The organism is Pseudomonas sp. D1HM (assembly GCF_019266105.1).
GTDB lineage: Bacteria > Pseudomonadota > Gammaproteobacteria > Pseudomonadales > Pseudomonadaceae > Aquipseudomonas > Aquipseudomonas taetrolens.
This window is the reverse complement of sequence record NZ_LRMN01000015.1, coordinates 229,752-287,422: the sequence shown is the minus strand read 5'-3', so window position 1 is coordinate 287,422 and position 57,671 is coordinate 229,752. Positions and strand designations below refer to the sequence as shown.

Sequence of the window (57,671 nt, the reverse complement as noted above, 5' to 3'; positions counted from 1 at the left end):
TGCCGATATCAGCCAGAACGCCTTGGTGGTCATGGCCGACCCGGCGCAGGTTCGCTCCGTGGAAGACATCGTGCGTGAACTCGACCAGCCGCGCTCGCAAGTGCTGATCCATGCCGCCATCGTTGAGATCTCCGGCGATATCGCGCAAACCCTCGGCGTGCAATGGGGCGTGAGCACCGGTGGTGCTCAAGGCGGGATTACCTTTCCGGGTACCAACATCCAGATTGGCGCGTTGTCGGGCGGGGACGTGAAGTTGCCCGAAGGTGCCGTGTTGCAAGTGGGCGGTGACCGCTTCAATGCGCTGATCTCGGCCTTGGCCAGCGACACCAAGAACAATGTCCTGTCCACGCCGAGTCTGCTGACCCTGGACAATCAGGAGGCCGAAATCCTGGTGGGGCAAAACGTGCCGTTCAAGACCGGTTCCTATACCGGGTCGGGCGAAAGCTCGGATAACCCGTTCACCACCGTGACGCGTCAGGACATCGGCATCAGCCTCAAGATCAAGCCGCACATCAACGATGGTTCCTCGTTGCGGCTCGAAGTCGAGCAGGAGAACTCCGAGCTCGCACCCTCGCTGCAAGGGGTCGACTCCACTGATTTGATTACCAACAAGCGCTCGCTCAAAAGCACGATCCTGGCGGAAGACGGTGAAATCATCGTGATCGGTGGCTTGATCAAGGACAGCGTACGCCAGCAGGTCAGCGGCGTGCCGTTGTTGCGCAGCATCCCGTACCTGGGCGCGATGTTTCGCTGGAACAAAGACACTCACACCAAAACCAACCTGATGGTATTCCTGCGGCCGACCATAGTGCGCAGCAAGCAGGACATTCGCCAGATCAGCGCCAGCCGCTACAAGGCATTGCGCACACTCAGCCAGCCGGGTGCCAAAGACGACAACTCATTGCTGCTGCCCAGCGATCCGCAGCACATGTTTGATGACCACGAGCCAGCACCTGCAGCGGGTCGGCCATGACCGCGTCGAGTCCACGTTTGCCTTTCGGTTTCGCCCGGCGTTTCGGGGTGCTGCTGGATGCGCGCGCCACGCCGGCCGTGTTGTTGATGCGCGACGGTGCACCCCTGACCGCCTTGGCCGAAGTGCGGCGTCGGGCTGGGGGCGAGCTGGCAGTGAAGCGAGTCAGTGATGAGGACTTCAGCGACGCCCTGGCCAGCACTTACAGCGCCGGTCAAAGCGCTGCCGAGCAAGTGGCCCAGGGGCTCGACAGTGAGCTCGACCTGATGAGCCTGGCCGAGCAAGTACCGCAAACCGCAGACTTGCTGGAACAAGAAGGCGACGCACCGATCATTCGCCTGATCAACGCCCTGTTGCGTGAAGCGATGCGTGAAAAAGCCTCCGACGTGCACCTGGAAACCTTCGAGCATTACCTGTCGGTGCGCATGCGCATCGATGGCCAATTGCGCGAAGTGCTCAGGCCCAAGCGCGAACTGGCCAACTTGCTGGTGTCCCGGATCAAAGTCATGGCCCGCCTGGATATCGCTGAAAAGCGCGTGCCGCAAGATGGCCGGATCAGCTTGCGTCTGGCCGGGCATGAGGTCGATGTGCGGGTTTCGACCTTGCCTTCGGCACACGGTGAGCGGGTGGTGATGCGCTTGCTCGACAAGCAGGCCGGGCGCCTGGACCTCAAATGCCTGGGCATGCCGCCTCAAACCCTGGCGCGCTTTGAACAGGTGCTGGCGCGGCCCCACGGGATTTTCCTGGTCACAGGCCCGACCGGTTCGGGCAAAACCACCAGCCTGTATGCCGCACTGAGCCATCTCAATCATCAGTCGCGCAACATCCTGACGATCGAAGACCCGGTGGAATATCACTTGCCGGGCATCGGCCAGACCCCGGTCAACACCAAGGTCGATATGACGTTTGCCCGCGGCTTGCGAGCGATCCTGCGTCAGGATCCGGACGTGGTCATGGTGGGTGAAATCCGCGATCAGGAAACCGCCGAAATTGCCGTGCAGGCTTCGCTGACCGGGCACCTGGTGTTGTCGACCCTGCACACCAACAGCGCCATTGGCGCGGTCACGCGGCTGGTTGACATGGGCGTCGATGCCTACCTGCTGGCGTCGTCGCTGGTGGGCGTATTGGCCCAGCGCCTGCTGCGCAACCTGTGCGCCGATTGCAAGGTGGCGTACAGCGCCGACCCGGCCTTGTGCGAGCGCCTGGGGCTCGCCCCGCAGGCCGGGGTGACGCTGTATCGCGCTCACGGCTGCAAACAATGCCAGCAAGGTTATCGCGGGCGCACCGGGATCTACGAACTGGTGAACATCAGCCCGGCTCTGGCCGCATTGATCCATCAGGGCGCGAGCGAGCCGCAGTTGGTCTGTGAGGCCCGGGTGCTGTCGCCCAGCCTGTTTCAGCACGGTCAGCGGCTGGTTCTTGAGGGCCAGACCAGCCTTGATGAACTGCTGCGCGTCACCCAGGAAGACTGACCATGCCCACCTTTGACTATCAAGCGCAGGACGCGAACGGGCGTAGTTGCCGCGGGCTGCAAGAAGCCGACAGTGCGCGCCATGCGCGACAGATTCTGCGCGAGCGGGGCCTGCGCCTGACGCGCCTGGGCGAGGCCGGTGCAGGCCGTCCGGGAGGGCGCCAGGTACACGCGGGGACGCGGCTTGGGGTCACCGATCTGGCGCTGTTGACCCGGCAGTTATCGACCTTGATCCATGCCGGCTTGCCCCTCGAAGAAGCCTTGGCGGCGGTCATGGCGCAAAGTGAGAAAAGGGTGGTCAGCAGCCTGCTGGCCGCCGTGCGCAGCCGTGTCATCGAAGGTCATGCGCTGGTCACCGCGTTATCGGCGTTCCCCCGGGCATTTCCCGAACTGTTCCGGGCCACCGTCGCGGCGGGTGAGCGCAGCGGTCATTTGGGCCATGCCCTGGAACAGCTGGCGGACTACACCGAAGCCCGTCAGGCCTCCCGCCAGAAAATCCAGCTGGCGCTGGTCTACCCGATGATCCTGCTTTTTGCGTCGCTGGCGATTGTCGGGTTCTTGCTGGGCTATGTGGTGCCGGACGTGGTGAAGATTTTCGTCAACAGCGGCCAGCCGTTGCCTGTGCTGACCCAGGCCATGATTGCCCTGAGCAGCGGTTTGCGCACCTATGGCTGGCTGCTGCTGGTCGTACTGCTATCAGCTACCGGCATTGCCCGCTGGGCCTTGCGCCAGCCACGGCTGAAAGTGCGCTGGCATGTGTTGCTGCTCAATGCGCCGCTGGTGGGCGGTGTGTTGCGGGCGATGGAAGCTGCACGTTTTGCCAGCACCCTGTCGATTTTGGGCAAAAGTGCGGTGCCGTTGGTGGACGCCCTGGAAATCTCGGCCACGGTCATTGCCAACCGTGCCATTCGCCAGCGCATGGTGGATGTCGCCCGCTCCGTACGCGAGGGCGGCACCCTGGCCAGGGGCCTGGAACGCAGTGGTGACATCCCGCCCATGATGCTGCACCTGATAGCCAGCGGTGAACGCGCCGGTGAACTGGACAACATGCTGGCACGGGCCGCCGAACAGCAGGAAAAAGCACTCGCGGCCCGTATCGCGCTGGTTGTGAGCTTGTTCGAGCCGATCATGCTGGTGCTCATGGGCGGGGTCGTTCTGCTGATCGTCATGGCCATCTTGTTGCCCATTCTTAGCCTTAATCAATTGGTGAGCTGACCTATGAAAACTGCCTCAAAATCCTCTCAACGCGGTTTCACCCTGATTGAAATCATGGTGGTCGTGGTCATTATCGGTGTGCTCGGTGCAATCGTGGTGCCGCAGTTCATGAGCCGCCCCGATCAGGCCAAAGTGACGGCTGCCCGCACGGACATTCAGGCGATTGCCACGGCCCTTGAAATGTACCGTCTCGACACCTTCAGCTACCCCTCCACCCAACAGGGCCTTGAAGCGCTGAGCAAGCGCCCGTCCGGTACCCCGGTGGCAAAAAACTGGAACCCGCAGGGCTATCTCAAAAGCATGCCGCTGGACCCGTGGGGCACGCCTTACCAGTACCTGAGCCCGGGTACTCGCTCGCCGGGCTATGACCTCTATTCCTTTGGCTCGGACGGTGTGGCCGGGGGTGAAGAACATGCCGCCGATATCGGCAACTGGAGCAACTGAAGCATGCGACGCGCGGCAGCAGGTTTTACCTTGATCGAGCTGATGGTGGTCATTGTGCTGATCGGCGTGCTGGCTTCTATGGTGCACATCAGCCTGGGTGACAACAACGCCCGGCAAGCGCGTCAGGAAGCGGACGTGTTGCTCGCGGTGATGCACGGTTTGCGTGAAAAAGCCGTGCTCGAGGGGCAGGAATATGGCCTGCGACTGGAGCCCGGGGCCTACCAGCTCATGCGCTTTGACGATGAGCAATGGCGAGCGATTGAGCCCAAAGTTCACCTGCCGGAAGGGCTGGTGCTGGCCCTGACACTCGAAGGGCAACCTCAGCCCCTGATCGAAGGTTCGGACACCCCGCACTTGTTGTGGATGAGCAGCGATGAGAACACTGCGTTCGACCTGCATTTCGAGAGCCCGCCGCTGCGCTGGCGCAGCATCGTCAGTGATGGCCTCGGCGAGGCGCGGATCGATGACAACGAGGTGCCTTTGTGAAGGCTGAAAAAGGATTCACCTTGCTCGAAGTCATGATCGCGCTGGCGGTGTTCGCCACGCTGTCGGCGGCGGTCCTGTCTGCCAGCAGCTATGTGCTGGGGCAGAGCGCGGGGGTTGAGGCGCGGTTGTTCGCCGCGTGGTTGGCCGACAACCACCTCAGCGAACTGCAGTTGCAAACGCCGCCAGTGGCTCAAGGGCGAAAGACCCTCGCCGTGAGCTTTGCGCAACGCGATTGGCGCGTTGAGCAGCGTATCGAGCCTGAACCCGGCAGCGGCTTGCTGAGGGTCGAACTGACGGTCAGCCCGGCGGGTAGCGAACAGGCCGTACAGTCAGTCACGCAGTGGATTGTGGCCCGAAATGAATAAGCCACAGGCAGGCTTTACCTTGCTCGAACTGGTGATTGCCATCGCGATTTTCTCGTTGCTGGGCATTGGTTGCTGGCGCCTGTTTGATGGCGTGGTGCGGGCCGAACGCAGCAGCAGTGCCCATGAGCAATCACTGCGCAGCTTGCAGCGGGCCGTGGCATTGATCGAGCGCGATGTGTTGCAGGTGCAGACCTCGCGGCGCAACCCGGGTGTGGTGCTTTATCCCCACCAGCTCAACCTGCGTCGAGGTAACTGGCGAAACCCGTTGGGCCAACCGCGCAGCGAGCTGCAAGACATCAGCTATCGGCTCGAAAACGGTGTGCTTTGGCGTTACAGCCGCGGCCTGGATTTACCCGGGCTGCAAAAGCAAAAGCTGCTCAGTGATGTGCGCAAGGTGAGTTGGCGCCTGTTCGACAGCAACACCGGATGGCGCAGCGAGTGGCCGGGCGCAGGGGGTGTGCGCAACCAGGCCCCGCGCGCCCTGGAGCTCCAGCTGTCGGTGGGACGCTTCGAGAACGTGCGGCGCGTCCTGTTGCTGGCGGAGGGCGAATGATGCGCCGTGACCAACAAGGCATTGCCCTGATTACCGTGTTGCTGGTGATGAGCCTGGCGCTGTTGATTACCGCCGGCATGTTGCGCAGCCAGCGCCTGTCACTTCACAGCAATGCCCAGCAGCTTCATCAGTTGCAGTTGCGTCAATTGGGCTTTGCCGGCGAAGCCTGGGCACGGCAGCGGTTGCGCGAGCATCTGCCCGACCCCAAGGGGGTTGTCGCCGCTGGTCAGAGCTGGGCCAAAGAGCAGCCGGACATGCCGATCGACAACGGCCGCATCGAGGTCGAGATTGAAGACCTGGCGGGGCGTTTCAATGTGGCGGCCTTGCTCACCAAAGGGCCGGTCGACAAGGTCGTGGCGCAGCGCTGGTTGCAGTTGCAAACCGGGCTCAAGGTTCCGTTGCTGGATGCCAGCGCGCTCCAGGGCCTGAGCTTGAGTGACATCAGTCAGTTGCGTCAGGTCGAAGGGGTGGATGCGCTGTGGTTTTCGCGGATGCAGCCCTGGATCGCGCTGCTGGACAAAGGCACGGCACTCAACATCAACACCGCCTCCGCAGGCTTGCTCGCGACGCTGGAAGGCGTGACCCCCGACATGGCCCGAAGGCTGGTGGCGCAGCGCCCCCAGCAGGGGTATGCCGACATTGAAGATTTCACCTTTACCCCGATGCTCAGGGGGCTCGGCGTTCACGCCAGCGGCCTGGGCACCCAGAGTAGATGGTTTCGGATCACCACCCATGTGCGCCTGGGACAAAGCCGCTTACGTCTCGAAAGCGATGTGGCGCGTCACCTTAAAACCGGCGAATGGCACCTCTTGCAGCGGCGCTTTTTAGCGCCCACACACACAGTGAATCCCTCTGATGAACAGCTGGCTTTATCTCACCGCTGAAGGCTTTGCCGGCAGCGGCGAAACCGACTTCGATCACGCCCCGGTCTACTTCTGGCAGGACGACACGGCGGTATGTCGTGGCCTTCCAGGCGCTGCCGCCGAAGCGTTCAAACTCAATGCAGTGAACCTCATCCTGCCCATGGAAATGTGCAGCTGGCTGCTCACCGAGCCTTGGCCGAACAAACGTCGGCCTGACGTCCAGGCCTTGGCATTTGCTGTCGAGGACCAACTGGCCGACGACCTGGAAGACCTGCATATTGCCGTCGGGCCAGCAGACGCTCAACAGCGCTATCCATTGCTGATCATCGACCGGCAGCGCTTCAAGTCCTTGCTGGCGCAGTTACAGGCCTGTGGCTTGAATATCGTCAGTGTGCAGGTCGATGCCGATCTGTTGCCGACAGATCGGCCCTGCAGAGCCTGGTGGGATGGACGCTGGATCGTGGGCGGAGCGCTGGAGGCAAGGCTGGCGCTGTCGGCCCCGGCACTGGAGGCGCTCGAAGGCGGGCTGGGTGCCACGTTGACCGAGCAGGTGCTTGATGCCGATACCGGTCTCGACAGCCTGCTGAACCGTCAGCCAGGCAATGCCATCAACTTGCTGCAAGGCGAGTTCCAGCGCACGACGCAGGTGTGGCCGTGGCGTTCGGTCTGCGCTGTGGTGTTGCTGATGGGTGCCCTGGCGCTGGGGTTCACACACGTGCGCAGCAGTTTTCTTGAGGGGGAAGCGGCGCGCCTGTATGCCTTGAGCGAACAGCGATTCCACGCCCTGTATCCCGGGCAAACGCGCATTGTTGATCTGTCGGCGCAACTCAAGGCTCTGCAACAACGGGGCGCCGACCCGCAAAGCGGTCACATGGCCCGGTTGGTCCAGCTCACCGAGCGGGTGATTGGTGCCAGCAGTGTCGAAGTGCAACGCATGGAGTGGCGAGCCGATACCGGCTGGGCGCTGAGCATCACGGCGGGCAGCTTCGCCGAACTGGAACAGCTGCGTGCGCAAGGTGTGCAAAGCGGACTGCCGATCACCCTGGGCAACGCCCGCCAACAAGGTAACCGGGTGCAGGTGATCCTCACCCTGGAGGACGCCGCATGAAAGCCCGTTTAAGTGTGTTGCGTGAGCGTTGGCAGCATCTTCCACCGCGGGACCGGACCTTGTGCCGGGTGCTAGCGGTGTTCCTGCTGGGTGTGTTCAGCGTGTACGGTCTTTGGCTGCCCGCGCAACAACGCCTGGCGGCGGCTCAAGTGCTCTACACAAAAACCCTGCAGCAGGCGGCTGAAGTGCAGCAGGCTAAACCCACGTCCGCGGTCAAGGTCTTCGATCAACCCTTGTCGATCCGGCTCAGTGAAAGCGCGGCTGAATCGGGCTTGAATGTGCAACAGTTTGAAATGGACGCCGAGGTGTTGCGCATCACCTTGAAAGGCGATGCGCTGACGCTCTTGAACTGGCTTGCGCGCAGCGAGCGGGAAGGGGCGCAGTTCGAAACCCTGAGCCTGGAAAAGCATGACCAGAGCCTTGAGGCCCGGCTACTGGTCAATACCGCGGAATAACCCGCGTACGCGTGTTCCTGCCGGGCATTCAGTGACCAGGTTCACGGGTTTTTGGCATTACCCGGCAGCACCGGCAATTTGGCCAGGTGCAACGCCACCAGCAAGGCGATCACCAGTAACCCGCCAATAAACGTACCGATGCCGTTCCAGCCCGCGTAGTGCCAGAACACCCCGCCCAGCGTACCGGCGATGCTCGACCCGGCGTAATAACTGAACAGGTACAGCGACGAGGCCTGGCCCTTGGCTTTGAGAGCGCGACGACCGATCCAGCTGCTGGCCACCGAGTGGGCGCCGAAGAAACCAAAGGTGAACAGCAGCATGCCGATCATCACGCAGGCGATGGGCTCGAGCATGGTCAGTGCGATCCCGACCAGCATCAGCACGATTACCGCCCACAGCACCCGGCGTCGTCCGAGTCTGTCGGCCAGTGCGCCGATTTGCGCCGAGCTGTAGATCCCCGACAGATACACCACAGACAACAGGCCCACCAACGCCTGGCTCATGTTGTACGGATCAGCCAGCAGCCGATAACCGATGTAGTTGAACAGCGTCACAAAACTGCCCATCAGCAAGAACGCTTCGAGAAACAGCCAGGGCAACCCGGCATCGCGAAAATGCACGGTGAAGCCGTCCAGCAAACTGCGCGGGTTGATGGAGCGGGGGCGGAAGTTGCGCGACTCAGGCAGGATTTTCACAAAGACCAGTGCCGCCACCAGCGCTAACCCGCCGATGACCAGCATCGCCGTGTGCCAGCTCACGAAGTCGATCAAGACACCGCTGATCAGTCGCCCGCTCATGCCGCCGATGGCATTGCCGCCGATATAGAGCCCCATCGCCAGGCCAATGTGCTGGGGGTGAATTTCTTCACTCAGATAGGTCATGGCCACGGCGGCCAGGCCGCTCAGCGACAGCCCCACGAGTGCGCGCGTGAGCAGCACGCCTTCCCAGCTCGGCATCAGCGAACTGAGCAGGGTAAAGCCGGCTGCCGAAAACAGCGCAAACACCATCACCGGTTTGCGCCCGAAGGCATCGGAGATGGGGCCGGTAATCAACAAGCCAACGGCCAGCATGGCGGTCGCCACGGACAAAATCAGGCTGCTCTGCGCCGCGTTGATCCCGTACTCGTGGGACAGCAACGGCATCATCGGTTGTACGCAATACAGCAGGGCAAAGGTTGCAAATCCACCCGAGAACAGCGCCAGCACCGTGCGCATAAAAAGCGGTGTGCCTTTTTCGATAAACACGTCATTCAACGGGGCGACTGCATCACCCGGGACGGGAGGTGGAATGTCGTGGGCGAGTGGAGCGACAGCAGTTTTCACGGGGACCTCAAAAGAGCGCAAAGCCGAACGGCAATGACAAAAGAATATAGGCCACTATCGATTCTTTCCAATATATTGTTCGACCTGTTTGATAGGTTTTACGACTCAATGGAGCCTTCATGGAATTGCGTCATTTGCGCTACTTCATCGCCGTCGCCGAAGAGCTGCACTTCGGCCGTGCAGCCCAGGTACTGGGCATTTCGCAACCGCCTTTAAGCCAGCAAATCCAGGCGCTGGAGCAAGAACTGGGGGCGCGGCTATTTGATCGGACCAACCGTCGGGTTGAGCTGAGCGAAGCCGGGCGATTGTTTCTGGAAGAGGCGCGACGGGTACTGGCTCAGGTCGACAAAGCGGCTGATGTGGCCCGGCGTGCGCAGTTGGGTGAGCTGGGTGAACTGAAGATCGGGTTTACCTCTTCGGCGCCGTTCAGTTCGAGTATTCCCCAGGCTATTTTTTCATTTCGCCAGGCCTTCCCGGCCGTGCACCTGAACCTGCAGGAGATGAGCAGCCGCGAAGTGGCCGAAGCGCTGGTGGACGAGTCCATCGAAGTCGGCATGATGCGTCCGTTGGTGTTGCCCGAATCATTGAGTGCGGTGGAATTGTTTCGTGAGCCCCTGGTGGCGGTCATTCGTGCCGACCATCCATTGGCCGAAGGCAGCGAGCACGGCTTGCACCTGGCGGCACTGGCGAACGAACCCTTTGTTTTCTTCCCGCGCAGCTATGGCAGCGGGTTATACGCACAGTTGCTCAGCCTGGCGCGGCAAGCCGGTTTCAGCCCGCACTTCTCACAGGAAGCCGGTGAAGCCATGACCATCATCGGCCTGGTCTCGGCGGGCTTGGGCGTGTCGGTACTGCCGGCCTCGTTCCAGCACATGCGAATCAAAGGCGTGGTCTACCGGCCGTTGCTGGACCCGGATGCCAACACGGCAGTGTGGCTGGTGCAACGCAAGGGCACGCCATCTCCCATGGCGAATGCGTTTGCGCAACTGCTGACGCGCAAGACGGTACAGCCCTCACCCTGAAACACCGGGAGTGGTTTTTCGGGTGACGTGTTGCGACGGCTACGCCGCCGGACGCGGCATTTGTTCCACCCGTGCGCTGCGACAGAGGGGGGACAGCAAACGAGCGGCAGCGGGCCGGATTGATTACCCCGGCAGTAACTTATCCACAGCCGTTTTGACCTGATGAATCAAATGCACCACCGCCAGTGCCACATCGCGGTTAAGGCCCTGCAGATTATCGGCCGATGCATAGGCCGTCGCGAGGGCGCAACGCAGCAGTTCATGGGTGTGTTCGAGGGTTTCTTCGTATTCGGGTGTGTGGGTCATGGTTTAGCTCTCTACGTCAATTTGGAGTGCTCACCATTTGCTTGCACACAAAGAGGGTGGCAGCTGTACGTGGGTGTGCAAGACCGAGGACATAGAACTCGGCAGGCTCGAAAGCCTCCCACGCGCAGCCGCCATAACTTGGGCTGATGCTGCAGCACTATGTCTAACGGACTTGCACGTCCGGTCACCCCTGGGGGATGACGAAACGGAGGCTAGCGATCGAAAGAGACAGGCGCAAGGCTCAAGGATTCTCTAGGAATCGTCCTGCGAATGAAAGGGAGTGCTCTTGCGCAGGGTCGTCTTATGCACGGCCGACGTGCAAAAAAACCTGTAGGAGCGAGCTTGCTCGCGATGCTCGTTAACGATAACGCGTGTGTTTGCTGGACCACCGAAGCGGTTCTGAAACTATCGCGAGCAAGCTCGCTCCTACAAGGATCTTGGGCGATAAATCCCTTTCAACGCGGCTGACGCGCAAAAAGCCTGTGGCTCGTTAACGATAACGCATGTGTTTGCTGGATCACTGCAGCGGTTCTGAAACTATCGCGAGCAAGCTCGCTCCTACAAGGATTCTTGGGCGATAACTCCCTTTCAGCGCGGCTGACGCGCAAAAAACCTGTGGCTCGTTAACGATAACGCGTGTGTTTGCTGGATCTCTGCAGCGGTTCTGAAACTATCGCGAGCAAGCTCGCTCCTACAAGGATTCTTGGGCGATAACTCCCTTTCAGCGTGGCTGACGCGCAAAAAAAAACCTGTGGCTCGTTAACGATAACGCGTGTGTTTGCTGGATCACCGTAGCGGTTCTGAAACTATCGCGAGCAAGGATCCTGGGCGATCCGCCAACAGGCCCGTCTGTTTGCAAAAAAGGCGCCGGTAGGCGCCTTTTTCATGTCTGGAGCCGCTGTTCAGCAGCCTTCAGTTCACCTTCGACAAATCTCCTTTCAACGCTACGCCCGCGATCACGGCGCCGGCATGGCATTCGTAGGTTTTCGGGTCTTTGCGCTCGTTGCGTTTGTAGAAGCTGGCGATGTTGGTCACGGCGTTGGCGCCGACTTTTTTCGCGGCATCGTGCAGGGTGATCAACGCCGATTGCAGCGCCCAGGAGCAAGCCTGTTCGTCGCTCTTGTTAAACGCGTTGGTTTTTTTGTTGGTTACCGCGCCCGGGCTGAGGACGCTGACTTTGCCGGCCGGGGTGTTGCCAGCCAGGTAGAACTTGACGCTGCCGTCGATCTTGCCGGTGCTGATGGCTTCTGTGACGACCTGATCAAACGGCAGGTACAGGGCGGTATCACGGGCCTGGCTGATTGCGGGCAGGGCGCACAGCAGCAGTGTGGTGGTGGCCGCGAATGTTTTGAATTGCATGTAGGTAGTCTCCTTGACGTTACACCCAGCGACGGAAGATCAACGACGTGTTGACCCCGCCAAAGGCAAAGTTGTTGTTCATGACATATTCGTTGTGCAACTGGCGGAATTCTCCGCGCAGGTAGTCCAGCTCGCCACAGCGCGGGTCGACGTCATCCAGGTTGAGCGTCGGCACGTAGCGGTCGCGGTTCATCATTTCGATGCTGAACCACGACTCCAGCGCTCCGCAGGCGCCCAGGGTATGGCCCAAAAAACTCTTCTGTGAACTGATCGGCATGTGCTTGCCGAACAACTCGCTGGTGGCCTGGGTTTCGGCGATATCGCCCTGTTCGGTGGCGGTGCCGTGGCCGTTCACATAGCCGATGGCCTCGGCACCGATGCCGGCGTCTTCCAGGGCCAGTTCCATCGCCCGGCGCATGGTACTGATCTCGGGGCGCGTGGTGTGCTGGCCGTCGGCATTGCTGCCGAAGCCGACGATCTCGGCATGGATGTGGGCGCCGCGGGCCAGGGCGTGCTCCAGCTCTTCGAGCACCAGCATGCCGCCCCCTTCACCGATGACCAGACCGTCGCGGCCACTGTCGTACGGGCGCGGGCTGGTGTGCGGGGCATCGTTTTTCAGGCTGGTGGCGTACAGCGCGTCAAACACCATGGCTTCGGTCGGGCACAGTTCTTCGGCGCCACCGGCCAGCATCAGCGGCAAGCGGCCGAACTTGATCGCTTCGTAGGCATAGCCGATGCCCTGGCTGCCGCTGGTGCAGGCGCTGGAAGTGGGAATCAGACGCCCGGTGAGGCCAAAGAAGATGCTGATATTGGCCGCCGTGGTGTGCGGCATCATGCGTACGTAGCTGTTGGCGTTGAGGCCGTCGGCGACGGAGTTGAGCAACATATTGCCAAACGCCTTGATCTCGTCGGTGCTGCCGGTGGACGAGCCGCAGGCCACGCCCATGCGCCCGTCCCGAATGATCGGATTACCCAGCAAACCGGCATCCAGCAGCGCCTGCTCGGCCGCACCGACCGCCAGCCGGGACACCCGGCCCATGCTGCGCAGTTGTTTGCGCGTCCAGTGTGCGGGCACCACAAAATCGTCAATCGGCCCGGCCAGACGCGTATTGAGTTCGGTAAAGCGATCCCACTCGTCCATGCGCCGGATACCGCTCCGCCCGGCGATAAAGTTGGCTTCGATGCTGGCCCAGTCACTGCCCAGCGAAGTGATGCCGGCCATGCCGGTGACGACGACGCGTTTCATCAGCACAGGCCTCCATTGACGGCCAACACCTGGCGAGTGATATAGCCAGCTTCCGCTGACATCAAAAAGTTGACGGCGCCCGCGACTTCATCCGGGGTGCCCATGCGTTGGGCGGGGATCATTTTCATCAGTTCTTCTACGGGGACGTTTTCGTCGAGCATGGCCGTGTCGATCAGGCCCGGCGCGACGCAGTTCACGGTGATTTTACGTTTGCCCAGCTCGATGGCCAGCGCTTTGGCGGCGCCAATCAGCCCGGCTTTGGAGGCGCTGTAGTTGACCTGGCCACGGTTGCCGATCAGGCCCGACACCGAAGTAATGCACACGATGCGCCCGGCCTGGCGGCGGCGGATCATCGGCATCATGACCGGGTGCAGGACGTTGTAAAAACCGTCGAGGTTGGTGCGCATCACCACGTCCCAGTCGTCTTCGCTGAGGGCCGGGAAGGCGCCGTCACGGGTCAGACCGGCATTGAGGACCACGCCGTAATACGCACCGTGGGTTTCGACATCGGCCTCGAGAATGTCCCGGCACTGTGCCCGGTCCGAGACGTCAAATTGCAGCACCCGGGCGCTGCGGCCCAGCGCTTGCACCTCGGCCATCACCGCATCGGCTTCAGGACGGCCACTGCGGCAATGCAGCACCAGGTCAAAGCCGGCCCGGGCCAGGCGCAAAGCAATGGCGCGACCGATGCCACGGCTTGAACCGGTGACTAAAACAGACTCAGTCATGGCGAGGCTCCTGGGGTGTTTGTGCAAGGTAGTTTTCTGCCTGAGGCGGACGGAACACGTTCAGGCGGGCGGTGGCATGAATGCCGGGGCCGGTGAGGTGGCATTCAAACACGCCCATGCCGTTGTCGTCTTCCAGCGAGCGCTGGGCGTGGATCTTCAGTTCGGCCCCGAGCGCAAAGTGCTCGACGTTGCATTCGAACTTGCGTGTGCCGAGCAAAAAGCCCAGTACCACCGGGTTGCCTTCAAGGCGCGCGCGGCAACCGGCGTAGGCGGCCACGCTTTGCGCCATCAATTCAATCCCGACCCAGGCCGGGAGGCTGCCATCGTCGCGGTTGAACAAGCCGCCTGCACGCACGGTGAGGCGGGTGTGGATGTGCTCTTCATCAAACGCCAGCACCTGATCGATCAGGATCATGTCGCCAGCGTGGGGCAGCAATTCGGCGAGCGGCCAGTCAATCATGGGGCGTCTCCGATAATCAGGCTGACGTTATTGCCGCCGAAGGCAAACGAATTGCTCATCAGGCAGCGTGTTGGGGCGGGTGCCAGGGTTTGGCCGGGGGTGACCCAGTTCAGTGCAGGCAGTGCCGGGTCGGGCTGTCCGTCCCACAGGTGCGGGGGCAAGGCGTTGTCGCGGGTCAGGCTCAACCAGCAAAATGCGGCCTCCAGCGCGCCGGCTGCGCCGAGGGTGTGGCCGGTCATGGGCTTGGTCGACGAGCACGGTACGCCATGGGGGAAGACCTGGCTCACGGCGTGGCTTTCCATCGCATCATTGTGTTGGGTGGCGGTGCCATGCAGGTTCAGGTAGCCGATCTGGCTGGCGGACACGCCCGCTTGTTGCAGGGCGCTGTGCATGGCCTGAATGGCACCGCGGCCGCTGGGTTCGGGAGCCGAAATATGGTGCGCATCCGAGCTGGCGCCCGCGCCGAGCAGGGCAATCGAATGAGAGCTGGCGGGTTGCTTGCTCATTAAAAACAGCACGGCCGCTTCGCCGATATTGATCCCGCTGCGGTTCGCTGAAAAGGGATTGCAGCGCTCCTCGGACACCGCTTCAAGTGCCGAAAAGCCATTGAGCGTCAGCGTACACAGACTGTCGACGCCACCGCACAGCACCACGTCGCACAGGTTCATGTCCAGTAAGCGCCGGGCGCTCATCAACGCACGGGCACTGGAGGTGCAAGCGGTGGAAATGACATAGGCCGGGCCGCTGATGTTCAGCCAGTCGGCAAGGAAATTGGCCGGCGCGCTCAGCTCTTGCTGCTGGTAGTCATAGTCACCGGGGAACTGCTGATTCTGTAGATAGTGGGCAATGCCCCGGCTGGCTTCATCGATTCCCGAGGTGCTGGTGCCCAGCACAATGGCAATGCGCTCGCGGCCATAGGTGGTGATCGCGTGTTCGATGTCGCCGTGAATCTGTAGCGCGGCTTCCAGCAGCAACTGGTTGTTGCGGCTGCTTTGCTGATCGAGTGCGGGAGGGATGGTTGCCAGCTCGCCGCGAACGGCTCCCACGGTCAGCGTCCGCTCCGGGACCCAGCCGCTTTCGGGTTGCATGCCGCTGCAATCGCCGGCAAACAGATGCCGAGCGACTTCATCCGGGGTACGGCCCAGCGAGCAGATGATACCCAGCGCATTCAGGTAGGCGGTCATGGGGCGCCCTCAGCGTCCAACGGGGTGATGGTGTAGTGCAGGTCGTCCTTCATGTCGATGCGAAAAACCTGCGGCCGGGTGTACTGCACCTGCCAGCGTTGCCCCAGCCTTCGCACGTCAGCGGCAGAATTTGCCTGTGGATAATTGTGCGCCAGTTCTGTTGGTGGAGTGAGCGCAAACAGCAAGGCTGCGAACAATTCCCGGGCCTGGGGGTTGGGTGGTAGCAACCCGTCGGCGTGCCAGTGGCCATCTTGCAAGCGCTGGCGCGCCAGCGGGATCCCCAGCGGGTCCATCAGCGACCAGCGCAGCCCGGCGTCTTCCTGCTGGATCACCAGCAACCAGTCCTGGCGCTGATCGGCCTGTTCGCGTTGCACATGCAGTTGCATGGGCAGCGTCAGCGTTGGCGTGTGTTGCGGCAGTGGCAGGCTCATGCAGCCGCTCAACAGCAGAGCGACAAACAACCCTGCCGGTGCGAGCTTGCTCGCGATCCGGGCCGCGTGGTTTAACAGGTTCACGGCGTTGGTCCCATCGCGAGCGAGCTCGCGCCTGCAGGGTTCAGGGGTTTGCGTGCGACCACGTTTACCAGCGTTTCTTCACGCTCACCCACCGGCTTGACGCGGCGCAGACCCAAACGCTCCAGCAGGCCGAAGTCTTTGGAACGGCTCCACCACAGGTACGGGTACGACACGTTCTGTGCCTCGAACTGGAAGCCCTGATCGCGGATCATCTCCAGGTATTGCGCGGCGCTTTTCTGGACATGCATGGGGTGGCGGAACAGCCAGCGAATCACCCAAGTGTCGATGTAGGCTTCGGTGGATTCGGCAAACAGCAGATAACCTCCCGGCTTGAGCACGCGATAGAACTCGGCCAGTGCCCGGTCCTGTTGCACCAGATGGTGGAAAGTCTGGTGACAGAACAGCATGTCGACGCTGGCGTCCGGGAGTTCCAGTTCTGCACAGTCACTGCCGATCAGCTCAATATTGATGCCCTGGCGGCGGGCTTCTTCGCGGCTCAGGGTCAAGCTCAGCGGGTCTGCGTCGAGGCCGATCAAACGCTTCGGGGCGAAGGTGTTCTGCAGGTACTGGAACGACTTGCCCTGACCGCAGCCGGCATCGAGGATCACCGGTGCAGAGGGCAGGGGGTCGCTGAACAGGTTGCGCAAATCGTTGATGGCCACCCGCAGCACGTGGTGCTGCCAGGTGTGGCTGCGCAGGAACCAAAACCCGAAGCGGGTTTCTTCAACGTAGGTATCGCTCAGAGGTTTCATTCGTTCTCCGTGGCGCAGACGTCCGACAGCATGCGCAAACGGCGCTTGGGTTCGCTGACGAACGGGTTGCGTTCATCCCAGGCATAGCCCGCCAGAATCGAACTGATCATGCGGCGTATCTGGGGCGAGCTGCCGGGGTGGTAAATCACATCCTGGAAGGTGCCGGCGTACCAGCCTTCGACGTAGCAGCGGAAGGTATCGACCCCGCGTTTGAGCGGCTCGGCAAACTCGGTTTGCCAGTCAACGGTTTCACCTTGCAGTTGGCGGTGCAGCATGGCGGCGGCCATGCTGGCGGAACGCATGGCGATGGTGACGCCTGAAGAAAACACCGGGTCGAGAAACTCGGCGGCATTGCCCAGCAGTGCAAAGCCGGGACCGTGCAGGGTTTTGACGTTGGCCGAGTAGCCACCAATGGTTCTCGCAGGGGTGTCCCACAGCGCATTGGCCAGCACCCGCTGCAGGCTTGGGGTTTCGTCGATAAAACTGCGCAGGCATTGATCCAGGTTTTCACTGCGCCCGACAAAATGCTCGGCCGCCGCCACCACGCCGACCGAGCACCGGCCATTACTGAACGGGATGGTCCAGAACCAGATGTCGCGTTGGGTCGGGTGAGTGGTGATGAGGATTTTTTCGCGCTCGAAACCTGCGCAATCAATGCGGTCTTCAATGTGGGTGAATACGGCTTGGCGCACCGGGAAGTTCGACGGTGCTTCGAGGTCGAGCAAGCGTGGCAGCACCCGGCCATAACCGCTGGCGTCGAGGATAAAGTCAGCCTCGATCTGATAGCGGCTGCCGTCTTCGCGTTCAACGTCGAGCAGTGGTTTGGCACGCTCGATATCCGCCAGGGTCACGGTTTGCCCGTAGCGGATCTCGACGCCCTGCAGCTCGGCCTGATCAGCCAGCACCTTGTCAAAGTCAGCGCGCTGGACCTGAAACGTGGTGGGTTTGCCGTTGCTGAAGGTGTCGCCAAAATCGAAGGCGCTGTAACGGTCGCCCCAGGCAAAGGCCGCCCCGTTTTTAAGCTGGAAACCAGCGGCCTGAACGGCGTCGAGCATGCCGGCTTCTTCGATGAAGTCGATGCAGTGCGACAGCAAACTCTCGCCAATGGAGAAACGCGGAAAATGCTGGCGTTCGATGATCACGACATCGTGACCTTTGCGTTTGAGCAGGGTGGCGGCAATCGCACCCGAAGGCCCTGCACCAATAACTACAACCTGACGATGTTCCATTTCTATGACTGACACACAGGCTCCTTGCCGGGGGGGACGGCAGACTTCAATAGGGGTTTGTTCATGCCCGCCAGCGCCGGCAGCAGCGTGGCGAACAATCCCATCAGCATCAGCGCGAAGTACAGCGCGGGGCTGATGAGGTGTTGTTGCAGCAACAGGTTGAGGAACACGATTTCACTCAATCCGCGAATATTCAGCAGCAGGCTTTCACGCCACTTGCTGGCACCGGCAAACGACGGCGTGGCCCAGCTCAGGCCAAGCCAGTTGCCCAGCAGTTTGCTGGCCACCGGCAGCAGCAACAGGGCGGTTATCTGCAGCAGGTTGATCTCGTCCAGCGCGCTGTGAAGGTTGATCTGCACAATGCCGAACGTGAGGATAAGCGGCACGGCATAGCGGGTTTGCACATGCTCAAGCCAAGCGGCCTTTAACGGCATCACCAGCGGGATCTTGAGCCAGGCCATGCACAACAGGTAGCCGACGCCGAACACCAGGGCGTTGAGGCGGTAATGTTCAGCCACCACCAGCAGCGCGAAAAAGCTCAGGCTGTAACACAGCGGCTGACGAATCCTCAGCGCGCGCAACAGTAACGGCAGCAAGGCACCGGCCAATGGCAGCAGCAGACTGTTGAGGTCCAGGCTGCCCTGGGCCAGGCCGAACAGGCTCCAGCAGGTCAGGTCGATCAGGATCGCGCTTTGTACCAGGCGGCGGGCTGCGGCGGGTGGATAGTCGATATGACGTAAATACAGGTACAGCACCGGGATGGCCGTGATCGCAAACACCAGCCCCACGGCCAGCGAACTCAGCCAGGGCTGAGCGGGAAGCAGCCACACCGCACAGGCCAGCCCGCAAAGGAACGGCACGGCAAAGCTCGGCAGCGCGATTTTCAGGCATTGGCGGTCGATGCGCAGATCGATTGCATCGCTGAGGATTTGCCCCAGCAACAAGGCAAAGCTCAGGCTGTAGAGGCTTTTCAGCCACAGCGGTGCAACCAGTTGTGCACCGCTGAGCTGCCAGTACGGTTCGACCCACAACCCCATCAACAACGGCAGACCGATGGACGCCAGCAGTAACTGGCTGACAATCGGAATCAGGCCAGCACGACGACCTATGCGGGTTGCGACGGCAAACAGGATCAGGGCCAGGAGCCAGAATGCGACGGTCAGCATGGGCTGTGTTCCTGCTTGCCGGCCCAAGGCGCGAGGATGAAGCTGAAGACCAGCCCCAGACTGACCGCCAGGCCGAAGTTGCTCACCGCAGGCGTGCTCGACACCGCCAGCAGGCCGAATGACAGCCAGGTGGTCAGCGCCGCCAGCAGCGTACCGAGCAGGCTGACGGCCGCGCCGCCGATTTGTTCACGCATCAGGATGGCGTAATCGACGCTGATCGCCGTGACCAGCAACAGGCCGAACAGGCTGAACAGCGTCAATGGCTGACCCAACCAGCCAAGGCTGGCCAGGCTGCACAACGCCGCCAGCAATGGCAGGGAGACGATGCGCAATGCGCCACCGAAGCCAAAGGGCGCGATCAACAGCAGCACAATTAATACGCAGGACAACAGTTTCAATTCGGCCGCGCTGATTTGCGTGGCGGCGAATACCGTGTTCAAGTCGCCCAGGCGATCCACCAGTTGCACCCCCGGCAAGCCCTCGGCCTGAACCCGTAGCAGGCTGGCGTTATTCAGGCCTTGGAGGCTGACCATCGCCGCCACGCCGACCTCTTGCTTGCCCAGCCACAGCATGCGCCAGGGTTCCGCCAGCGGCCCGCGCAGCGCGTCATCGATGGTTTGCTCGGGCAGGGCCTTGAGCTGCGCCAACTCGGCTTGCAAGGCTGTTTCGGGCACACCCAGGTCCAGCAGGGGCTGCCAGTGCTGCGGCAGTTGATCAAGGGCGACGCGCACGTGCTGTTGCTCGCTCGGCAGGCCGACCAGTTGATTCAGTGCCAGATAACCCTGCAACTTGTCCATATGCACCAACTGATCGAGGCGCTCGCTCAGTGCGGTGTGTCGCTCCAGCAATTGCTGTTCGTTGTCGGCCCGCACCAGAAAGAACTGGCTGGTGGGCTGGTAACCGGTAATCCGGGCAATGGCCTGGGCTTCGGCCATCAGGCCGGGCGGAGCGCCCACCCACTGGCGGATATCGTTTTTGCTGGTCAGTTGCCACAGGCCGATGGCGCAAAACACCAGCAGCAAGCCCAGCAGGGCAGGGGTCGGCAGCCTTTTGAGCAGCGCTTCCCGCACATTGAGCAAGGTTTGGGCGATGTTCAGTGGCCATTGCGCCGGGCGCAGCTCCACGCCCTTGAGCAATGCGGGCAACAGGCACACGGCGCTCAGGTAGGCACCGATCAATCCGGCGGCGGAGAAGATCGCGATCTGGGTCAGTGCCGGAAACGGGGTAAAGGCCAGCGCCAGGTAACCGATGCAACTGGTGGCCAGGCTCAGGCTCAAACCGGGCAAGGTCAGGCGCAAGGCCGGCCAGCTGCGCCAGGGTTTCAGGCTCCAGCTTTTGGACAGGTAGTGCAGGGGATAATCCACTGCCACTCCGATCAGGCTCGAGCCCAGCACCAGTGTCATCACATGCATGCTGCCAAAGAACGCGACACAGGCCACGGCCCCGAACAGCATGCCCACGAGCACCGGTACGAATGCCAGCAGCACCCGCCAGCGTCGGAACGCCAGCAGCAACAACAGCAGAATCCCGACGGTGGCACCGCCGCCGACCCACGTGATTTCGCGGGTGGCCTGTTGCTGACCGCTTGCCGCGTACAGCAGGCCGCTGGCAGCAAGCAGCTGCACACCATCATGTGCCGCCTGCTCGCGGCTTTGTTCAAGCAGAGCCGCCACGCGCAATGGCAGCTTCATGTCAAAGGCATTGCCGTGGGTACGGGCGCGCAGCAATACCCAGCTTTTGCCGTCGGCATCAGCGATCAAGGCGCCGCTGCCGATGTCCAGTTGCACCGCGCCACGCTGTGGCTGGCTGTTCTGGATACGCCCGGTGAGGCCCAGCCAATCATCCTGGCTGGGCACCAGACTGAACCCGGTAAACGGGTCAAACAGGGTTTGTACCCGTTGCTGGATAAAGGCATCCGGGTGCGCAATCAGCTGTGTGCGATCGTCACGGGACAGCATGGCCAGGCGCCCGCGCAACAGTTGCTCACGCAAGGCAGGCAAGTCGGCCTGCAGGTTCCACTGGACCTTTTCGAACACACCGCTGGCTTGCCATTGCTCGGCTATCTGTTGAGCGCGGGTGATGGCTTGCTGGCGATCATCACTGCCGACCAGAACCAGCATTTCGCGGTTGAGCGGCTCTTGCATGCGCTGCTCGGCGCTAAGCTCCAGCGCGTCCGGCGACTCGCCAGGCACCAGGTCCATCAGGTTGGCCGACAGCGGTGGGCCGTCACGCCATTGCCAGCCGGCCATGGCCAGCACGGCCAGCAGCAGAATCAAAAAGCCTCGGGGCAACCAGCGTTCACTGCGCAAAGTCGTGTTGCTCCGCGTCGCTCAACGCTTGGTTGCTGACGCTGTTTTGCATGCGCAGCAGGGTGCTGTCGCCTTGGGTTTCTTGCAGCTCGATACGTTGCACCAATTCACCGCCATCGATGGTGATGCGGTTGAACACTTGCTTGAGCAACAGCGAGCGCGGCATCAGGGTCAGTGTCCAGCGATCGGGCTCGCCTTGCAGTTGCAGGTCGAAATCCCGCTTCAGGCCGCTGCTGTCGCCCTGCAACACGGCGAGGAACAGACGGTTTTGCTCGGCCCCGGCACTTTTGCCCGGGAGCATTTGCCAGCCGTTGGTGCTGCGGCGGGCGATGCCCTGCGCAGTGATGCGATAGTCCTGTTGCAACGGCGTTTTCAGTTGCCAGAGCAGGCCGTGGTCCTTGGCCAGTACGAAGGTGCCGGTGCTGGTCAGCGGTTTGGGCAGGGCGCGCAAGTGTTTCTCTTGCACGAACTGGCCATGGATGACCTGGGGCCTGGCCAGTTGTTCGCTGAGTTGTTGCAGGTCGAAAGCGTGGGCTGATGAGCAAAACAGCAGTGCGACAACGCCTGTAGACACGAGCGTGCTCGCGATGCAGGCGCTGCGGATGTTCTGCCAGAGCGTATTGAGGCGATCGCGGGCAAGCTCGCGCCTCCAGGCCAACCGGTTCATGGCAGCACCTTGGCGACGGCGTCGGTAAAGCATGCGGGCGAGGCCATTTGCATCTCACAGCTGGCGATTTCGACGGCCACTTGTACGGTACTTGCCCGGGTCAGGCGTTCGCCAGTGGCCAGATCGGTGATCAGGTAATTGATCTTCAGACGGTTTTCCCATTCCACCAGGCTGGCGCGTACGTTGATCCGCTGGCCAAAGGTGGCTCCGCGTACATAACGCAGCTGCATGTCGATCACCGGCCAGGCATAACCCGCCTCCAGCATCTGGGTGTAGGTGTGGCCGAGGTGCTCGAGCAAGGCGCAGCGGGCAACCTCCAGGTATTTGACGTAATGCCCGTGCCACACCACGTGCATGGTGTCGATATCAAAAAAGGGCACCAGAATTTCAGTGTCGACATGCAACACGCCTTTGCTACGCATGCAGCCTCCAGTGTTGTTCAGCGATTCGGGTCAGGCACAGGCGCAGCTCGGCTTCGAGCGCGCGGTCTTCGATCACTGGCGGGAAGTCCAGGGCGAGTTCGGCGTGCATGGCGGCCAGTGCGGGTGGCAAGGGACGGGCATCTTCGGTGCGGCTGCGCAGCCATACACCCTGATTGGCCGCGAGCAAGGTGGCGGCGGCGACCTGTTCGGTCAGCTCCAGCACCCGGATCGCATCCCGGGCGGCGATGGTGCCCATGCTCACTTTGTCCTGGTTGTGGCATTCGGTGGAACGCGAGAACACGCTGGCCGGCATCGTATTTTTCAGGGCTTCGGCGGTCCAGGCGCTGGTGCCGATCTGTACAGCTTTAAAACCGTGATTGAGCATCGCACGTTCAGCACTGGCACCGGACAGGTTGCTTGGCAGGCCGTGGTTGTAACGCACGTCCACCAACAGCGCGAGCTGGCGGTCCAGCAGGTCGGCAACGTTGGCCACCAGGTTCTTGAGGCTGTCCATGGCGAAGGCGATATGGCCGCCGTAGAAGTGCCCGCCATGCAGTACGCGTTCCTCCTCAGCGTCGATGATCGGGTTGTCGTTGGCGCTGTTGAGTTCAATTTCGATGAATGAACGCAACCAGTTCAGGCTGTCGGCCAGCACGCCCAATACGTGGGGCGCGCAACGCAGCGAATAGCGGTCTTGCAGGCGATGCAGTGGTGCAGTCGGGGCATCGATGGCCAGGTCCTGGCGAATCCAGGCGGCCACCTGCATTTGCCCCGGGTGCGGCTTGGCGGCAAACAGGCGTTCATCGAAGTGCTCGGGGTTGCCTTGCAGCGCCACCACATTGAGGGCGGTGATGCGTGTGGCGAGCTTGAGCAGGTAGTCGGCGCGGGCATAGGCGAGGCAGGCGAGGCCGGTCATCACGGCGGTGCCGTTCATCAGTGCCAGGGCTTCCTTGGGGCGTAGCACCAGCGGCGTCCAGCCCAGTTCACGGTGTACGTCTGCCGCGCTGCGGCGTTCGCCCTTGAACAGTACCTCGCGCTCGCCGGACAAGGTAGCGGCCACGTAGGACAGCGGCGTCAGGTCTCCGCTGGCACCGACTGAGCCTTCTTCCGGGATCAGCGGCAGGATGTCGTGAGCGATGAACGCGTGCAGGCGTTCCAGCAGTTCAACCCGAACCCCGGACACGCCGTGGCACAGCGACTGCAAACGCGCAGCGAGCACGGCGCGGGTGGCCTGGGCGTCGAGCAGTTTGCCCAGCCCGCAACCGTGAAAGGTATAGAGGTGACGCGGCAAGGCTTCGACATGTTCCAGCGGCACCGCCACCACGCACGAATCGCCATAGCCGGTGGTCACGCCGTAGATCACGCCTTCTTTGTCCAGCAACGAATCGAGAAAGCGCGCACCTTTGGCGATACGCTCGCGGTAAGGGGCGTCGTCTTGCAGGTGGGTGGGCACCTGACGATTGGCCAGGGCCAGCACGTCTTCGATGCGCAATGGGGTTTGGCCGAAGGTTACTGGCTCATGCGGATGCGTCGTCATCGGTCTTCCAGAATGGGTAAAAGTTAAACCACTGTTGCGGTGCTTCGAGGCAGTAATGGCCCAGGCGTTCGGCATAGCGTGTCGCCCATTCGGCGATCACCTGTTCACGGTCGCTGCGTCGCCACTGCACGGCATCGGCGAAGGGTTCGAGGGTCACTCGATAACGGCCTTCGTGCTTCAGACAAAACAGCAGGTTGACCGGGCATTTGAGCAGCCCGGCCAGCAGCCAGGGGCCCTGTGGGAACGGCGCCGGATGCCCGAGAAAGTTCACCTGCACATTGCGCCCGCCATGCAGCGGTACGCGGTCTCCGGCAATCGCCAGCCATTCGCCGTTTTCCAGGCGCTGGCTGAGTTGCAGCATGACGGCGGGGTTGAGCTCGCTGACCTGGATCAGCCGCAGGCTGGTGGCCCCGGCCTCGCCCAGCAGGCGGTTGAAACGTTCGGCGTGCCGGGTGTGTACCAGCACATTCATGGTGACTTTTTCGCCCAGCTCGGCCAGGGCCCGGCACACTTCCAGGTTGCCCAGATGGGCGCCCACCAGCATCTGGCCGCGCTCACCGCGCAGCTGGTCGCGCAGGCGGGCCGGGTCGACGATCTCGATGTCTTCGAACTTGAGTCGGCCATTCCACATGTCGAGCTTGTCGAGCAGGGCGTCTGCAAAGGCCATGAACTGGCCGAAGATTCGCCATTGCGTCGGGCGCAATGAGCTTTGCCCGCTCCAGTCGGCCAGATGCTGCTGGTAGTCGCGGATGCTGTGGCGGGCGCGGCGTCCGAAGACAAAGAAGTACAGCACGATGCCGTACAGCACCGGTGTGAGCAGGCGCCGGCCAAGGAGTTTGATCCCGAACGCGGTGAATTTCATCAGCCAGAAACTGCCGCGTTCCTTGTGATCGGCCCAGTGCTGTTGAGGTTCGCTCATGCCTTCCAGCGCCTCCAGAGGATGCTCGGCAAGCGCACCAGCATCCCGAAGAACAGCTTGGCATGCATGCTGGAAATCAGCGCGTTGTCGTGGAACAGGCGAAAGTGCGACAGGCCGTCTTGCGGGTAGTGCACCCGGGTTGGCAGCCAGCACATGGGTTGGTTGCGCCAGGCCAGGCGCACCAGGATCTCGGGGTCGAAGTCCATGCGCTTGCCGAGTTTGACCGAGTTGATCAGGGCCAGTGTCGGAGCCAGTGGATAGACCCGGAAGCCGCACATCGAGTCGGGGATTTTCAGCGACAGGCTGTTGATCCACACCCACACATGGGTGAGGTAGCGCGCATAAAGCCGGCCCTTGGGCACACTGGCGTCGTACTGTGGATAACCGCAGATCAGGGCGTCGGGATTGAGTTGCGACAATTGCATGAAGGGCGCAACGTCGTGCAGGTCATGCTGACCGTCGGCGTCTACTTGCAGGGCATGAGTAAAGCCCAGCCGAGCGGCTTCGCGCAGGCCGGCCATGACCGCGCCGCCCTTGCCCTGGTTGACGGCCAGGCTCACCAGAAAGATCTGTTCGCCTTGCGCCAGTTGTTCCAGCACGGCACGGCACGCCGGGCTGCTGGCATCGTCCACCAGCACGCAGGGCAAACCTGCGGCCAGCAAGGTTTCGACCACGGCAGGCACGGCGGTTTCGTGGTTGTAAACCGGGATCACGGCGCAGGGTTTATGCAGGGCGTGTTTGTTATCCACAGGTTGGCTCCAGCACGATGCGGCCGCTGGAGCATGCGGCGTTGGCATTACGGTAGGCAAAGTGCAATTTGCTGCGCTCGGGGTCGAAGCGCAGGGTCAGTTCGAGCTGGTCGCCGGGGCGCACCAGTTGCTGAAACTTGAGGACTTCCATGCCGGCAAAACGTGGCGGCAGGGCGAGCAGTTGCTGGCCCAGGTTGAGCGCCCAATCCACCTGCACCACGCCGGGCAATACCGGGGTTTTGGGAAAGTGGCCGCTGAAGAATGCCAGGTCCGGCGGGATGCCAAGGGTGAGGATCCATTGGCCGTCGACCTCGGTCTGACTCAGCACCTCGGGCAGTTTCGGGCGAGGTGCCAGCAGCAGCGCATCCACCTGCGCCTGAGGCAGTTTGCCCTGGCTGTTGAGCGGTAATTGGCGCAGCAACCGCCAGCGACGGGGCAGGGCCAGCGCTTCGCAGTGCTGGCTCAAATGCTGGCGCAAGTGTTGGGTCAGCGCGCGGCGGCCATGCTCACGCAGGGCAAACAGGCCGCTGTCACTCAGCACCAGCAGGGCGCCCAGCGATGCCCGCTGTTCATTGACCACGCCCAGGCGAGCCTCAAGTACCCAGTCATGCTTGACCAGCGCCAACTCCAGCATGGGCAGAGAGATGCGCTTTTCTTCCAGTTTGACGATGCGGTCCAGACGGCCGAGCAGCTCAAAGCGGCCATCAGCTTCAATGCGTGCAGCGTCAGCGGTTTGCTCGACATGACCGGCAGGCAGGTAGGCCGAGGCAATGCGCAAGGCGCCGTCTTCGCTTTGGCTGAGCTGTACGTCGCTGAAGGGTTGCCACAGGTTCGGGCCCTGACGCCAGGCGATGCCGCCGGTTTCAGAGCTGCCGAGAATTTCGGTTGGCCATTGGCCCAAACGCTGATGCAGCGCTTGGGCGGCGTCGGCCGGCAAGGCGCCGCCCGAGGAGAACACCCGGCGTACCGGGCTCAAGGCCGGCCAGTCGAGGTTGTCAGTCATTCTCTTGAGGAGCGCCGGGCTGGCAACCCAGGCAAAGGATGCGTGCTGGCGGCTGGCGCGTTGCATGTCTTCGGGGAATGCCAACTGCTGGCGGATAAAGCAGCGGCCAGCGCACAGGGGCCACAGCACACGGAATAACAGGCCGTAGATATGCTGCGCGGCCACGCTGGCGATGAGGCAAGCGTCACCCAGCCCGGAGCCCCACAACTGTTCAAGGGCTTCAACTTCATTGGCCATCTGGCGCAGGCTTTTATCGATGCGTTTGGGCTCGCCACTGGAGCCTGAGGTGCACAGGCTCAATTGGCACCGATCAAGGTCCAGCTCGGCTGCGGCCAGCGGTGTGGCGTACAAGGCCTCGAGCTCAAGGTTGTTGGTCAGCCATAAATCGACCTGGGTATTCCAGCGCTGGCGGGTTTGCGGTTGCAGATCGGCGGGCAGTAACACGCTGACCCCGGCCCGCCATGCACCGAACAGGGCGATGGCCAGGTCGGCTGCATCGTCCAGGTGTACGGCGATTCGTTGCACGCCGCGTTGTTGCAATCCGCCGGCCAGGCGCAAGGCTCGCTCACGGAAGGTGGCGTGGTCCAGCGTCGGGTCAACCGTGACCGCACGGGCGATGTGCCCCTCAAGCAGTAACTGCTCAAGTTTTATCCAATTCATGCCTGGCCTCTTACCTTTTGTCGTATCAGCCATTCAATGGCAAACAGCAACCCCATCAGCCCATAGGCGATCAGGCCGTTGTACAACGTCCACCAGGCCAGTGGGGCCCACAGCGTCAAGCTGGCGGCGACTAGCCCGTTGAGCAGAAAAAACAGGCACCAGACTTTGGTCACCTGCCGTGTGTAATGGATGGCCACCGGTGGCAGCACTGGTTCGCGCAAGCGCGCCAGACGCTCGATCATCGGCGGGCCAAACTTCAGGCTCAGGCCAAACAGGCTGAGCATGAATGTGCTGATCAGCACGGGGTACCAGCGCAGCAATGACGGGCTGTTAAACAGGGCCAGCAGGGCGCAGAACACCAGCGCGACAAGGGCCATCATCAGGCTGCCGGGCCGTCGTTCCCCGGTCAGGGCGCGCGCCAGCCAGAGGCCGCCGAGTAACAGGGCAAATTGCCATGGAGCGAAGTGGGCCATGCCGAAATACACCGCGAACGGGTACAGCAGGCCGGCCAGCAGCAGGCCCAGGCCGATCAGCCGGCTCATGCGGCGGGATGAACCAGGCGGTAAACCGCCTCAACCACGTCGTTGACGGTACGCACCGACTTGAACTCTTCGGCGGCGATTTTTTTGCCGGTTTTGCGTTTGATGTGGTCAATCAGGTCAACGGCATCGATGCTGTCGATTTCCAGGTCCTGGTACAGGTTGGCGTCCAGGGTCACGCGCTCGGGCTCAAGCTCGAACAGTTCGACCAGAGCGGTGCGCAGGGTATTGAAGATGTCGTCACGGGTTTGCATGGTTCGGTCTCAGGCTGCCTGTTTGGCGGTGACAAAAGCCGCAAGGCTGGCCACGCTGGAAAAGTGATCACGGGTGTCTTTGGCGTCGGCGTCTATCTTGATGCCGTAGGTTTTTTGAATCGCCAGGCCCAGCTCCAGGGCGTCAACCGAATCGAGCCCCAGGCCTTCGCCGAACAAGGTCTGGTCGTCGCCGATGTCCTGGGTGCTGATGTCTTCGAGGCCGAGGGCGTCGATGATCAATTGCTTGATTTCAGTGTGTAGAGTGCTCATCTGTGGCGAGCTCCTTAATGAAGTAGTCATGCACGAAGTCATTGAGCAGGCGCGAGGCTTTAGGTGGCGGGCCTTGCGCTGCAAACGTATGTGGATCTATATCGGCCCCGACCCGAAAACTGAAATGCACGCGGCGTTTCGGGATCCGGTACCAGGGTTCAGCCTTGGTCAGCGTTGTCGGCCTGACCTTGATCACCACCGGGGTGAGGATCTTCGCACCCCGTAACGCAATGGCGGCGGCGCCGCGATGAAAGGCAGGCGACTCCCCCGGCCGGGTGCGAGTGCCCTCCGGGAAGATGATCAGGGTCTGGCCTTCTTGCAGCGCTGCGGCGGCGTTATCGAGCATGTCGACGCTGCCGTCATTGCTAATGTACTGAGCGGCACGTACGGGGCTGCGAGTGAACGGGTTTTGCCAAAGGCTTTGTTTGACCACGCAATTGGCGTTACGCACCAAGCCGATCAAAAAAACCACATCAATAAGCGACGGGTGGTTGGCGATGATCATCTGCCCGGGGCGTCCCAGCCGTTCGGCACCTTGCACGTCATAGGTCAACACGCCCATGCGCGCCATGAAACGGATAAACAACCAGAACAGTCGACTGACCGTGTAACGCGCACGCTCGCGATGGCGCACCGCGTCACCTGGCATAACGCTCAACAAGGGAAATATCACCAGCCTCAGACCCACGCATCCGAGCCCGAAGAGCATGAAGCTCAGGGCGGTGGCGATCAGGCGCCAGAAATAGGCATCTCGACGCCTGTTCACGGGGTGCGTTGCCAGTTCCAGACACGGTTTTTCCAGGCGTGCTGGAACGTGGTGGGTTCACCGTGCATATGCCGCAACAGCTCCAGGGCATGAGGCCAGCGGGTTTTGGCCGCTACCGAGGTGCTGGTGGCCAGTGAGAGTTGCCATTGCTTGCCGGGTGTCAGCAACAGGCCCACGGCATACGGAAACGGGACGTCATCGATCCAGCGCGCATACGCCTCGGGCGGCTGTTCTTCGGTGATGATCAGCAACACGGCGGGGGCGCCTTCATTGAGCAGGCCGCACGCTTCGATCAGGCCATGCTCCAGGCCGTCGCCGGCAGCGGCGAGGGCGGTCATTTCGCTAGTTTCGTTGCGCAGGATCGACCACAGGCCAATGACCGCGTTGTGTACCGAGAGGCTGAACTGTGTGGGCGACAGGGGCTGAGCGGCGGCCAGGTCGCTGAGGATGTCGAAGGTTCGCGGGGTTTCGCCGTGGCGAGAGATGAACACCAGCGGCAGCGCCTCATGGCCTTCAGCCAATGGCCAGCCGACGCTGAAGGCCATGCGGGCGAGCCGGCTCAGGCGCCGTCGTTGCATGGCGGGTAAAAACGAGACATCAGGGGCGACATCGCTGGGGGCGATCCCTTCGGGATGCTGGCTCCAGGCCTGCCAGTCGGCCACGCTCTCGAGGCCCGGAGCCCAGGCGCGCCATGCGGCAATATTGAAGTTGATCACTGGAGTTTCATCCCGCCCTGGCGGGCTTCCTTGATGCAAGAGGGCAACATCGGTTGATGCAGCACTCGTAACAGAGTGGCGACATTATCCCGGTGCAGTTGGTTGGTAGCAAATATTGCTTACATTTGGAGTATGGTTTTTTTTGGGACGGCCTAAAATTACTGTCATTTAGCCATTGTTTGTCGGTGAGTAAGTTTCAAGTGCTGCAGAAAGTAGATATGTTCAAGTGCGTTTGCAGATATGGAGACTAGAGCTGTAGTTCATTTCCAGGCGAGGTAGCGAAGCCGCTCAAAGGGCCTCTACACTCAGGCACTCATTGATACACGGAGGTTATGAAATGCGTCGTGTGGTGTTCAATCAAAAAGGCGGTGTGGGCAAGTCCAGCATCGCGTGCAACCTGGCGGCGGTCAGCGCTAGCGAGGGGTACAGGACCTTGCTGGTCGATCTGGATGCCCAGGCTAACTCCACCCAATACCTCACCGGGCTCACCGGCGACGATATTCCGATGGGGATCGCGGATTTCTTCAAGCACAGTTTGTCTGCGGGTGTTGGCTCAAAGAAAAATCGGGTCGATATTTACGAAACGCCTTTCGAAAATCTACACATCATTACCGCCACGGCTGAACTGGCCGATTTGCAGCCAAAACTGGAAGCCAAGCACAAGATCAACAAGCTGCGTAAGTTGCTTGATGAGCTGGCCGAAGATTACGACCGCATTTATGTCGACACGCCGCCAGCCCTGAACTTCTATGCCGTGTCGGCATTGATCGCCTGTGACCGCGTGCTGATCCCGTTTGATTGCGACAGTTTTTCACGTCAGGCGCTGTATGGCCTGTTGGCCGAGATCGATGAGCTGAAAGACGATCACAACGAAGCACTGATGGTGGAAGGCATCGTGGTCAACCAATTTCAGGCCCGGGCCAGTTTGCCGCAGCAAATGCTGGATGAACTGATCGCTGAAAGCCTGCCCGTCTTACCGGTGTACCTCGGCAGTTCAGTGCGTATGCGTGAATCGCATCAGGCCAGCCAGCCGCTGGTTTACTTCGACCCGCGACACAAGCTGACCCGGCAATTCATTGAACTGCACGACTATCTGGATCAGAACGCTTAAGCGCTGATCCCGTGGCTGTGTAGCCAGGCCTTGAGCTGTTGCAGGGGGAAGGCGCCACTTTGACGGGCGATTTCCTGGCCATTCTTGTAGAGGATCAGGCTGGGGATCGAGCGGATACCCAATTGCACCGCCAGTTGCTGATTGGCTTCACTGTCGAGCTTGGCCAGTCGGCAGGTGGTGGCCAGTTGGCTGGCCGCCTGTTCGAACACCGGTGCAAAGGCTTTGCACGGCCCGCACCATTCAGCCCATACATCCACCAGGAGCGGCAGGTCGCCTTTGATCTGGCTGGTGTAGTCGGCTTGTTTCAACTCAAAGGGTTTGCCGGTCAGCACTTCGTTTTTGCAGCGTCCGCACTTGGGGTGTTCAGCCAGGCGTGCGGCCGGGATGCGATTCAGGCCATTGCAGTGAGGGCACGGGATCAGCAGTGGATCGGGCATGAGGGGGCTCCGGTAATAAACCTCTGCAGGTGCGAGCTTGCTTGCGATGCAGGCAACTGGGTTTGACAGGATCACCTGTGATCCTGTCGCGAGCAAGCTCGCTCCTGCACGTTGTGTGAAGCTGAGTTCAGCAGACTATCGGTCAGCCCGCCACCGGTGTCAGTGGCCAGATCCAGGGGATCACCAGCATTCCGACGATCAGCATTAGCACATTCAACGGGACACCGATGCGCAGGAAGTCGCTGAATTTATAGCCGCCAGCGTTATACACGAAGGTGTTGGTCTGGTAGCCAATGGGTGTGGCGAAACTGGCGCTGGCGGCGAACATGACCGCGACCACGAAGGGGCGGGGATCGACCCCCATCTGTTGTGCGACGCCAATGGCAATCGGCGTCAGCAATACGGCCACCGCATTATTGGAGAGGATCTCGGTCAGGATGGTCGTCAGCAAGTACACGAAACCCAGCATCAACAGCGGGCCTGCATTGGGCACCGCGGCCATGGTCTGGTTGACCACGAGGTTGATCAGGCCGACTTTCTCCATCGCAATACTGATGGCCAGCATGCCGAAAATCAGGCTGAGAATCTTCCAGTCCACGGCCTTGTAGGCGTCTTGTACATCCAGGCAACGCGTAGCGACCACGGTCACGGCGGCAATCAATGCCAACCCCTCGATGGGCATGATTTCCAGCGCAGCCAGTAGCATCACCGCCAGGGTGGCGATAATGGCGATGGGCGCCTTGTCGCGGCGATAAGCGCGCTCCAGTACGGTATTGAGGCTGATCAGATCGCCGTTCTCGGCAAAGCGGCGAATCTGCGCCGGCGTGCCTTCTACCAGCATCACGTCGCCAAACTGCAAGTGCAGATCGTCGAGGTTGCCTTGAATGTTTTCGTCCTGGCGATGCACGGCCAGCACGGCGATGCCATAGCGCGCTGTCAGGTCGAGGTCGCGCATGGGGCGGTGGCTGTAACGGGAGTTACGGCCGACGATAGCCTCGGCCACAATCACGTCGTGGCTGCTGATGGTCTCGAAAGCATCGCCGCGGTTGAAGGCCAGCACGCCGCTTTCGCGCAGCTCGACCACATTGTGTACTTGCCCGTGGAGCACCAGCCGGTCGCCGCTGCGCAGTTGAGTGTGGGATTCCGGGCTGCTCAGCTCTTGCTCTTCGCGAAAGATCTTCAGGACTTGCAAGCCACTGCCGCCATTGAGATTGGCTTCGGCCAGGGTTTTGCCGATCACCGACGAGTCATGCGGCACCAGCAGCTCGCTCATGAATGTGCGGGCCAGATCCGGACGCAGTTGCTTGGACAGGCTGTCGCGATCAGGCAGCAAGCGGTTGCTGAACAGCATCAAATAGACAAAACCGACCGCGGCAAACATCAGCCCGGCCTGGGTGATTTCAAACATGCCGAAAGGCGCGAGTCCGGCCTTGCGGGCTACGCCGTCCACCAGAATGTTGGTCGAGGTGCCGATCATGGTCAGCATGCCGCCCAGTACGGTGGCATACGACAAGGGAATCAGCAGTTTGGAGGGCGAGGTGTGGGCGCGCTTGGCCAGGGCAATCGCTACAGGGGTCAAGATAGCGACCACCGGTGTGTTGTTCAAAAACGCCGAAATCACCAGTGCAGTGATCATCAGGCCGCCGAGTACCCGCAGTGGCCGGTCTCCCACCAGATTGCCCAGCCAGTTGCCCAATGCATCAATACAGCCGGTGCGCTCCAGTGCGGCGGAGAGCACGAACATGCAGGCAATCGTGGCCGGTGCCGAGTTGCTCAGCACACTCAGCACTTCATGCGGGGTCAGGATCTGCGTGACCAGCAAGGCTGCAACACCGATCGCGGCCACCACATCGGCGCTCCACTTCTCGCGTACAAACGACACCAGCAACCACACCAGCAAGGCAGCGACGAACAACAGGGGAAGTGAGTCCCAGGACATGGACGTTCCTTAAGCAACGAATCTCGTATGAGGTATCGGGCAACCTGGAGCCGCCACGCGGGCGTCACGATAGTGAGCGTGAGTTATTTCGTCTAAGACTGTTTGGGAAGGTTGATATGCGATTTGGTTATGCAGAGAGGGAATGTGCTGCTCATCCGCTCACAAAGTGTCGGTGTTGTGAGGGAATGAGCGGGTCAGGTTTTGGGAATCTATCAGGCGTAGTGCCGCTGTCATCATTGTGGCAGCGGCGTGGTTCGCAGGTTGTTCACGACGAACAGCTAATCTCCAGATGCTTGCCCCATTCCGGCGGCCGCTCGGCATAGGCTTCCATGCCAGGCTGTTCGGTAAACGGCCGGGTCAGTACCCGATGCAGTTGCCGTACTTCGCTGTAGTCTCCGGCTTGCGCTGCGTCGATGGCTTTTTGTGCCAGGTAGTTGCGCAGGATGTACAGCGGGTTGACCGCATGCATGCGTTCCCGTCGCGCATTGTCATCGGGCGGACCTTCGCGATTGACCCGTGCCACATACCGCTCCGCCCATTCGTCAAAGCCCTTGAGGTCGATGAAGTCATCGCGCAGGCGGGCCACGGCCAGCTCGGCCGGTTGATCCCCCAGGCGGCGGAAGAACAGGGTGTAGTCCACGGCGCTGCCTTGCATCCGTTGCAGCAGGTCTTCGATCAATGCCTGATCGCCGTCCTCAGCGCGGGTCAGGCCCAGGCGTCGACGCATCAGGTCGAGGTAGTGCGCCTGGTACAGCGGCAGGTACAACCCCAAGGTCTCGCGCAGGGCTTCAACGGTAATGAACGGTGTCAGTGCCTGGGCCAGTGCACTGAGGTTCCATTGACCAATGGGGACCTGATTGCTGAAGGAGTAACGCCCTTCCTGGTCGGAGTGGTTGCAAATGAAGTGGGCGTCGAAGTCGTCCAGAAAGGCGAAAGGTCCGAAGTCGAAGGTGATGCCCAGAATCGACATGTTGTCGGTATTCATCACGCCGTGGCAAAAGCCGTAAGCCTGCCATTTGGCGATCAACTCGGCGTTGCGCTCGACGATTTCGCGGAACATTGCCAGCCAGGGTTCTGGCTGTTCCAGGCATTGTGCAAAGTGCTGCGCCAGCACGTGCTCGCCCAGTTGTTTTTGGGCCTCGGGCTGCTTGGTGTAGTAGAAATACTCGAAGTGTCCAAAGCGGACATGGCTTGGCGCCAGGCGCAGCACCATGGCCGCCCGTTCTTGTTGCTCGCGCCACACCGGGGTGTCGGAGCCGATCACGCACAGCGCGCGGCTGCTGGGGATGTCGAGCGCGTGCAAGGCCTCGGAGGCAAGAAACTCGCGAATCGAGGAGCGCAGCACGGCCCGGCCATCGCCCATGCGCGAGTAGGGCGTCATGCCTGCACCCTTGAGGTGCAGATCCCAATGCTCGCCCGCGCTGTTGTAGACCTCGCCCAATAACAGCCCGCGACCATCACCCAGCCGCGGATTGTAGGAGCCGAACTGGTGGCCGGAATAGACCATCGCCCGCGGCTCGGCATCTGCCCACAGGGTATGGCCGCCGAACAATTTGGCAAACACCGGGTCTTCGGCCACGGCGGGGTCCAGGTCGAGCAAGCGCATGGCGGCTTCGCTGGCCACCACCAGCCGCGGTGCGTCGATGGGTTCTGGAAGCACGTGGGTTGAGAAGGTGTCTCCCAAACGGGCGAAACGGTTGTCGAAGGTCAGTTCGTCGAGGGCTTTCAACGGCCATCTCCAGCAAACAAAAGTGGGTAAGCCTCAGGCTCCATGCAGGAGCTGGCGTGTCTCGCGAAGCAGGCAACGCGGTGGTGTGTTGCAGCGCGGTGAGGCTATTGCGGGCACGCCCGCGCTGCTCGGTCGATGTCAGTCCTTGGGCGGTTCGTGCTTGCCCAACTGCGGCTTTTGCACAGGGGCTGGCTCAGTGGCGCCAGGCTCGCCTTGGGGTTTGATCGGTACCACCTTGTATTCCTGAGCATCCATGTTCTTAAGGTACACCTCAATCTGTTGGAACGAGATGTTGATGCTGTGTTTCTTGAACTCGCGGTTGATAAAGCGGTTCACTTCATCGAGTACCGGGTTGCGGTCGCCCAGGTCGCGTACGTGCATGCGCAGCTCATGATCCAGGGTGCTTTGGCCGAAGTTCAGGAAGTACACCAGCGGCTCGGGATCCTTGAGCACACGGGGGTTCTCCCGTGCGGCCTTGAGCAGCAGGTCGCGGACCAGATCCAGGTCGGAGCCGTAGTCGACCCCCAGCTTCAGGGTTACGCGGGTCACGGTGTCGGTGAGCGACCAGTTGATCAGTTGCCCGGTGATGAACGTTTTGTTCGGGACGATGATGTCTTTGCGGTCGAAGTCGGTAATGGTGGTGGCCCGGATCCGGATTTTGCTCACCGTGCCTGACAGGTTGCCAATGGTGATGGTGTCGCCAATCCGTACCGGGCGCTCGAACAGGATCATGATCCCGGAGATGAAGTTGGCGAAGATTTCCTGCATGCCGAAACCCAGGCCGACCGAGAGCGCGGCTACCAGCCATTGCAGCTTGTCCCAACTCACGCCGAGCGTGGACAGGGTTGAAACAAACCCGATGCCGACGATGACATAGGTCAGCAACGTGGTCGTGGCGTAGGCGCTGCCTTGACCCAGGTCGAGCCGCGACAGCACCAGGACCTCAAGCAGGCCTGGCAGGTTGCGCGCCAGGGCAATGCTGATGCCAATGATGACGAGCGCGCCGATCATGTCACCCATGCTGATGGGCACCATGCTCATGGTGGCGCCACTGCCGCTGGTGTACTCGTAGAGGGTAAAGTTGTCGAGGTAGGAGAATACCGAAATCAAATCGGCCCACACCCAATACAGTCCGCCGGCAAAGGCTGCGAGCAAGGCCAGGCGAATCAGGCGCAACGATTGCTGGTTGACCTGCTCGATGTCCAGTGTCGGCTCTTCGATCACCGTGTCATTCCCTTCGCCGGCCTCTTTGGCGGCCTGACGCTTGGCCAGTGCGCGCTGATACGCAAGGCGTCGCGCAGCCACTGCCAGGCCGCGTACGAAGGCGGCTTCGATCACCAGCCAGAACATCAGCAGGTACAGCGTGTTGATCAGTCGATCACTGAGTTTGAGGGCGGTGTAGTAGTAGCCAAAACACACCGCCACAAACAGGGCGATGGGCAGGATAGCCACCATCAGGCCCAGCAGTTTGCGCAAGCGATAGGCTTTTTTGTCGAGCGGGTTATTGAGCAGCAGGCGTATCAGCAACCAGGCCATGGCGGCATAGCAGCCGAGTACGATCAGAATCCCCAGTACATCGTCTGCCAGTGCAGCGGGCTGTTGCTCGGCGAAGGCGACGACCGCCACCAATGCCAGCACCACCAGCCCGAGCCGGCGAACCCACGCCTGAAGAAACTCAACCAGCGGTTTTTCCCAGCGGAAATGCAGTTCGGCCACGCCGCCCGGTGCCAGTATGCGATACGCGGTGTAGAACACCAGCCAGGCCTCGGCCATCTGGATCAACGAAGCCCCGAGGTTGGCGTTCATGCCTCGGGCATCGGTTTGCAGGGCATAGCCGCACAGTGCCAGGGCCATTGAGATTGGCATGGCCAACAGGATGTTGATCAGGATCGCCATCGGCGTGTGCCATTGGCTGTCGCGCTTGAAGTGGCCCACGTCCTGGTGAATGCGGTTGAGTTTCTTGTACAGGAACTTACGCTTCCACAGCAGGGCGGCAATCACCAGCAGCAACGGTGAAAACAGCCACGGTCGCTGCGCCAGGCCGTCGGCCAGCTCGCTGAAACCTGTGGTCCAGGGCAGTGTCACGATTTGTTGTTCAAAGCGGCGAGGGGCTTCTTGCAGCCATTCCAGGTCCAGCGGTTTGTTGCTGGGGATCCAGAACATTTGTTCGTCCAGGGTCGCACGCAGACTCTGGGCGGTGTTGAGCAATTGCTTCTGGTTAAGTTGCAGGGTGATGGTTTCGTTGAGCAGGGCGCTCAACTCGCGATTTAACCGATCCAGCAAGTCGCTGCGGGTGGACACGAGTTCGGTCAGCGTCTTGCGCATTTGCGGCGTCACTTCTGCCGCGGGTTGCGTCGACAACAGGTTGTCGACATAGCTGGTCGGATTGTTGATCAGCTCGCGTTGCTGGTTGACCTCAAACTGATAGAGGCGGATGTCGGCAATTTCGTCTGCCAGGTTTTTGTCCATTTTTTGCAGATGCGGCAGAGCCTGCTTCTGTTTGTAGAGAATCTTGGACAGCAGCAGGCTGCCCTTGAGCACGCTGATCTGCTCGTCCAGCGCCTGATCGCTTTGGGTGACGTTATCCAGTTGCTGTTTGGTTTCAAGGTTCTGCTGGGTCACCTCGTTCAAGCGGTCCGTGCTGCGTAACAGGTAGTCGGACAGTTTGAGGTTGATCGCACTTTCGGTGGACAGCAGGCTGCTGCTGCCGGACTTTTGCGCCTCGATCGATTGTTCGGTGACAGTCTGCTGGGACTCTGCCAATCGCTTCTGATTGATCAGGGTTTGCAGCTCTTGAATTTCCTGATCCTGACGCGTGGTTTTTTCCAGCAGCAAGTCGTGCTGGCTGCTGCTCAGGTCCTGTAATTGACTGTTGCCTGCCAGTTCCTGGCGGCGCAGAGCAATCAGCGCTGTCAGCGAAGCGATTTCGGCATTGAGCAGGTTGCGCTGGTCAGCATTGAGCACCTTACCGTTTTCGCGCCCCGCCTTAAGGGTGTTGTTGATCTGCTGAATGCGCGTCTGGCTGGTGCTGATCTCGGCTTGCGCCCGTTCCGGACGGGTCTGCGCAGCGATGGTCATGCTGTTGGCGCTGGCCAGGGCCTTTTGCAGTTCGCCCTGCTGCGTCGTGCGCTCAGCCAGCAGTTGCTCCAGCTGCGGCACCGACAGATTGTTATAGCGCTGGGCCACAGGCGCTACGGTGCTGGTTTTCAGGCGGGCCAGTTCGCGCTGGTTTTCGCTGGTTTTATGAGGCGCACTGCTCAGTTGCTGTTTGACTTCGCTCAAGCGCTGCTCGTAATCGGCCTTGTTGGCCAACTCACTGAGGGTCTGCTCGAGTACCGCCTGTAACGCCTTTTGATCAGCGTCGGGCAGTTTGCGATCAGCAATTTTATCCAGACTCTGCTGAACCGCTTCGGGGGCGGGCGGTTCGGCAGCCTGGAGCATGCCGACGGAAAGGCTCAGCCCAAGCAGGGCTGTTGCGAAGAACGTGCGCAAAGTTGGCATAGATACCGGTCATACAAGCGTAGGAAAGTTTGGAGTTTAGAGGAACAACCCGGGACCCGGGGCACTTCCTTCCGGGAATCTGACGCCCACCTTGCCTATCTTGTTCCCGTCCATCACCGCGACGGTCCAAATGGTGTTGTTCCATTCCACCTGGTCACCGACGACCGGAGCCCCGCCGACTTTTTGCGCAATGAACGTGCTGAGTGGCAGATCGGGGTCGATGCCCTCAAGCTTCAGGCCATACAGTGCCGACACAGCGCCCAGCCGGGCGTCGCCTTCGAGCACAAAGTCGCCGAAGAACCGCAGGTCGAGACCGCGGGTCGGGGGCTTGCTGAACAGCTTGCCCAGCGCCGGCAAGTTATGTTCGTGACCGATCACGCAGAGCAGATCACCAATTTCGAGGGTGGTACTGCCCGACGGGTGGAGCAGTTGCTGGCCACGAAACAGTGCGGCGATACGGGTACCTTCGGGCATTTTCAGTTCACGCAGGGCAGCACCGATACACCAGTTCTGCGCATCGAGGCGGTATACAAATAGCTCCCACTCGCTGGTGACGTGTACCTCCAGCGCCGCCCGGGAGATGGGTGCAAGATCGGGTGGTACGGTGACTTTGAGCAGCTTGGCGACCCAGGGCAGGCTGGTGCCTTGCACCAACAGCGACACCAGAACGATAAAAAAGGCCAGGTTGAAATACAGCTGTGCGTTGGGCAGCCCGGCCATCAACGGGAACACCGCGAGAATGATCGGTACCGCACCGCGCAGGCCCACCCAGGAGATGAAGGCTTTTTCCCGGGTGTGGAATGCTTTGAAGGGCAGCAGGCCTACGATGACTGACAGGGGGCGGGCGAACAGAATCATCCACAGGGCCAAGGCCAGTGCCGGGGCCGCGATGGGCAGCAAGTCATGGGGGGTCACCAGCAGGCCCAGCACCAGGAACATGCCGATCTGGGCCAGCCAGGCCATGCCGTCCAGCATGTGCAAAATGCCGTGGCGGCTGCGGATCGGGCGGTTACCCAGGACCAGCCCGCACAGGTATACCGCCAGGAAGCCGCTGCCGTGCAGGGCGTTGGTCAGGGCGAACACCAGCAGCCCGCCCGCGATCACCAGGATCGGGTACAGGCCGTTGGCCAGGTTGATCCGGTTGACCATTTGCAGCATCAGCCAGCCGCCCGCCAGACCCACCGTGCCGCCGATACCGAACTCGCGCAACAAGTTGAGCAGCAGGCTCCAGTGCAGGCTGGTTTCGCCGCTGGCGAGCATGTCGATCAGGGTCACGGTGAGGAACACCGCCATCGGATCGTTGCTCCCGGACTCGATCTCAAGACTCGCCGAGACCCGTTCGTTCAGGCCTTTTCCGCCCAGCAGCGAGAACACCGCCGCGGCGTCGGTCGAGCCGACAATGGCGCCGATCAGCAAGCCCTGGATCATGTTTAGGTTGAACAGCCAGGCGGCCATCATGCCGGTCAGCCCGGTGGTGATCATGACCCCGACCGTGGCCAGCGACAGGGCCGGCCATAACGCCACCCGGAAGCTTGATACCCGCGTGCGCAAACCGCCGTCGAGCAAAATCACCGCCAGAGCAAGGTTGCCGACCAGGTAGGCCGTTGGGTAGTTGTCGAAAATAATGCCGCCACCGTCGACACCTGCGGCCATGCCCACCGCAAGGATGATGACCAGAATCGGAATGCCCAGGCGTGAGGACAGAGAACTCACCAGAATGCTTGCACCCACCAGCAACGCGCCGATCAAGAACAGGCTGTTGATGGTCGTCGCATTCAAAGGCAGTACTCCAGGAAACTAGATAGGCGGGGCGCGAGCTGCACATGCAGTCTGCGTGCCAGCGATTCTAACCTGTGGGCTTGGCGCGCTGTCAAAAAGCTTTTAGGGAAATGAACGGCGTCTGTCAGAAGGGCGTGTCAGGAGGGGAGAGCCAATGAGTTGGTATTTTTCCTACGTGATAATTAGATTTAGATGGCATTTTTATCTTGGTCAGATTGTGTCTACTTCGCGCCTCCTCTATTAATGCATGGATGTGTGATGAAGCTCACCCCTACACCTGATATGCCGTTGTCAGACCGGAAAATACCGTCTGATGATGCAAAAAACGCACTGTATGTCGTGTCGATCAGCAAGTTTGTGTGGCTGTATGTGCTGACGGGCAGTGGTTACATTTTTTATTGGTCCTACCGCAATTGGGCATCCTACAGAGCGGCCACCGGCGTCGACATCATGCCGATCATGCGCGGGGTGTTCTGGCCGTTCTTATCCTCTCCCTGTTCGAGAAGGTTCAGAACGGTCTCGAGACGGCAGGGCGTTCGTGCCAGTGGTACCCGGAGGCCCGTGGCTTATTGATCATGCTGCTGGTCTTGATCTCTGTGCTGTTGAGCCCGTTCTTTAGTCCCCTCTCGGGCACGCTGTTTGTCTTTATTGCCGACATGGTGCTGATCGCCGCTGGCACCGGGCTGTTTGTCGGGGCGCAGCGCGCGATCAATCTGCTGCATGATGACCCGCAAGGCAGGAGTAACAGCGTGTTGAGCGTCGGGAATCTGGTGTGGATGGTGCTGGGAGGGCTGTACCTGTTTTTCGTCGCGATTGTCGCGATTGTTACGTTGATGGTTGCGGGGTATTTCGCGCTCACATAGCTGTTCGATGCGTGCATAAAAAAACCGGGCACCTGCGAAAGTGCCCGGTTTTTCAGGGTTCAGCCAGTGGTCAGCCGATGGTCATCAAGCTCGCGTTACCGCCAGCAGCAGCGGTGTTGACGCTCAAGGCGCGCTCAATCACCAGGCGCTCCAGAGCGATGTTGGTTTCGCCCTGAGACAACCCTTGCACACCGACGATGGCGCCAGCGCGCTTGGCCACTCGCTGGCAAACGTCACGCAGCTGGTCACTGTCGCCATGATGCAGCACGGCGTCGAAGATCACCTCGTCCCGAGTCCAGTCGGCTACCCGCGTGATGCGCGCTTGCACCTCTTTTGGCAGACGGGCGAACAGGGCTTTGGCCATGTCGCTTTCAGGCACTACCGCCGAGCTGCCCACCGCCAGTACGGCGGCCAGTTGCGTCAGCAGGTCGCTTTCGACTTCAGCCAGGCACAGTACATGCTCGCGCGGCAGGATGGCGTAGCTGTTGCGTTCGCCGGTCGGGCCGTTGAGCAGGCGGGTGATGCCGCTTTGCGAGTGAGCCGCGAACTCGCTGCACAGTTCGGCAAGCGCTGTGAGTTGCTGGCTGGTCGCCCAGCCTTGCAGTGCCACGAGCGGTTTGCTCAAGGCTTCGCGGGCCTGGGTGTCTGGAGCGGTGATGGCGTCGACCTTGGCGAATGATTGCTCGATCGCGTTGTTTGGACGGGTCGACAGCAGGCGGTACAGGTACAGCGGGCCACCGGCTTTAGGGCCAGTGCCGGACAGACCTTCGCCGCCGAACGGCTGGACGCCGACCACAGCGCCTACGATGTTACGGTTGACGTAGACGTTACCGGCATTGACGTTGTTGACCACCTTGGCGATGGTTTCGTCGATACGGGTGTGTACGCCCAGCGTCAGGCCGTAGCCCGAAGCGTTGATCTGTGCGATCAACTGATCGATATCCTTGCGCTTGTAGCGCACCACGTGGAGTACCGGCCCGAAGATTTCGCGTTCCAGCTCGTCGAAGCTTTCCAGCTCAATCAGGGTCGGCATCACGAAGGTACCGCGCTTGCACTCTTCGATGTCGGCAATGGCCATTTGGTAAACGGTGCGGCCTTTGTCGCGCATCCCCTGGATGTGTTGCTCGATCCCGGCTTTGGCTTCGGCATCGATCACCGGGCCAATGTCGACGGACAGGCGTTCCGGGTTACCCATGCGCGATTCGGCCATCGCGCCTTTGAGCATTTCGATCACCCGATCAGCCGAGTCTTCCTGCAGGCACAGTACGCGCAATGCAGAGCAACGCTGACCGGCGCTGTCGAAGGCCGAGGACACAACGTCGATGACCACTTGTTCGGTCAGTGCCGACGAGTCGACGATCATTGCGTTCTGGCCACCGGTTTCGGCGATCAGCGGGATTGGGCGGCCCTGAGCATCCAGGCGACCTGCGATATTGCGTTGCAGCAAGCGTGCAACTTCGGTGGAACCGGTGAACATGACGCCTTTCACCCGATCGTCGCCAACCAGGCGGGCGCCAACGGTTTCGCCGCGGCCTGGCAATAATTGCAGCACGCCTTCAGGAATACCGGCTTCGAGCATCAAGCGCACCGCTTGAGCAGCCACCAGCGGCGTTTGTTCAGCAGGCTTGGCCAGAACCGGGTTACCGGCTGCCAGTGCCGCTGCCACTTGGCCACTGAAGATTGCCAGCGGGAAGTTCCACGGGCTGATGCAGACCACGGGGCCCAGCGGACGGTGGGCATCGTTGGTCAGGTCGTTGCGTGCCTGTACGGCGTAGTAACGCAGGAAGTCGACGGCTTCACGGACTTCAGCAATGGCGTTGGCGTAGGTCTTGCCGGCTTCACGGGCCAGCAGGCCCATCAGTGGCTGGATCTCGGCTTCCATCAGGTCTGCGGCACGCTCCAGAATCGCGGCACGCTCGGCGGGCGGAGTTGCCTGCCAGATAGGCGCAACGTTCAGGGCGCACTGGATTGCGTTGTCGGCATCTTCAACGGTTGCTTCTTGTACGTGGCCAACCACGTCACGCAGGTCGGACGGGTTGAGCACCGCTGCCGGCGCTTCGTTGCTGGACGCGCAACCGAGCATCGGTGCCGCTTTCCAGTCGTTGTGTGCGGTAGCCAGCAAGGCACAGGACAACGACGCCAGACGGTGTTCGTTGGCCATGTCGATGCCGCTGGAGTTGGCGCGTTCGCTGCCATACAGGTCGCGTGGCAATGGAATGCGCGGGTGCGGCAGGCCAAAACCGCCTTCTTGCGTGGCCATTTGCTCGATGCTGCTGATCGGGTCGGCAACCAGTTCCTGGATTGAAATGGTGTGGTCGGCGATGCGGTTGACAAACGAGGTGTTTGCGCCGTTTTCCAGCAGGCGGCGGACCAGATAGGCCAGCAGTGTTTCGTGAGTGCCGACCGGAGCGTACACGCGGCACGGACGGTTCAGCTTGCCTTCGGAGACCTTGCCCACGACTTGCTCGTACAGCGGTTCGCCCATGCCGTGCAGGCACTGGAACTCGTACTGGCCAGGGTAGTAGTTCTGACCGGCGATATGGTAAATCGCGGCCAGGGTCTGGGCGTTGTGCGTGGCGAATTGCGGGTAGATGGCTTCAGGCACGGCCAGCAATTTTCTTGCGCAGGCGATGTAGGACACGTCGGTGTACACCTTGCGGGTGTAGACCGGATAGCCTTCCAGGCCTTCGACTTGGGCGCGCTTGATTTCGCTGTCCCAGTAGGCGCCTTTTACCAGGCGGATCATCAGGCGATGACGGCTGCGGCGAGCCAGGTCGATCACGTAGTCGATCACGTACGGGCAACGCTTCTGGTAGGCCTGGATCACGAAGCCAATACCGTTCCAGCCGCTCAGCTGCGGCTCGAAGCACAGGCGCTCGAGCAGGTCGAGCGACAGCTCCAGGCGGTCGGCTTCTTCAGCATCGATGTTCAGGCCGATGTCGTATTGCTTGGCCAGCAAGGTCAGCGACAGCAGGCGCGGGTACAGCTCTTCCATCACGCGCTCGTACTGGGCGCGGCTGTAACGCGGGTGCAGGGCCGAGAGCTTGATCGAAATGCCCGGGCCTTCATAAATGCCGCGACCATGGGAGGCTTTGCCGATCGAGTGGATGGCTTGCTCGTAAGAAGCCAGGTATTTCTGTGCGTCATGTTCGGTCAGTGCTGCTTCGCCGAGCATGTCGTAGGAGTAACGGAAGCCCTTGGCTTCAAAGCGCGTGGCGTTGGCCAGGGCTTCGGCGATGGTTTCGCCGGTTACAAATTGTTCGCCCATAAGGCGCATAGCCATGTCGACGCCCTTGCGGATCATCGGCTCGCCGCTTTTGCCGATAATGCGGCTCAGGGAGGAGGTCAGGCCCGCTTCGTTGTGGGTCGACACCAGCTTGCCGGTCAGCAGCAGGCCCCAGGTTGCCGCGTTGACGAACAGCGACGGGCTGTTGCCCAGGTGCGGGTGCCAGTTACCGGTGCTGATCTTGTCGCGAATCAGGGCGTCGCGAGTGCCTTTGTCCGGGATGCGCAGCAGCGCCTCGGCCAGGCACATCAGAGCCACGCCTTCCTGGGACGACAGGGAGAATTCTTGCAGCAGGCCTTGCACGATGCCGGCACGGCCGCCAGCGCTCTTTTGATTGCGCAGTTTTTCGGCAATCGAGGCGGCCAGGGCCTGGGTGGCTTCGGCCATCGGAGCCGGCAGGCGTGCCTGTTCCAGCAGCATCGGAACCACTTCGGGTTCCGGACGACGGTAAGCGGAAGTGATCGCGGCGCGCAGTACGGATTGCGGCAGGATGCTCTCGGCGAATTCGAGGAAGCATTGATGCGCATGATCGGCCTGTACGTCGTCGGCGTCATCACTGTCTTTGCCAGGGATGCCGCTCAACTCGTTCAGGGTTGCACCACCCTCGAGTTTTTCCAGGTAATTGAAGATTGCCTGCTTGATCAGCCAGTGTGGCGTGCGATCAATCGAGGTCGCGGCGGCTTTGAGGCGCTCGCGGGTCGGGTCGTCAAGTTTGACCCCAAGGGTGGTAGTAGCCATATTTTTATCCTCATGGGTGCCACATCTGCGCGGCATCAGCTGGCGGCAAGATTAGCGCTGCACAAGCAGAGGTGCAACCTGGTGCAACCCGTTTTTTTGTGGATTGATCGACGCTTCGTCAGGAATTTTCAGTGAAGCCCGGATCGCTGCACAGGCTTGGAGCTTTTTCATTGGTTTTGCTCTGTTCTTGCTCCGAAAAGGAGCAAAAAAGAGCTATTGCGAGGAAAAGACGACAAGGTGCAACTGCCCTGACAGAAATTGGTTGCACCTTATTTGGTTTGTTGCATAGCATTCGCGTCCAAGGTGCAACCCTCGACAAGTTAGATTCGCTCTACACTCAGTTTTTGGTTCATCAGCTGATGGTTTTCCTGGGGAAACGTCAGTCATAAATGCGCGGCAATGTTCTACGTCTCAAACAGGACGTTTGTGAGCGTTCAACCAGACCGCTGCTAAACATAAAAACAATGCCAGGGCTTAATTCAATGAGTTTAAATAACCCAACCCTGATCACGTTCGTGATCTATATCGTGGCAATGGTGCTGATTGGCCTAATGGCCTATCGCTCCACCAATAACCTTTCGGACTATATTCTCGGTGGCCGCAGCCTGGGCAGCGTCGTGACAGCATTGTCCGCTGGCGCCTCGGACATGAGCGGCTGGTTGTTGATGGGTTTGCCGGGTGCGATTTATGTTTCCGGCCTGTCGGAGAGCTGGATCGCCATCGGTCTGGTAACCGGTGCCTACCTGAACTGGCTGTTCGTTGCAGGCCGCCTGCGGGTGCAGACCGAACACAACGGTGATGCACTCACCCTGCCGGATTATTTCTCCAGCCGTTTTGAAGATACAAGCGGGCTGCTGCGGATTATCTCGGCCGTTGTGATCCTGGTGTTCTTCACGATCTACTGTGCCTCCGGCATCGTGGCCGGTGCCCGTCTGTTTGAAAGCACCTTCGGCATGACCTACGAAACAGCCCTGTGGGCGGGTGCTGCAGCGACCATCGCTTACACCTTCATCGGCGGCTTCCTGGCAGTGAGCTGGACGGACACCGTTCAGGCAACCCTGATGATTTTCGCGCTGATTCTCACGCCGATCTTCGTGCTCCTGGCCACCGGTGGCGTTGACACCACATTCCTGGCCATCGAAGCCAGTGATCCAACCAACTTCGACATGCTGAAAAACACCTCCTTCATCGGCATCATCTCGCTGATGGGCTGGGGTCTGGGTTACTTCGGTCAGCCGCACATCCTGGCGCGTTTCATGGCGGCCGATTCGGTCAAGTCCATTGCCAAGGCGCGTCGCATCTCCATGGCCTGGATGATCCTGTGCCTGGCCGGTACCGTGGGTGTTGGCTTCTTCGGTATCGCCTACTTCGCGGCGCACCCGGAAGTAGCCGGTCCTGTGACCGAAAACCCGGAGCGCGTGTTCATCGAACTGGCCAAGCTGCTGTTCAACCCGTGGATTGCCGGTGTCCTGCTGTCGGCCATCCTGGCGGCGGTCATGAGCACCTTGAGCTGCCAGTTGCTGGTGTGCTCCAGCGCCCTGACCGAAGACTTCTACAAAACCTTCCTGCGTAAACATGCTTCTCAGCGGGAGCTGGTTTGGGTTGGCCGGATCATGGTTCTGGCGGTTGCACTGATTGCCATCGCGCTGGCTGCCAACCCTGAGAACCGTGTACTGGGTCTGGTGAGCTACGCATGGGCAGGCTTCGGTGCTGCTTTCGGTCCAGTGGTACTGATCTCGGTACTGTGGAAAGGCATGACCCGTAATGGTGCGTTGGCCGGTATTGTGGTCGGCGCCATCACTGTGATCGTGTGGAAGCACTTTGAGCTGCTGGGTCTGTACGAAATCATCCCGGGCTTCATCTTCGCCAGCTTGGCCATTTATGTGGTCAGCATCATGGGCCAAGGCCCAAGCAAGAAGATGATTGAGCGTTTCGACGCTGCCGAAAAAGATTTCCAGCAAAACCACTGAGTCCTTTGAGCCACGGCTCAATTGATCGCAGATGAAAACGGCCCGCCCCTTAAAAGGCGGGCCGTTTTTTTGCCTGTAACCGGTGCCTGGCACGGTTTCAGGCTGCCGTCGGGCGCTACCCGCGGCTTAACCCCTGACGGTGATGCGCTGTAACAGGTAAACTTCGCCACCTGCGCAGGAGCAATCATGAATTATCGTCACGCCTTCCACGCCGGCAACCACGCCGACGTCTTCAAACATGTGGTCTTGACCCGCCTCATCGCCCTGATGTCGCGTAAAGAGCAGCCTTTTGCTTACCTCGATACTCACGCCGGTATTGGTCTGTATGACCTCAAAGGCGACCAGGCCAATCGCACGGGTGAGTACCTGGAGGGCATCGCGCGCTTGTGGGGTCAGAAAGACCTGCCCGCGGTGACTGCTGATTACATGCAGGTGTTGCACAAGATGAACCCCGATGGCGAACTGCGCTATTACCCGGGTTCGCCTGAGCTGGCGCGGCGCTTGACCCGCTCTCAGGATCGCGTGCTGCTGAACGAAAAGCACCCTGAAGACGGTGTGATGCTGAAAGACAACATGCGTGGCGACCGTCGCGTGGCCGTGCATCTGGGCGAAGGCTGGCATGTGCCGCGTGCGCTGCTGCCAGTGGCTGAAAAACGGGGGCTGATGCTGATTGATCCGCCGTTTGAAAAGCTCGATGAAATGAAGCGCTGCGCCGAGTCGTTGAAAGACGCGATCAGCCGCATGCGCCAGAGCGTGGTCGCGATCTGGTATCCGATCAAGGACAAGCGCCAGCTGCGCCGTTTTTATCAGGATCTGGCGGGCTCAGGCGCGCCGAAACTGCTTCAGGTGGAGTTGTTCGTGCATCCGCTGGACACCCCGAACAGCCTGAATGGCTCGGGCCTGGCCATTGCCAATCCGCCGTGGGGCCTGGAAGAAGAGCTGCGCGAGCTGCTGCCATGGCTGGCCAAAAAACTCGGCCAGACCCAGGGCGGTTGGCAGATGGAATGGTTGATCGCTGAGTAAACCCTGCCGCAATCTGTAGCAGCGGCAGAGTCGGGCGCTCTGTTGCCGCTGCCGCAGGCTGCGAAGGGGGGGGCGAAGCGCCCCGCTATTTGAGGGCCTTGTCGCCCCCTCAGCAGCGGTTACAGTCGAATCAGATCGGGCAGGTCACGCCTGTGCCGCCAATGCCGCAATAGCCTTCTGGGTTCTTTGCCAGGTATTGCTGATGGTAGGCCTCGGCGAAGTACACCGTCGGGGCTTGTTCGATTTCAGTGGTAATGGCGCCCAGCCCCGCCTTTTCCAGCTCGGCCTGGAAGACCTTCTTGCTCTCCAGTGCTTCTTCCAGCTGTTCAGGCGTCGTGCAGTAGATGACCGAACGATACTGCGTGCCGATATCGTTGCCCTGACGCATGCCCTGGGTTGGGTTGTGCAGCTCCCAGAACATCGCCAACAGCTCTTTGTAGCTGACCTTGTCCTGATCGTAGACAACCAGCACCACTTCGGTGTGGCCCGTCAGCCCCGAGCAGACTTCTTCGTACGTCGGGTTTGGCGTGTAGCCGCCGGCATAACCGACGACGGTACTGACCACGCCTTCACGTTGCCAGAACTTGCGTTCTGCACCCCAGAAGCAACCCAGGCCAAAAATGGCGAAGCCTACATTGCCCAGGAATGGACCCAGCAGCGGTTCACCGGTTACGAAGTGTTTTTCGGGCAGCTCCACGAAGGTGGTGCGGCCGGGCAATGCTTGTTCTTTAGTGGGTAACACGTTTTTATTCACCAGGATTTCCGAGCGCAAGACCATGTTGCAAGTCCTCTCAGTCAGCGTGTAGGGAGTTAGGCCATCAGTGTGCCCGAGTGTTCCGGTGCTGTCAGGCCGGGCCGCGTGGATAGCGTTTGAGCTTCTCTGCCAGCTCTCTGCCGGGGATGGGGCGATCGAACAGATAGCCTTGGCCCACATCACAGCGATGGCGACGCAGGAACGCTAACTGTGCAGCGGTTTCGATGCCTTCGGCAACCACTTTGAGCTTGAGATTGTGAGCCATGGCGATCACGGCGGAGGTGATCTCCATATCGTGCTGGTTGTCCGGGATATCGTTGATAAAGCTGCGGTCGATTTTGATGATATCGATCGGGAATTTCTTCAGGTAACTGAGCGAGGAATAGCCCGTACCGAAATCGTCCATGGCCAGACTCAGACCGAGTGCTTTGAGTTGCTCCAATTGCTGGCGGGTGCCGGCAGTGGCCTCCAGCAGCAGGCCCTCGGTCAATTCAAGCTCAAGCAGGGTGGCGGGCAGTTGTTCTTCCTTGAGGATGCCGGCAATCGAGGGGACCAGGTCGGGGTCGGCGAACTGCTTGGGCGATACGTTGATGGCCACTTGCAAATTGCCCAGGCCGGCGGCACTCAATTGCTTGCTCATACGGCAGGCCTGGCGGGCGACCCATTTGCCAATGGGGATGATCAGCCCGGTTTCTTCGGCCACGCTGATGAACTGATCAGGGCGAATCATGCCGTTCTTGGGGTGATTCCAGCGCAGCAAGGCTTCCATGCCCAGCAGCCGTCCGGTACGCAAGCAGAGCTTGGGCTGGTAAAACACTTCGAGTTCGTTTTGTGTCAGGGCGCGCCGCAGGTTGTTTTCCACAAACAGCTTGTAGCTGGCTTCGGCATTCAACGTCTCGGTAAACACTTGCACCTGATGCTTGCCGTTGGCTTTGGCCTTGTGCAGGGCCAGGCCGGCATTGCGCATCAGGGTTTGCGGCTCGCGGCCATGCAGCGGCGCGCAGGCGACCCCGACGGAGCCGGTGACGCTGATCAACTGGTTGTCGACGAACATGGGTTTGTCGAGGGTCATCAGCAGCTGGCTGGCTGTCTGTTGGCCGGTCTCGATAGTCGTGTCATTGAGCAGCACGGCAAATTCGTTACTGGCAAAACGCGCCAGGCCATCGCCGGGGCTCAGGCTGTTGCGCAGGCGGCGGGCGAGGCTGATCAGCAGTTTGTCGCCGGTTTGATGGCCGAGGCTGTCATTGATCCGCTTGAAGTTGTCGATGTCCACCAGCAGCAGGCAAACCGGGGTGGTGCTGTCACGGGCAAAGCGTTCGTCAAGATTGCGGATGAAGGCCGGACGGTTTTCCAGGTTGGTCAGGTTGTCGGTATAGGCCAGGCGCTCGATACGCTGTTGGGCCAGCTTTGCACCGGTGATGTCTTCATAAATGCCGATGTAATGGGTCAGCTCGCGATTGTCGCCATAGACCTTGGAAATCGACATCTGGCCCCAGTAGGGTTCCAGGTTTTTGCGTCGGCTTTTGAATTCACCTTGCCAACTGTTGCCTTTGCTCAGGCTTGAGTGCGCATCGAACAACAGGTCGCTGAGGTTCTCAAGGGCGGGCAGCTCGGACAGTTTTTGGCCTTGAACTTCTTCGGTGCTGTACTGAGTGATTGCGGTAAAGCTGGGGTTTACGTACTCCACCACACCTTCGCAATTGACCAGCAAAAAGGCGTTGGCACTCTGCTCGACCGCACGCTGGAACAGGTGCAGGGCGTTGGTCGCCGTGCGCAAGTGTTGCAGTTGCTCTTGCTGGGCGTGCTGGTTGAGTTCCAGAGCGATTTGCAGGCGAGAGTTTTGGCTTTCCAGGTCGGCCAGCGGAGCCGAGCTGGCTTCATTGAGCCGTGCGAAACGCGGCACGTCGGGCCGCAAAGGCACGGGCAACTGCGTTACGACCTCGGCTGCCATGCGCAGGGCAGCATCGGGTTGGCTTTTCATTGAGACACTCGCTTCACAGATGTGGATTGCGTACGGGCAATCTGCTACCCAAGGTTATCGGCCGACGAGGGCGCTTCTGAAGGACGATAGGGGGGATTACAAATTTTGTAAGTGCGTGCCCTCGTTTTACGCGTCCGGGGCGGCGCAATGCAACGGATTCACGATACTCCGGGCAAAAAAAAGCCCCGCCAAACGGGCGGGGTTGAGGTACGAGCGTGGCGCTCGGAAAACAGTGCGTTGCCCCGGCCTTCGGTGAAGAAGGCCGGGACGTGGCTTACAGCAGGATGGTGCGGATGTCGGCCAGCAAGTCGCTCAGGCGCTTGGTGAAGCGCGCTGCTGCAGCACCGTTGATCACACGGTGATCGTAGGACAGCGACAGTGGCAGCATCAGTTTCGGCTGGAAGGCTTTGCCGTCCCAGACTGGCTGGATGGTTGCCTTGGAAACACCCAGGATCGCCACTTCCGGCGCGTTGACGATCGGCGTGAAGCCGGTGCCGCCAATGTGGCCGAGGCTGGAGATGGTGAAGCAAGCGCCTTGCATGTCGTCAGCGGTGAGCTTCTTGTCACGGGCTTTAGCGGCCAGTGCAGCAGCTTCGGCTGCCAGTTGCAGCAGGCTCTTCTGATCGACGTTCTTGATCACAGGGACCAGCAAGCCATCCGGGGTGTCCACGGCGAAGCCGATGTTCACGTACTTCTTGCGGATGATTGCCTTGCCGCTTGGCGCCAGCGAGCTGTTGAAGTCCGGCATTTCCTTGAGCAGGTGAGCGCAGGACTTGAGCAGCAGTGGCAGTACGGTCAGTTTCACACCGGCTTTCTCGGCGACGGCTTTTTGCGCGACGCGGAAAGCTTCCAGCTCGGTGATGTCAGCCTGGTCGAACTGAGTCACGTGCGGGATGTTCAGCCAGCTGCGGTGCAGGCTCGACGCGCCGATTTGCATCAGGCGGGTCATGGCCACTTCTTCAACTTCACCGAAACGGCTGAAGTCGACAACCGGAATCGGAGGAATGCCTGCGCCGCCGGTTGCGCCGGCAGCCGGTGCTTCCTTGGCCTTCTGCATCATGGCTTTGACGTACACCTGCACGTCTTCCTTGAGCACGCGACCGTGCGGACCGCTTGCGCTGACCGCGCTCAGCTCGACACCAAACTCGCGCGCCAGTTGGCGAACGGCAGGGCCGGCATGGGTCTTGGCACCTTTTGGCGCAGGCGCGGCGGCCGGGGCAGGGGCTGCCTCGGCTTTGGCGGCAGGCGCAGGTGCCGGTGCGGCAGCAGCAGGCGCGGCAGGCGCTTCAGCTTTTGCAGCAGGTGCTGGAGCAGCCGGCGCCGCGGCGCCTGCTACCTTGAGCTTGAGGATAAAGTCACCGGTGCCGACTTCGTCATCCAGCTTGACCGCAATGCTTTCAACCACACCGGCGGCTGGCGATGGAATTTCCATGCTGGCCTTGTCGGATTCGAGGGTGATCAGCGATTGATCAGCCTCGACGGTATCGCCGGCCTTGACCAGGATTTCGATGATTTTGGCTTTGCCCGACGAACCGATGTCCGGGACATGAATGTCCTGCACGGTCGAGCTGGCCGGTGCAGCAGCGGCCGGAGCCGCAGGGGCCTCGGCAGCAGGTGCGGCAGCAGGCTTTTCAGCTGCAGCCGGGGCTGGCGCTTCAGGGGCCGCAGCGCCACCTTCGACTTCCAGCTCCAGCAGTTCGTCGCCCTCTTTCAAGCGGTCGCCCAGCTTTACTTTCAGGCTTTTGACGATGCCGGACTTGGGAGCAGGGATTTCCATGCTCGCCTTGTCCGATTCCAGCGTCAGGATGCTCTGGTCGGCTTCAATACGATCGCCAACCTTGACCATCAGTTCGATAACTTCACCTTCACCGCTGCCGATGTCAGGTACTCGAATGAGTTCGCTCACAAATATTCTCCTCAGCAGTCCAGTGGGTTGCGTTTTTCCGGGTTGATGCCGAACTTGACGATGGCTTCAGCCACCACCTTGGGTTCGATATCGCCACGGTCAGCCAGGGCTTCCAGGGCTGCCAACACCACGAAGTGACGGTCTACTTCAAAGAAGTGACGCAGTTTTTTGCGGCTGTCGCTGCGGCCGAAACCGTCAGTGCCCAGCACTTTGAATTCCTTGACCGGAACCCACTGGCGAATCTGTTCAGCGAACAGCTTCATGTAGTCGGTGGAGGCAATGACTGGACCCTTACGGCCGGTCAGGCACTCTTCAACGTAGCTCAGCTTAGGCTTCTGGCCCGGGTGCAGGCGGTTGGTGCGCTCAACGGCCAGGCCGTCGCGACGCAATTCGTTGAAGCTGGTAACGCTCCACACGTCCGCGCCGATGTTGAACTCGTCACGCAGAATCTTCGCCGCTTCACGGACTTCACGCAGGATGGTGCCGGAGCCCATCAGCTGTACGTGGTGCGCCGCTTCGCGGGTGTCTTCTTCGAGCAGGTACATGCCCTTGACGATGCCTTCCTCGACACCGGCCGGCATGGCTGGCTGCTGGTAAGACTCGTTCATCACGGTGATGTAGTAGAAGACGTCCTGTTGCTCTTCGGTCATCTTCTTCATGCCGTCCTGGATGATCACCGCCAGCTCGTAGCCGTAGGTTGGATCGAAGGTGCGGCAGTTCGGGATGGTTGCGGCCAGGATGTGGCTGTGGCCGTCTTCGTGTTGCAGGCCTTCGCCGTTCAGCGTGGTCCGGCCGGCGGTGCCGCCGATCAGGAAGCCACGGGTACGGCTGTCGCCGGCAGCCCAGGCCAGGTCACCGATGCGCTGGAAGCCGAACATCGAGTAGAAGATGTAGAACGGCAGCATTGGCTGGTTGTGGTTCGAGTACGAAGTACCGGCCGCGATGAAGGAGCTCATGGCGCCTGCTTCGTTGATGCCTTCTTCGAGGATCTGGCCCTTTTTGTCTTCCTTGTAGAACATCACCTGGTCTTTATCGACTGGCTCGTAGAGCTGGCCGACGGACGAGTAAATGCCCAACTGACGGAACATGCCTTCCATACCGAAGGTACGCGCTTCGTCCGGGATGATCGGCACGATGCGGGAACCGATTTCCTTGTCCTTGACCAGCTGCGCCAGGATGCGCACGAAAGCCATGGTGGTGGAAATTTCACGGTCGCCGGAGCCGTCCAGGATCGCCTTGAGGGTGTCCAGCGGCGGGGTCGGAATGCTGATGCTTTGAGCGCGACGCTGAGGCACGAAACCGCCCAGCGCAGTGCGGCGCTCGCTCAGGTAACGGGCTTCGGCGCTGCCTTCTTCCGGCTTGAAGAATGGCAGGTTTTCGATCTCGTCATCCTTGACCGGGATGTCGAAGCGATCGCGGAACAACTTCAGGCTGTCGACATCGACTTTCTTGGTGTTGTGCGCAGTGTTTTTCGCTTCGCCGGCACCGGTGCCATAACCTTTGATGGTCTTGGCCAGGATAACGGTCGGCTGTTCTTTGTGGTTGACCGCTTCGTGGTACGCCGCGTAGACCTTGTACGGGTCGTGGCCGCCACGGTTGAGTTTCCAGATCTCGTCGTCGGACAGGTCAGCAACCATCGCCTTGAGTTCAGGCGTGTTGAAGAAGTGTTCACGTACAAACGCGCCGTCTTTGGCTTTGTAGTTCTGGTACTCGCCGTCGATGACTTCGTCCATGCGACGTTGCAGGATACCGTCGACGTCCTTGGCCAGCAGCGGATCCCAGAAACGGCCCCAGATGACTTTGGTCACGTTCCAGTGAGCGCCGCGGAATACGCCTTCGAGCTCCTGGATGATCTTGCCGTTGCCGCGAACCGGACCGTCAAGACGCTGCAGGTTGCAGTTGATCACGAAGATCAGGTTGTCCAGCTTCTCGCGACCAGCCAGCGAGATGGCGCCCAGGGATTCCGGCTCGTCACACTCGCCGTCGCCCAGGAAACACCAGACTTTCTGTTTGCCGGCGGGGATGTAACCGCGGGCTTCCAGGTACTTCATGAAGCGTGCCTGGTAGATCGCCTGGATCGGGCCAAGGCCCATCGAAACGGTCGGGAACTGCCAGAAATCAGGCATCAGCCAAGGGTGCGGATAGGACGAAAGGCCCTGGCCGTCGACTTCCTGGCGGAAGTTGTTCATTTGTTCTTCGGTGATGCGACCTTCCATGAACGCACGGGCGTAAACGCCTGGCGAAGTGTGGCCCTGGAAGTAGATCAGGTCGCCGCCATGTTCATCGGTCGGGGCCTGGAAGAAATAGTTGAAGCCGATGTCATACAGCGTTGCACTGGACGCGAAGCTGGAGATATGACCGCCCAGGTCAGAATCTTTCAAGTTCGTGCGCATTACCATGGCCATCGCGTTCCAGCGAACCAACGAGCGAATGCGGCGTTCCATGAACAGGTCGCCAGGCATGCGTGCTTCGTGGGTGACAGGAATCGTGTTGCGGTATGGCGTGGTGATGGCGTACGGCAGCTGCGAACCGGTGCGGGTAGCGAGCTCACCCATACGGGTCATCAGGTAGTGAGCACGGTCTTCGCCTTCTTTGTCGAGAACCGATTCCAGGGCGTCCAGCCATTCCTGGGTTTCGACGGGATCGAGGTCTTGCATGGCTTGCTCCAGGGCGGAAAGGCTTCCAGAATCGGTTGCCTGAGTTTGCGACTGGCCTTGTGGGCAGACGACATAAATTCTTGGATGACCGGAGGGTTGTTTCCGGCGTTGTGTAGTTTTACTACAAATCGTCGGCCATTTCAGCCTTTCAAGTGTGTGACTCAGTAGTAAAACTACAGGAAAGGTCCAGATGGCCACCTGTTTCGTTGTGTGAAAAATCGATATTGTTGGTTCAATTTGCGAGATTCAGCCTTTAAAACGAAGGCTGGATGCTAATTTAAAGTGTTTTAAAGCTATTTATAACCTTTGTTCGACAGTCGGATTTAACCGCTGTTTCTTCCTGTCACCGTACTCGGCATCACCTTCGCCGATCAAGGATAGACCATGAGCCTTCCCTCGCTTGCTGCCATTCCGTCCCTTTTATTGCCATTGGTCAGCCGTGCCGAACAGTCCTGGCGCGCGGCGGTAGCCGGGTCTGAAGGCGAAACGGCGCTGGAGGACTGGTCGGCTGAGCGATGGGCTGAGTTCAACCGGGTCAGCGCGGCCAGCGACTTCTTTATTGAACAGTCATTGCGTGACCCTTTGATGTTGCTGGCGCTGGTGCGTTCCGGAGAACTGGATCGCAGCTTCAGACCGGGTGAGTTGTGCGGGCAGATTGCCGAGGCCGTCCAGCAGGCCGGCACCGATGACGAACTGGGGCGCGAGTTGCGCCGGCAACGTACGCGCCAGCAAATCCGGATCATCTGGCGCGACCTGACGCGTCAGGCCGACTTGATCGAAACCTGCCGCGACTTGTCGGACATGGCCGATGCGTGCATTGATCAGGCTTACCGCTGGTTGTATCAGCGTCATTGCCAGCAGTTCGGTACGCCCACCGGGCACCGCAGTGGCGAGCCGCAGCAGATGGTGGTGCTGGGGATGGGCAAGCTCGGCGCTGTGGAGCTGAACCTGTCTTCGGACATCGACCTGATCTTCGCTTACCCCGAAGGCGGGGAAACAGTCGGGGCCAAGCGTGCGCTGGATAATCAGGAGTTCTTTATCCGCCTCGGCCAGCGGCTGATCAAGGCCCTGGACCCGATGACCGTCGACGGATTCGTGTTCCGCGTCGACATGCGTTTGCGGCCGTATGGTTCCTCAGGCGCGCTGGTGCTGAGCTTCAATGCGCTGGAGCAGTACTACCAGGATCAGGGCCGTGACTGGGAGCGTTACGCCATGATCAAGGCGCGGGTGGTGGCCGGCGATCAGGTGATGGGGGCACAGTTGCTCGATTTGCTGCGGCCGTTCGTTTATCGGCGCTACCTGGACTTCTCGGCGATTGAAGCGCTGCGCACCATGAAGCAGCTGATTCAGCAGGAAGTGCGGCGCAAGGGCATGGCCGACAATATCAAACTGGGGGCCGGCGGGATCCGTGAGGTCGAGTTTATTGCCCAGGCGTTCCAGCTGATCCACGGTGGGCGAGACCTTAGCCTGCAACAGCGACCGCTGCTTAAAGTGCTGGGGATCCTTGAAGGTCAGGGCTATTTGCCGCCTGCCGTCATCAGTGAGCTGCGTGAAGGCTATGAATTTTTACGCTACACCGAACATGCGATTCAGGCCATTGGCGACCGACAGACCCAGATGTTGCCGGACACGGCGCAGGATCAGGCGCGTATCGCGTTCATGATGGGCTTCGACAGCTGGGCGGCCTTCCACGAGCAGTTGATGATATGGCGTGGGCGCATCGACTGGCATTTCCGTCAGGTCATCGCCGACCCGGATGATGAGGATGATATCGACGACGGTGAAATGATCGTCGGGGGTGAATGGCTGCCGCTATGGGAAGAAGTGCAGGACGATGCCGCCGCCTGTGTTCAGTTGCAGGAAGCCGGATTTGTCGACGCGCCCAATGCGCTCAAGCAACTGGCAAGCCTGCGCTCCAGCCCGCAATTGCGGGCCATGCAACGCCTGGGGCGGGAGCGGCTGGATGC

Annotated in this window: 48 protein-coding genes and 1 pseudogene (2 of these 49 cut by a window edge); 16 read left to right on the top strand and 33 right to left on the bottom strand. The window is 60.6% G+C overall.

Features of this window, described 5'->3' with window-relative positions; translation table 11 throughout:
- The 10 genes in view from gspD to gspM are tightly spaced (at most 3 nt apart) and all read left to right on the top strand, a layout consistent with a single transcriptional unit that may run on beyond the window.
- Positions 1 to 973 carry the 3' portion of a type II secretion system secretin GspD gene (gspD, locus tag AWM69_RS17005; RefSeq protein ID WP_131653699.1) on the top strand. The gene continues 929 nt to the left of window position 1, outside the view, so only the last 973 of its 1,902 coding nucleotides appear in the window; its start codon lies off the left edge, out of view; its stop codon occupies positions 971 to 973.
- On the top strand, positions 970 to 2,442 hold the full coding sequence (gspE, locus tag AWM69_RS17000) for a type II secretion system ATPase GspE (protein ID WP_131653698.1): 1,473 nt from the start codon (positions 970 to 972) through the stop codon (positions 2,440 to 2,442). The genes gspD and gspE overlap by 4 nt, the downstream gene beginning before the upstream one ends.
- A 2-nt stretch (positions 2,443 to 2,444) precedes the next feature.
- Entirely contained in the window at positions 2,445 to 3,656 is a 1,212-nt protein-coding gene (gspF, locus tag AWM69_RS16995) for a type II secretion system inner membrane protein GspF (RefSeq protein WP_218727632.1), read from the top strand.
- 3 nt (positions 3,657 to 3,659) lie between these two features.
- Entirely contained in the window at positions 3,660 to 4,100 is a 441-nt protein-coding gene (gspG, locus tag AWM69_RS16990) for a type II secretion system major pseudopilin GspG (RefSeq protein ID WP_048382876.1), read from the top strand.
- Between the two features lie 3 nt (positions 4,101 to 4,103).
- Entirely contained in the window at positions 4,104 to 4,586 is a 483-nt protein-coding gene (gspH, locus tag AWM69_RS16985) for a type II secretion system minor pseudopilin GspH (RefSeq protein WP_218727630.1), read from the top strand.
- A complete protein-coding gene (gene gspI / locus AWM69_RS16980) occupies positions 4,583 to 4,951 on the top strand; it encodes a type II secretion system minor pseudopilin GspI (RefSeq protein WP_218727629.1) in 369 nt (122 codons plus the stop codon). The genes gspH and gspI overlap by 4 nt, the downstream gene beginning before the upstream one ends.
- Positions 4,944 to 5,504 (top strand): type II secretion system protein GspJ, encoded by a 561-nt coding sequence (locus tag AWM69_RS16975; protein ID WP_218727627.1) that lies wholly within the window; start codon positions 4,944 to 4,946, stop codon positions 5,502 to 5,504. Before gspI ends, AWM69_RS16975 begins: the two co-directional genes overlap by 8 nt.
- Positions 5,501 to 6,388 carry a general secretion pathway protein GspK gene (locus tag AWM69_RS16970; RefSeq protein WP_053070940.1) on the top strand — a complete coding sequence of 296 codons (888 nt, stop codon included), beginning with the start codon at positions 5,501 to 5,503 and terminating at the stop codon, positions 6,386 to 6,388. Before AWM69_RS16975 ends, AWM69_RS16970 begins: the two co-directional genes overlap by 4 nt.
- Positions 6,360 to 7,475 (top strand): type II secretion system protein GspL, encoded by a 1,116-nt coding sequence (gene gspL / locus AWM69_RS16965; RefSeq protein ID WP_218727626.1) that lies wholly within the window; start codon positions 6,360 to 6,362, stop codon positions 7,473 to 7,475. The genes AWM69_RS16970 and gspL overlap by 29 nt, the downstream gene beginning before the upstream one ends.
- Positions 7,472 to 7,930, top strand: a complete 459-nt coding sequence (gene gspM, locus AWM69_RS16960) for a type II secretion system protein GspM (protein WP_218727624.1) — start codon at positions 7,472 to 7,474, stop codon at positions 7,928 to 7,930. The genes gspL and gspM overlap by 4 nt, the downstream gene beginning before the upstream one ends.
- Positions 7,931 to 7,971: 41 nt before the next feature.
- Here gspM and AWM69_RS16955 read toward each other — a convergent pair whose 3' ends face one another.
- Entirely contained in the window at positions 7,972 to 9,144 is a 1,173-nt protein-coding gene (locus AWM69_RS16955) for an MFS transporter (protein ID WP_256930394.1), read from the bottom strand.
- A gap of 227 nt (positions 9,145 to 9,371) precedes the next feature.
- Here AWM69_RS16955 and AWM69_RS16950 point away from each other — a divergent pair, with 227 nt between their 5' ends.
- Complete coding sequence (locus AWM69_RS16950; RefSeq protein WP_218727622.1) at positions 9,372 to 10,274, top strand: LysR family transcriptional regulator; 903 nt, start codon at positions 9,372 to 9,374, stop codon at positions 10,272 to 10,274.
- 123 nt (positions 10,275 to 10,397) lie between these two features.
- On the opposite strand, the gene AWM69_RS16945 is transcribed toward AWM69_RS16950, so the two are convergent.
- The 22 genes from AWM69_RS16945 to AWM69_RS16840 all read right to left on the bottom strand — a co-directional run bounded on the left by AWM69_RS16945 (position 10,398) and on the right by AWM69_RS16840 (position 30,030).
- The gene (locus AWM69_RS16945) at positions 10,398 to 10,580 is read right to left on the bottom strand and encodes a DUF6124 family protein (RefSeq protein WP_218727621.1); all 183 of its coding nucleotides are present in this window, start codon (positions 10,578 to 10,580) and stop codon (positions 10,398 to 10,400) included.
- A 912-nt stretch (positions 10,581 to 11,492) separates the two neighbouring features.
- Entirely contained in the window at positions 11,493 to 11,939 is a 447-nt protein-coding gene (locus AWM69_RS16940) for an excinuclease (RefSeq protein WP_131653691.1), read from the bottom strand.
- Positions 11,940 to 11,958: 19 nt separating this feature from the next.
- Positions 11,959 to 13,185 carry a beta-ketoacyl-ACP synthase gene (locus AWM69_RS16935; RefSeq protein ID WP_131653690.1) on the bottom strand — a complete coding sequence of 409 codons (1,227 nt, stop codon included), beginning with the start codon at positions 13,183 to 13,185 and terminating at the stop codon, positions 11,959 to 11,961.
- A complete protein-coding gene (fabG, locus tag AWM69_RS16930; RefSeq protein WP_131653689.1) occupies positions 13,185 to 13,913 on the bottom strand; it encodes a 3-oxoacyl-ACP reductase FabG in 729 nt (242 codons plus the stop codon). Before fabG ends, AWM69_RS16935 begins: the two co-directional genes overlap by 1 nt.
- Positions 13,906 to 14,373 carry a hotdog family protein gene (locus AWM69_RS16925; protein WP_131653688.1) on the bottom strand — a complete coding sequence of 156 codons (468 nt, stop codon included), beginning with the start codon at positions 14,371 to 14,373 and terminating at the stop codon, positions 13,906 to 13,908. The genes fabG and AWM69_RS16925 overlap by 8 nt, the downstream gene beginning before the upstream one ends.
- The gene (locus AWM69_RS16920; RefSeq protein WP_218727619.1) at positions 14,370 to 15,557 is read right to left on the bottom strand and encodes a beta-ketoacyl-[acyl-carrier-protein] synthase family protein; all 1,188 of its coding nucleotides are present in this window, start codon (positions 15,555 to 15,557) and stop codon (positions 14,370 to 14,372) included. Before AWM69_RS16920 ends, AWM69_RS16925 begins: the two co-directional genes overlap by 4 nt.
- Positions 15,554 to 15,988, bottom strand: coding sequence for a DUF3261 domain-containing protein (locus tag AWM69_RS16915; protein WP_218727675.1), 435 nt, complete (start codon positions 15,986 to 15,988; stop codon positions 15,554 to 15,556). Before AWM69_RS16915 ends, AWM69_RS16920 begins: the two co-directional genes overlap by 4 nt.
- Before the next feature lie 80 nt (positions 15,989 to 16,068).
- Positions 16,069 to 16,824 carry a class I SAM-dependent methyltransferase gene (locus tag AWM69_RS16910; protein ID WP_131653686.1) on the bottom strand — a complete coding sequence of 252 codons (756 nt, stop codon included), beginning with the start codon at positions 16,822 to 16,824 and terminating at the stop codon, positions 16,069 to 16,071.
- Positions 16,821 to 18,068: an NAD(P)/FAD-dependent oxidoreductase gene (locus AWM69_RS16905; protein WP_218727618.1), complete on the bottom strand. Its 1,248-nt coding sequence runs from the start codon at positions 18,066 to 18,068 to the stop codon at positions 16,821 to 16,823. Before AWM69_RS16905 ends, AWM69_RS16910 begins: the two co-directional genes overlap by 4 nt.
- On the bottom strand, positions 18,056 to 19,219 hold the full coding sequence (locus AWM69_RS16900; protein WP_218727616.1) for a sodium:proton antiporter: 1,164 nt from the start codon (positions 19,217 to 19,219) through the stop codon (positions 18,056 to 18,058). Before AWM69_RS16900 ends, AWM69_RS16905 begins: the two co-directional genes overlap by 13 nt.
- Positions 19,213 to 21,468: an MMPL family transporter gene (locus AWM69_RS16895; protein WP_373274331.1), complete on the bottom strand. Its 2,256-nt coding sequence runs from the start codon at positions 21,466 to 21,468 to the stop codon at positions 19,213 to 19,215. The genes AWM69_RS16900 and AWM69_RS16895 overlap by 7 nt, the downstream gene beginning before the upstream one ends.
- A gap of 49 nt (positions 21,469 to 21,517) precedes the next feature.
- Positions 21,518 to 22,195, bottom strand: coding sequence for an outer membrane lipoprotein carrier protein LolA (locus AWM69_RS16890; RefSeq protein ID WP_218727612.1), 678 nt, complete (start codon positions 22,193 to 22,195; stop codon positions 21,518 to 21,520).
- Positions 22,192 to 22,617, bottom strand: a complete 426-nt coding sequence (locus AWM69_RS16885) for a thioesterase family protein (protein ID WP_218727611.1) — start codon at positions 22,615 to 22,617, stop codon at positions 22,192 to 22,194. The genes AWM69_RS16890 and AWM69_RS16885 overlap by 4 nt, the downstream gene beginning before the upstream one ends.
- On the bottom strand, positions 22,610 to 24,154 hold the full coding sequence (gene hutH / locus AWM69_RS16880) for a histidine ammonia-lyase (RefSeq protein WP_218727610.1): 1,545 nt from the start codon (positions 24,152 to 24,154) through the stop codon (positions 22,610 to 22,612). The genes AWM69_RS16885 and hutH overlap by 8 nt, the downstream gene beginning before the upstream one ends.
- On the bottom strand, positions 24,135 to 25,073 hold the full coding sequence (locus tag AWM69_RS16875; RefSeq protein WP_131653680.1) for a glycosyl transferase: 939 nt from the start codon (positions 25,071 to 25,073) through the stop codon (positions 24,135 to 24,137). The genes hutH and AWM69_RS16875 overlap by 20 nt, the downstream gene beginning before the upstream one ends.
- The gene (locus AWM69_RS16870; RefSeq protein WP_218727673.1) at positions 25,070 to 25,804 is read right to left on the bottom strand and encodes a glycosyltransferase family 2 protein; all 735 of its coding nucleotides are present in this window, start codon (positions 25,802 to 25,804) and stop codon (positions 25,070 to 25,072) included. Before AWM69_RS16870 ends, AWM69_RS16875 begins: the two co-directional genes overlap by 4 nt.
- 10 nt (positions 25,805 to 25,814) lie before the next feature.
- Positions 25,815 to 27,485, bottom strand: a complete 1,671-nt coding sequence (locus AWM69_RS16865) for an acyl-CoA synthetase family protein (protein WP_218727609.1) — start codon at positions 27,483 to 27,485, stop codon at positions 25,815 to 25,817.
- Positions 27,482 to 28,027 carry a hypothetical protein gene (locus AWM69_RS16860; protein ID WP_131653678.1) on the bottom strand — a complete coding sequence of 182 codons (546 nt, stop codon included), beginning with the start codon at positions 28,025 to 28,027 and terminating at the stop codon, positions 27,482 to 27,484. The genes AWM69_RS16865 and AWM69_RS16860 overlap by 4 nt, the downstream gene beginning before the upstream one ends.
- Complete coding sequence (locus AWM69_RS16855) at positions 28,024 to 28,278, bottom strand: acyl carrier protein (RefSeq protein WP_048382853.1); 255 nt, start codon at positions 28,276 to 28,278, stop codon at positions 28,024 to 28,026. The genes AWM69_RS16860 and AWM69_RS16855 overlap by 4 nt, the downstream gene beginning before the upstream one ends.
- Before the next feature lie 9 nt (positions 28,279 to 28,287).
- Entirely contained in the window at positions 28,288 to 28,548 is a 261-nt protein-coding gene (locus tag AWM69_RS16850) for a phosphopantetheine-binding protein (protein WP_048382852.1), read from the bottom strand.
- The gene (locus AWM69_RS16845) at positions 28,529 to 29,335 is read right to left on the bottom strand and encodes a 1-acyl-sn-glycerol-3-phosphate acyltransferase (RefSeq protein WP_218727671.1); all 807 of its coding nucleotides are present in this window, start codon (positions 29,333 to 29,335) and stop codon (positions 28,529 to 28,531) included. Before AWM69_RS16845 ends, AWM69_RS16850 begins: the two co-directional genes overlap by 20 nt.
- Positions 29,311 to 30,030, bottom strand: coding sequence for a beta-ketoacyl synthase chain length factor (locus AWM69_RS16840; protein WP_218727608.1), 720 nt, complete (start codon positions 30,028 to 30,030; stop codon positions 29,311 to 29,313). Before AWM69_RS16840 ends, AWM69_RS16845 begins: the two co-directional genes overlap by 25 nt.
- 337 nt (positions 30,031 to 30,367) lie before the next feature.
- Here AWM69_RS16840 and AWM69_RS16835 point away from each other — a divergent pair, with 337 nt between their 5' ends.
- Complete coding sequence (locus AWM69_RS16835) at positions 30,368 to 31,141, top strand: ParA family protein (RefSeq protein ID WP_131653675.1); 774 nt, start codon at positions 30,368 to 30,370, stop codon at positions 31,139 to 31,141.
- Here AWM69_RS16835 and trxC read toward each other — a convergent pair.
- The 5 genes from trxC to AWM69_RS16810 all read right to left on the bottom strand — a co-directional run bounded on the left by trxC (position 31,138) and on the right by AWM69_RS16810 (position 40,526).
- On the bottom strand, positions 31,138 to 31,578 hold the full coding sequence (gene trxC, locus AWM69_RS16830; protein ID WP_218727607.1) for a thioredoxin TrxC: 441 nt from the start codon (positions 31,576 to 31,578) through the stop codon (positions 31,138 to 31,140). The genes AWM69_RS16835 and trxC overlap by 4 nt on opposite strands.
- Positions 31,579 to 31,720: 142 nt before the next feature.
- Positions 31,721 to 33,517: an SLC13 family permease gene (locus tag AWM69_RS16825; RefSeq protein WP_131653673.1), complete on the bottom strand. Its 1,797-nt coding sequence runs from the start codon at positions 33,515 to 33,517 to the stop codon at positions 31,721 to 31,723.
- A gap of 265 nt (positions 33,518 to 33,782) precedes the next feature.
- Positions 33,783 to 35,246: a protein adenylyltransferase SelO gene (gene selO, locus AWM69_RS16820; RefSeq protein WP_131653672.1), complete on the bottom strand. Its 1,464-nt coding sequence runs from the start codon at positions 35,244 to 35,246 to the stop codon at positions 33,783 to 33,785.
- A gap of 138 nt (positions 35,247 to 35,384) precedes the next feature.
- Complete coding sequence (gene mscK, locus AWM69_RS16815; RefSeq protein ID WP_218727606.1) at positions 35,385 to 38,747, bottom strand: mechanosensitive channel MscK; 3,363 nt, start codon at positions 38,745 to 38,747, stop codon at positions 35,385 to 35,387.
- Between the two features lie 36 nt (positions 38,748 to 38,783).
- On the bottom strand, positions 38,784 to 40,526 hold the full coding sequence (locus AWM69_RS16810; protein WP_048382839.1) for a potassium/proton antiporter: 1,743 nt from the start codon (positions 40,524 to 40,526) through the stop codon (positions 38,784 to 38,786).
- Between the two features lie 413 nt (positions 40,527 to 40,939).
- On the opposite strand from AWM69_RS16810, the gene AWM69_RS16805 reads away from it, so the two are divergent.
- Positions 40,940 to 41,389, top strand: a complete 450-nt coding sequence (locus tag AWM69_RS16805; protein WP_218727605.1) for a hypothetical protein — start codon at positions 40,940 to 40,942, stop codon at positions 41,387 to 41,389.
- A gap of 70 nt (positions 41,390 to 41,459) precedes the next feature.
- Here AWM69_RS16805 and putA read toward each other — a convergent pair whose 3' ends face one another.
- A complete protein-coding gene (gene putA / locus AWM69_RS16800) occupies positions 41,460 to 45,413 on the bottom strand; it encodes a trifunctional transcriptional regulator/proline dehydrogenase/L-glutamate gamma-semialdehyde dehydrogenase (protein WP_048382837.1) in 3,954 nt (1,317 codons plus the stop codon).
- A 482-nt stretch (positions 45,414 to 45,895) separates the two neighbouring features.
- Here putA and putP point away from each other — a divergent pair, with 482 nt between their 5' ends.
- Both putP and AWM69_RS16790 read left to right on the top strand, forming a co-directional pair.
- On the top strand, positions 45,896 to 47,383 hold the full coding sequence (gene putP / locus AWM69_RS16795; protein ID WP_218727604.1) for a sodium/proline symporter PutP: 1,488 nt from the start codon (positions 45,896 to 45,898) through the stop codon (positions 47,381 to 47,383).
- Positions 47,384 to 47,569: 186 nt separating this feature from the next.
- A complete protein-coding gene (locus AWM69_RS16790) occupies positions 47,570 to 48,406 on the top strand; it encodes a 23S rRNA (adenine(2030)-N(6))-methyltransferase RlmJ (protein WP_048382834.1) in 837 nt (278 codons plus the stop codon).
- A gap of 130 nt (positions 48,407 to 48,536) precedes the next feature.
- Here the strand turns inward: AWM69_RS16790 and msrA are convergent, their stop codons facing one another.
- The 4 genes and pseudogenes from msrA to aceE form a co-directional block, all read right to left on the bottom strand.
- A complete protein-coding gene (gene msrA / locus AWM69_RS16785) occupies positions 48,537 to 49,184 on the bottom strand; it encodes a peptide-methionine (S)-S-oxide reductase MsrA (RefSeq protein ID WP_218727602.1) in 648 nt (215 codons plus the stop codon).
- 67 nt (positions 49,185 to 49,251) lie between these two features.
- Positions 49,252 to 50,982 (bottom strand): annotated as a pseudogene (locus AWM69_RS16780) (putative bifunctional diguanylate cyclase/phosphodiesterase); the annotation flags it as partial.
- A 433-nt stretch (positions 50,983 to 51,415) separates the two neighbouring features.
- Entirely contained in the window at positions 51,416 to 53,047 is a 1,632-nt protein-coding gene (gene aceF / locus AWM69_RS16775) for a dihydrolipoyllysine-residue acetyltransferase (protein ID WP_131653668.1), read from the bottom strand.
- 11 nt (positions 53,048 to 53,058) lie between these two features.
- Positions 53,059 to 55,704: a pyruvate dehydrogenase (acetyl-transferring), homodimeric type gene (gene aceE / locus AWM69_RS16770; RefSeq protein WP_131653667.1), complete on the bottom strand. Its 2,646-nt coding sequence runs from the start codon at positions 55,702 to 55,704 to the stop codon at positions 53,059 to 53,061.
- Positions 55,705 to 56,088: 384 nt separating this feature from the next.
- Between aceE and glnE the strand changes: the two genes are divergently transcribed.
- On the top strand, positions 56,089 to 57,671 hold the 5' portion of the coding sequence (gene glnE / locus AWM69_RS16765; protein ID WP_218727600.1) for a bifunctional [glutamate--ammonia ligase]-adenylyl-L-tyrosine phosphorylase/[glutamate--ammonia-ligase] adenylyltransferase. Its footprint extends 1,393 nt past the window's final position; the window shows 1,583 of its 2,976 coding nt (coding positions 1-1,583); the start codon lies at positions 56,089 to 56,091; its stop codon lies beyond the right edge, outside the window.

Coding starts and splice junctions, on each gene's coding strand:
- gspE (WP_131653698.1), top strand. CDS start 970: ATGACCGCGTCGAGTCCACGTTTGCCTTTCGGTTTCGCCCGGCGTTTC.
- gspF (WP_218727632.1), top strand. CDS start 2,445: ATGCCCACCTTTGACTATCAAGCGCAGGACGCGAACGGGCGTAGTTGC.
- gspG (WP_048382876.1), top strand. CDS start 3,660: ATGAAAACTGCCTCAAAATCCTCTCAACGCGGTTTCACCCTGATTGAA.
- gspH (WP_218727630.1), top strand. CDS start 4,104: ATGCGACGCGCGGCAGCAGGTTTTACCTTGATCGAGCTGATGGTGGTC.
- AWM69_RS16975 (WP_218727627.1), top strand. CDS start 4,944: ATGAATAAGCCACAGGCAGGCTTTACCTTGCTCGAACTGGTGATTGCC.
- AWM69_RS16970 (WP_053070940.1), top strand. CDS start 5,501: ATGATGCGCCGTGACCAACAAGGCATTGCCCTGATTACCGTGTTGCTG.
- gspL (WP_218727626.1), top strand. CDS start 6,360: ATGAACAGCTGGCTTTATCTCACCGCTGAAGGCTTTGCCGGCAGCGGC.
- gspM (WP_218727624.1), top strand. CDS start 7,472: ATGAAAGCCCGTTTAAGTGTGTTGCGTGAGCGTTGGCAGCATCTTCCA.
- AWM69_RS16955 (WP_256930394.1), bottom strand. CDS start 9,144: ATGCGCACGGTGCTGGCGCTGTTCTCGGGTGGATTTGCAACCTTTGCC.
- AWM69_RS16950 (WP_218727622.1), top strand. CDS start 9,372: ATGGAATTGCGTCATTTGCGCTACTTCATCGCCGTCGCCGAAGAGCTG.
- AWM69_RS16945 (WP_218727621.1), bottom strand. CDS start 10,580: ATGACCCACACACCCGAATACGAAGAAACCCTCGAACACACCCATGAA.
- AWM69_RS16940 (WP_131653691.1), bottom strand. CDS start 11,939: ATGCAATTCAAAACATTCGCGGCCACCACCACACTGCTGCTGTGCGCC.
- AWM69_RS16935 (WP_131653690.1), bottom strand. CDS start 13,185: ATGAAACGCGTCGTCGTCACCGGCATGGCCGGCATCACTTCGCTGGGC.
- fabG (WP_131653689.1), bottom strand. CDS start 13,913: ATGACTGAGTCTGTTTTAGTCACCGGTTCAAGCCGTGGCATCGGTCGC.
- AWM69_RS16925 (WP_131653688.1), bottom strand. CDS start 14,373: ATGATTGACTGGCCGCTCGCCGAATTGCTGCCCCACGCTGGCGACATG.
- AWM69_RS16920 (WP_218727619.1), bottom strand. CDS start 15,557: ATGACCGCCTACCTGAATGCGCTGGGTATCATCTGCTCGCTGGGCCGT.
- AWM69_RS16915 (WP_218727675.1), bottom strand. CDS start 15,988: ATGAGCCTGCCACTGCCGCAACACACGCCAACGCTGACGCTGCCCATG.
- AWM69_RS16910 (WP_131653686.1), bottom strand. CDS start 16,824: ATGAAACCTCTGAGCGATACCTACGTTGAAGAAACCCGCTTCGGGTTT.
- AWM69_RS16900 (WP_218727616.1), bottom strand. CDS start 19,219: ATGCTGACCGTCGCATTCTGGCTCCTGGCCCTGATCCTGTTTGCCGTC.
- AWM69_RS16895 (WP_373274331.1), bottom strand. CDS start 21,468: ATGGCCGGCTGGCAATGGCGTGACGGCCCACCGCTGTCGGCCAACCTG.
- AWM69_RS16890 (WP_218727612.1), bottom strand. CDS start 22,195: ATGAACCGGTTGGCCTGGAGGCGCGAGCTTGCCCGCGATCGCCTCAAT.
- AWM69_RS16885 (WP_218727611.1), bottom strand. CDS start 22,617: ATGCGTAGCAAAGGCGTGTTGCATGTCGACACTGAAATTCTGGTGCCC.
- hutH (WP_218727610.1), bottom strand. CDS start 24,154: ATGACGACGCATCCGCATGAGCCAGTAACCTTCGGCCAAACCCCATTG.
- AWM69_RS16875 (WP_131653680.1), bottom strand. CDS start 25,073: ATGAGCGAACCTCAACAGCACTGGGCCGATCACAAGGAACGCGGCAGT.
- AWM69_RS16865 (WP_218727609.1), bottom strand. CDS start 27,485: ATGAATTGGATAAAACTTGAGCAGTTACTGCTTGAGGGGCACATCGCC.
- AWM69_RS16860 (WP_131653678.1), bottom strand. CDS start 28,027: ATGAGCCGGCTGATCGGCCTGGGCCTGCTGCTGGCCGGCCTGCTGTAC.
- AWM69_RS16855 (WP_048382853.1), bottom strand. CDS start 28,278: ATGCAAACCCGTGACGACATCTTCAATACCCTGCGCACCGCTCTGGTC.
- AWM69_RS16850 (WP_048382852.1), bottom strand. CDS start 28,548: ATGAGCACTCTACACACTGAAATCAAGCAATTGATCATCGACGCCCTC.
- AWM69_RS16835 (WP_131653675.1), top strand. CDS start 30,368: ATGCGTCGTGTGGTGTTCAATCAAAAAGGCGGTGTGGGCAAGTCCAGC.
- trxC (WP_218727607.1), bottom strand. CDS start 31,578: ATGCCCGATCCACTGCTGATCCCGTGCCCTCACTGCAATGGCCTGAAT.
- AWM69_RS16825 (WP_131653673.1), bottom strand. CDS start 33,517: ATGTCCTGGGACTCACTTCCCCTGTTGTTCGTCGCTGCCTTGCTGGTG.
- mscK (WP_218727606.1), bottom strand. CDS start 38,747: ATGCCAACTTTGCGCACGTTCTTCGCAACAGCCCTGCTTGGGCTGAGC.
- putA (WP_048382837.1), bottom strand. CDS start 45,413: ATGGCTACTACCACCCTTGGGGTCAAACTTGACGACCCGACCCGCGAG.
- putP (WP_218727604.1), top strand. CDS start 45,896: ATGAGTTTAAATAACCCAACCCTGATCACGTTCGTGATCTATATCGTG.
- AWM69_RS16790 (WP_048382834.1), top strand. CDS start 47,570: ATGAATTATCGTCACGCCTTCCACGCCGGCAACCACGCCGACGTCTTC.
- msrA (WP_218727602.1), bottom strand. CDS start 49,184: ATGGTCTTGCGCTCGGAAATCCTGGTGAATAAAAACGTGTTACCCACT.
- aceE (WP_131653667.1), bottom strand. CDS start 55,704: ATGCAAGACCTCGATCCCGTCGAAACCCAGGAATGGCTGGACGCCCTG.